Origin of the sequence: Pseudorhodoplanes sinuspersici, assembly GCF_002119765.1 — a bacterium.
Taxonomy (GTDB): domain Bacteria; phylum Pseudomonadota; class Alphaproteobacteria; order Rhizobiales; family Xanthobacteraceae; genus Pseudorhodoplanes; species Pseudorhodoplanes sinuspersici.
Window position 1 is genome coordinate 3,121,726 of the sequence record NZ_CP021112.1, and the last position, 55,410, is coordinate 3,177,135.

Genomic DNA, 55,410 nt, shown 5'->3' on the forward strand with positions numbered 1-55,410 from the left:
GCCGACAATGTTCAAGCCCGCAGGTCGTCGCAAGGACGTCATCGATGCATCGATGAATCTCCTGGAGATGCTGCATTTGCAGGATGTGGCTGCGCGCAAGATTTCCGAGTTGCCCTACGGCCGCCAGCGGCTGGTCGAGATCGCGATTGCGCTTGGACTTGCGCCAAAGGTGCTGCTACTCGACGAGCCGGCCGCGGGCGTACCCAGCTCGGAAAGTCACATCATTCTCGATGCGGTCGCGCGTCTGCCGAAGGAGATCGCCGTGCTCATCATCGAACACGACATGGATCTCGTCTTCCGCTTCGCCGACCGGATCACGGTGCTGGTCGGCGGAAAGATTTTCGCGGAAGGAACGCCGAAGGAGATCGCCGGCAATCCCGATGTGCGGGCCGTTTATCTGGGACAGGCGGCTCATGGCTAGTGCGCTCGAATGGAAGAATGCATCGGCCGGCTACGGTGATACGATCGTTCTTGAAAATGTCAGCCTGTCACTGACGCCCGGCGAGAGTGTTAGCATCATCGGCCGCAATGGTGTCGGCAAGACGACCCTGCTTGCGACGGCGATGGGCCACACCACTATGCGCGGCGGCGAAGTGCTGCTCGACCAGCAGAATATCGCGACCCTGCCGCCGTATCGGCGTGCCCTGAAAGGTCTTGGCTTTGTACCGCAGGAGCGCGAGATTTTCCCGTCATTGTCGGTGAAGGAGAATCTCGAAATTGCGGCACGGTCCGGTTACTGGAACGACGATCGGATCTATGCGCTGTTTCCGCGGCTGCGCGAGCGGCTCGGCAATATGGGCAATCAGCTCTCCGGTGGCGAGCAGCAGATGCTGTCGATTGCTCGCGCGCTGATGACCAACCCGTCGGTCCTGCTCATGGATGAGCCGACCGAGGGTCTCGCTCCGGTATTGGTCGAAACCCTGCAGGATGTGATCGGCAAACTGCGGGACGAGGGCGCCTTAACCATTGTTCTCGTGGAGCAAAATAGCCGCGTTGCGCTCGCATTTTCGCCGCGGACGGTGGTCATGGACAAGGGCCGGATCGTCTATGACGGGCCTTCGCAGACCTTGCGCGACGATCCGGAGCGGCTGACCAAGCTGATCGGCGTCGCCGAATAGGCGTCAGTGCTGGCCGGCCGGGGAATTGGACGGGGTCGCGGAATGCAAGACGGCTCCCTATGATCGGCGAGTGATTCGGACGAGACCCATGCGCGCGTCGATCATCGTCATGCGGCTTTGTGCCTTGCTGGCTGCTGCCTTAGGCGCTGGCGCTCCGGATGCTGTGGCGCAATCCCAAAATCTGACCGGCTTGGGTGTCGTGCTGTTGCACGGCAAGGGCGGCACGCCGACCTCGATGATCGAGGGGCTGAACGAGTCGCTTCGTAATGAGGGGGCCTTGGTCGATGCGCCGGAATTGCCTTGGTCGGCGCGTCGCATTTACGACGCCACCTATGAACAGGCAATGACCGAGATCGATGCTGCGGTCGAACGGCTGAAACAGGCTGGTGCGAAAAACATTGCCGTCATTGGTCACAGTCTCGGTGCCAATGCTGCGATCGGTTATGCGGCGCGCCGTCCGGGGCTTCACGCCGTTGTTGCGCTTGCGCCGGGTCATCTGCCCGAGGCGTGGGCCTTGCGCATCCGCACCAAGAGCGCGATCGCGCGGGCCAAGCAGTTGATCGCGGCAGGGCATGGCGACGTGCCGACATCATTCCCCGATCTTGCCCAAGGCATTCCGTTTTCGATCAAGGCGACGCCGGTCGTCTATCTCAGTATGTTCGATCCCGAGGGTCCGGCGGTGATGCCGAAAAATGCAGCCGCGATGGAGCCGGTGCCATTCATGTGGGTTGCGGGCGTTGCCGATCCGATCGTATTTCATGGCAAGGATTATGCGTTCGCGCCTGGTGCCAAGAATCCGAAGAGCAAATACATGGTGATCCCCAGCATGCATTTATCGACGCCGTTTCAAGCGCGCGGTGCGATTATCAAGTGGCTGAAGGGTCTATAGCCCGGCCGCAACGACGGCGTTACTCGGCCAGTCCATTCACTTTTGTAATCCAGGCGCGCACGTCCGGCAGGATCTGCGGCAGCAACGCCTTCACTTGCTCCTTTGACATGCCGGCGCGGATGCGCGGATCGTAAAGCAGATTCAGGATATATTGGTCGTAGATGTCGAAGAAACCCATCTGGACTTCGTCATTGAACATCGACCAGTCCAGCTTGTCGTCGTCGTTAATCGGGCCCAGCGCCTGCAGCAATTCCTCATACATGCAATCATAAAAGATAAAATCTCCTGCATCGACGGCGATGATCACGTCGGAATGCTGGATGCGGAACAGATCATCCTTGCGGAAGCCCGACAGGCATTGCGGCTCCAGCGACTGCACGATTCGATCGGCCTGTTGCCGGCCATAGAACTTCCGGATAGTTTTTTCGATATCGCGATCACGCACCATGGTGATAACGACATTCGCGTCCTTGCGCTTGTCGGTAACCGCAATATCGAGATGCTGGACCTTTGAACGGATGTCGGCGACGACGGCTGATAGTTGTGCGCGCCGGTCAGGCTTGGCGCGCACATCGGCATAAACGCGCACCGGCGTTTCGTATTTGCGAATACGGTCCACGCGGCCAGCCACGTGAAATTCGGCACCAAATACGATGCGGAAAAAGCCGTCGATGATTTCCGCATCGGTGAACGTCTTGCGTTCGGCCGCGCGGCGTTTGGTAATTTCCGGATTTTCCGATGTGGTTTCGGATTTTGGGCCGGGCTTTGCAGATTTGGCCTCTATCCCCGCTGCATCTTGCGCCTTGGCGGCGGGCATGGCGACGGCAAACATCGCCACGGTCATTGCCAATATCAGCCAATATTGCCTACCGCGATAGCCGCCCACGGAAGGCCGGACGGCGGGAATAGCAATCATCCCAGATACTCCAAAAGATGCGCCGCCGTTATACGTCGGGTGATTTAGGCCGATCACCGGGAAAGGGAAAAGAAAAAATCGCTATGATTGTGGTGCCAAGCGCGAGGCGTGGTTTTGCAGCGCACGCATGCGGTCCGCCAGATTACGTTTTGAATCATCGCTCGTTGTCGCCTGGACGGTTCCCTTGGCGCTTTTGCGGACCGGTGTGGTTTCCGATGCCAGGATAGCTTCGATCGGCGAGTTCGGTCCTTCAAGTGTGACGGCGAGCTTCACCACTTCCGCGGCAACATCGTTGATCCGTTCGCGCAGCAGTGCGTTTTCGACCCGCTCCGCCGCCCAGGCTGATTCTGCCTCGCGCTTCATCGCGCCAAGCTCGAGTTGCAACTTCGAACGTTCGGCAATGGCAACGCCGAGCTCTTGCTGCAGCACGTCCTTTTCGGCAGTGAGATTACGGATCGTTTCTTTCAATTGCCCGGATGACGATGCGATTTCTTCCCGCAGATGGAATCCTGTGCGGCGCGCATTCTCCAGTTCGGCCGTCAATCGCTCGCAGTCATATTCGCGTTGGACCAGGAGACGCCCTTGTTCGGCGATGCGGGTTTCGAGCTCGGCGGCGCGTTTGCCCAGCAATTCGGACTCGGTCTTCTGCGCGACCAGTTGTTGTTCGAGCGTGCCGATACGCTGGCCGAGATTTTCGACCTTGCCCCGTTCGGCGTTCAGATCGGCTGCGGCCTTCGCGGATTCGGCGCGTTCCTTTTCCAGCCGGTTTTCGGTTTTCTTGATGTCCTGCTCGTAATCGCCGATCCGCACTTTCAAAGCTTCGATCTGCGTTTTCAGCGAGATCATCTCGATCCGCTGGCTTTCGGTTGTCGCCGTCCGGTCGCCGAGTTCGGAGGACAACCGGGACAGGTCGGCTTCCTTATCGGACAAATTCCGGCCGGCCTCGTGCAGACCAAGTGTCTTGACGGAGAGTTCATCTTCCGTCGCCTTCATCTGCTCTTTCAGCGCCTTTTCGCGTGCTTCAAGCGCCATGATCGTGGCGGATTTTTCGCCAAGATCGGCCTTCAGGCGATTGATCGCGTCGTTCTTCTTGCCGAGCTCTGCCAGTTGGCTGGTGCCCTTGGCCTTCAACTGCTCGACACTCATTTCGAGCCGCCGCGTCGACATCGCAAATTCGGCGCGAAGCTGGTCCTTATCGGCCTGGATCTCCGCCATGGACAGGGGGGTGGCCGCTTCCATTCGCCGGATCGTCAGACGCACCGCCCTGGCATGGACCAGGGGGATAAAAATAAGTCCCAACAGGCTCGCTAGGAGAAAGCCGATGCCGAGATACATGGCCGGCTCGATCATGACCGGAACTCCGACGGGCGTGATTTGGGTGCAGAGACTAGTGCCATGACGGTCTGTTGCTCGCCAGTGCCGTCTCCCGTAACCTAAACCGGCCAAAGGCCGGCGGGAAAGACAATTCCTGAATTACCAGAGAAGATTAGAACGGGTTCCAGGTCGCCTTGGGGGTGAACTTGAGATAGCCCAGATTGGCGCCCAGCCGCAGGCCGACGCCGGATCGAATCGGCACCAGAACGACGTTGTTCGCCGTCAGCGCCGTCATTCCGAAGCCGCCGATAAAATAGGCCGAACCGTCGATGCCGCCAAAACGCTCATAGATCGCTTCGGTGGCCGGCAGATTGTACACCAGCATCATGGTGCGGGCGCCCTCGCCACCTGCGTCAAACCCGACCGACGGCCCCTGCCAATAGACACGCAAATCGCCGGCATTTTTGGTGAAAAGCGTACCCTCGCCGTATCGAAGCCCGGCCACAAAGGCGCCGCTGGCTTCCTCGCCGAGGATATAGCCATTCGGCTGCCCGAACTGGCTGAAGGCTTTTTCGACCACCTGCGCCAGCCCGCGCGATACCGTGCCGAAAAAGCGGTGGCCGGAATCGATGATCTCATTCGACGAATACTGGCCCTGTCGCTGCTGCGCGGCGGCCGGGATCGCAGAGGTTCCGGCAAGAAAGGCGGCCAGCGCCAGAATTCGAATGAACGAACGCATCAGGTGCTCCATCAAAAATCGATCCGGCTTGTTTAACCGGTTACTCACAGGAATGCTGTCACTTACAGGCATCCGAATCGGAACACTTATCTGACCGAATCATGACAACACTGGGTCGTCAACGTCCGCGCCTTCTGCCGTTTTTGACCGGGCTTGGTGCTTGCGCTGTCTTGGCGGCTGGGCTGTGGCAGGCCGGTCACGCCTTGGCCGCGACCACCGAGCTGATTGTGGTCGATCGCAATTCCGGCCTTGCCATCTACGGTTTCGATCCGGTTGCGTATTTCACTGATAGCAAGGCCAAAACTGGAAACGAGGACCTCGAGTTCAATTACGCCGGTGCGGCCTGGCGATTCAGCAATGAGGGCAACCGCACCGCCTTCGAGAAGGACCCGGATGTCTATATGCCGCAATTTGGCGGCTATGATCCGGTTGCGGTGTCAGAAGGCGTTGCGCGGCCCGGGCACCCGGAATTTTTCGCAATTCATAAGCAGCGGCTGTTTCTGTTTTATTCCGCCGAGGCAAGGCAGGCCTTTGAGGCCGATCCCGACGGCAAGGCCATGCGAGCCGATGCGAATTGGCCAGCCGTCAGCAAGACGCTTGGGCCGTAAGCTTCAGACAGTCGAGTATTTGGCTGCATCGGCGGCACTGCACCAAGCAATGAAGGACGGCACTTTCAGATTGCGCGCCACTTGCCCGTAGCGGACCGGTTCGCCATCTGGCGTCAACACCACTCCACCGGCGGCACTGAGCACCGCATCCCCTGCGGCGATATCCCATTCGGATGTGCGTCCGAGCCGCGGATAAACATCGGCTTTGCCTTCCGCGATCCGGCAAAACTTGACCGACGAACCGCAATCCATCCGCTCGATTGTGGAAAACCGCGTGAGCCAGGTCTCCGTTGCGGGATCGAGATGCGAGCGGCTAACCATTGCGCGCCACGCACCGCTACGATGTGCGCTTGTGCGGAGTGGTGATCGATCCCTTGCATCTTTGGCGATCATGCCTGCTGGCAAATGCAGCCGTTCGGAGCCTATGGCCATCGCGCCGCGCCAGATGGTGCTGAGTGCCGGTGCGCCGACAACGCCGGACACCGGCCGGCCGTTCTGAATAATGGCGATGTTGACCGTGAACTCATCACGGCCTTCGATGAATTCGCGTGTGCCGTCCAGCGGATCGACAAGAATAAAAGGGTCAGGAACCTGAAAGGTTTCGGTTTGTGCCGCAGCCTCCTCCGACACGACCCCGATGCCCGGCAGGATTCGTGCCAATCCCTCGAGAATGATGGCTTCGGCCGCCTCGTCAGCTTCGGTGACAGGGCTCGAATCGCTCTTCGTGCGTGCAACAGCGCCATTTTCGCGCACGCACATGATGGCCGCAGCCGCCCGTGACGCGATATCCGTCATCGCGTCGAGCAACGACGGATCGGCGAAATTGCTGTGATTTGTCATGACTTCACTTGAACCTTGGCGTTCGTGCGTAGCTTGGCGATAAAGCACGTGCGGTGTATCAAGCCAACAGGTGCCGCAGGATTGAGTGATTCGCGTTCCGTCACCGCCACTACCGGAGCCAGATTCATGTCCGTCACGTCCGCCGCCAAAGTCGAATCCTTGGACCTTGCCGCCCTGTTGTGTTCGAGGGTTTGCCACGATCTCATCAGCCCGGTTGGCGCGATAGTCAATGGGCTCGAGGTCATGGAGGATGACGCCGATCAGGAAACCAAAACCTTTGCGATGGACCTGATCAAGAAAAGCGTGCGGCAGGCCTCTGCCAAGCTGCAATTCTGCCGCCTTGCCTTTGGCGCTGCCGGCTCGGCCGGGGCGTTGATCGACCTTGGCGATGCGGAAAAAGTCGCGCGGGGTTTTCTCGAAGACGACAAGACCAAGGTCACCTGGAATTTGCCTCGCCTCTTGCTTGCAAAAAACCGCGTCAAGCTGTTGCTCAACATGATCCTGATCGCGGGCCAATCGATCCCGCGTGGTGGCCAGATCACCGTTGATCCCGTCGGTGAAGGCGATGCGATGGGCTTCAAGATTTCAGCAACCGGGGGGTATGCCAAGGTACCGCAGGCCGTACCGGATTTGCTGGCAGGCGGTTCCCATGACGGTTCTGTCGATGCGCATGCTGTGCAACCCTATTACACCGGCCTCCTGGCCAAGGATTGCGGACTCTCCGTCACGGCAACGAGTGAGAACGACGTCATCGTGATTGCGACCCACTGAGGGATGCGTGCGAGGCTTGGGCTCGCCCAAGACGTTGGTTAATGAGAGGTAAATAGCCTTCAACGCGTTGGTCTCCCTTACGCAAAATTAAACGGTTAGCAACACACTACCATTGTGGATCGGTGAAGCGCTTGGGGGACCTCCCCGGCGCATAAGGCCATTTGCAATGGACGAATTGCTGCGGGATTTTTTGACCGAGACTCACGAGAGTCTCGATACCGTCGATGTCGAGCTCGTGCGCTTTGAGCAGGAGCCGAACAACGCCGAGATTCTCGCCAATATTTTCAGGCTCGTTCACACCATCAAGGGCACATGCGGTTTTCTCGGTCTGCCGCGGCTTGCGGCCCTCGCGCATGCTGCCGAAAGCCTTATGGGCAAATTCCGTGATGGCATGCCGGTTACTGAAAACGCAGTCACGCTGATCCTTGCTACGCTCGATCGCATCAAGGAAATCCTCGACGCACTTGAAAAGCATCAAAGCGAGCCGAATGGCACCGATGCCGATCTGATCGAACGGCTGGACGGTATGTCCCATATGGTCGCTGCCGCGGCTTCGCCGACGCACACCCAAGGCTCGTTGGTCTATCAGGTACTGGAACGACCGCTGAAGCCAGGTGAGGCGAGTCTTGATGAACTCGAAAGAGCGTTCCGGGAGACGCCTGGTCCGAAGGCAAATCGGCCGACGTCGCCCGAGATCAAGAATGCTGTCACGCAAGAGAGCAAAGTTGTCGGACATTCGATCCGCGTCAATGTCGACACGCTCGAGCACTTGATGACGATGGTCTCCGAACTGGTGCTGACCCGCAATCAGCTGATGGAATTGGCGCGGCATCAAGCGGAGACGGAATTCAAGGTCCCACTGCAGCGTCTTTCCCATGTCACGGCCGAATTGCAGGAAGGTGTCATGAAGACGCGTATGCAACCGATCGGCAATGCCTGGCAAAAATTGCCGCGACTTGTGCGCGATCTTTCGTCCGCGCTTGGCAAGCAAATCGAACTTGAAATGCACGGTGCGGAGACGGAACTCGACCGGCAGGTGCTGGAGATGATCAAGGATCCGCTCACGCATATGGTGCGGAATTCTGCCGATCATGGCATCGAAATGCCAGGAGAGCGCCGTGCTCGTGGCAAGCCGGAGCGGGCCACAATACGCTTGGCTGCCCGTCATGAAGGCGGCCACATCATCGTCGAAGTATCCGACGATGGTCGCGGTCTTGATACGGCCAAGATCGGTGCCAAGGTTCTTGCATTGGGTCTTGCGACAGAAGCGGACCTCGACAAGATGTCCGACACACAAATCCAGCGCTTCATCTTTGCCGCGGGCATGTCGACGGCTAACTTGGTCACCAGCGTTTCCGGCCGTGGTGTCGGCATGGACGTCGTCCAAAACAACATCGACCAGATCGGTGGCACCATCGATGTGAAGTCGGTGCCAGGGCAGGGCGCAGTTTTCACCATCAAGATCCCACTGACGCTGGCCATTGTGTCGGCCTTGATCGTGGAAGCCGCCGGCGAGCGCTTTGCCATGCCGCAGGTTTCGGTCATGGAACTGGTCCGGGTGCGCCCGGGCCGTGAGCACCGTATCGAACGCATCAAGAATACGCCGGTCCTACGTCTGCGGAACAAGCTGCTGCCGCTCATTCATCTGCGCAAATTGTTGCGTATCGGGGATGCTGCCGAGCGGGAGCCGGAAAGCGGCTTTGTTGTGGTGACGCAGATCGGACCGGAATTGTTTGGCATCGTCGTCGATCGCGTGTTTCATACCGAAGAAATCGTCGTCAAGCCGATGGCATCCAAGCTGCGGCATATTCAGGCGTTTTCTGGAAACACTATTCTTGGCGATGGTGCCGTGATCATGATTCTCGATCCGAACGGAATTGCTGCATCGTTCGGTTCGGTGCGCGCTACCGGCCTTGGTATCGAGGCCGCCGGCGAAAGCGAGGAGTTGGTTTCGACACGCGACAAGACATCTCTGCTGATTTTTCGCGCTGGTTCTCCCGCTCAACGCGCTGTGCCGCTGTCGCTTGTGACACGTCTTGAGGAAGTCGACGTTCGCCGCATCGAAGTCGCGGGCGATCGTTATCTGTTGCAATATCGCGGTCATCTCATGCCGTTGATCCGCCCGGGGGATTGCGTGCGTGTGAAGGAGAAGGGGGCGCAGCCGCTTCTTGTCTTTTCCGACGGCGACCGGTCCATGGCGCTGCTGGTTGATGAAATCGTCGATATCGTCGAAGAGGAATTCGAGATCGAAGTCACCGATGATCGGCCTGGCATTCTCGGATCGGCCATCGTGAAGGGCGAGGCGACCGACATTGTCGATGTCGGTCACTATTTGCCGATCGCCTTCGCCGATTGGTTTGGCGGCGGCAATAACCGCGCATGCGAACGAATGCAGCGTCATCTGTTGCTCGTGGACGATTCGGCTTTCTTCCGGAATATGCTGGTGCCGGTTTTGCGGGCTGCGGGTTTTAGCGTGACGGCTGCGGCGAGCGGTTTTGAGGCGCGTGATCTTATTCGCAGCGGTCGCAAGTTCGATATCGTCGTCACCGATCTGGATATGCCGGGAATGGATGGACTGGCCTTGGCCAAGGCGGTTCGCGCCGACCGTAATATTCCCGTGATCGCGCTATCCTCGATGACCACACCGGAGATGATCGAACGCGTCCGCCGCGCAGGGTTTAACGATTTCGTCGCCAAGTTCGATCGCCAAGGACTGATTGCGGCAATCAAGGAACAGGCGGATGCCGCCACCAGTCGAGCCGCATGATCATGTCCGATTTGAACGAGCAAACGACAACGGCCTTCGAATACGTGACTGTCAGCGTCGGCGGTCAATTGTTCGGCTTTCCGATCGGGCGTGTGCAGGATGTCTTCATGCTGCACCAGATGACCTGCGTGCCCTTGGCACCCGATGACATCGCCGGAATCATCAATCTGCGCGGGCGCATTGTCACGGCGATCGATCTGCGGCGCAGGCTTGGGATGTCCGGCGGCGAACGGGAACCCTCCATGGCTGTCGGGATTGAATGCGCGGGTGAGTCGTACGGTCTGATCATCGATGCGGTTGGGGAAGTTCTCAAGCTAGGTGCCGACACCGCGGAGCCTGTGCCGGTCAATCTCGACGACCGGCTTAAGCGTGTTGCGTCCGGTGTTCATCGTCTCGAGACCGGTTTGCTCGTCGTTCTTGATGTCGACCGATTGCTTGATCTGAAAACGATAGAAATGGCCGCATGATGCGGCGGAAATTGCGGATCGAACCGCACACGTCAATGTGAGGGTGTGATGAAAACCTGTCTTGTTGTCGACGATTCCAGCGTGATCCGCAAAGTCGCCAAGCGCATTCTCGAAGGAATGGATTTTCAGACCGTGGAAGCCGAAGATGGACAGCAGGCGCTCGACGCCTGCCAGCGCATGCTGCCGGACGCAATCCTGCTCGACTGGAATATGCCGAAAATGGACGGCTACGACTTTCTCAAGGCGCTGCGGCGGATGCCCGGTGGCGATCGCCCGAAGGTCGTATTCTGCACCACCGAGAACGACGTCGCACATATCGCCCGAGCTCTTCACGCCGGTGCGAACGAATACATCATGAAACCATTCGACCGCGACATCGTCGAGGCCAAGTTCCAGGAAGTCGGATTGATCTGATTTCGGTTCTGTTCGTGTTCGGCGGTGCGTGTTGTGACAAGCCAAAAGCCTGCAAGTTTGCGACGCTTGGATCCGGCTGCGATTGGGCCGGTGAAGGTCATGGTCGTGGATGATTCCGCTATCGCGCGCGGTTTCGTTCGCCGTTGGGTTGAGACAGAGGACGGTATGGAGATCGTCGCATCGCTGCAGACGGCGCGCGAAGCTCTGAATTATCTGGAGCGTACCGATCCGGACGTCGTCGTGCTCGATATCGAAATGCCGGACATGGACGGTATTACCGCCTTGCCGCTGATCCTGCAGAAGCGGCCGGACGTCGCGGTGATCATCGCATCGACGCTGACGCGTCGGAATGCCGAGATTTCGCTGCGCGCATTGTCGCTCGGAGCGCTGGACTGCATCCAGAAGCCGGATGCGCAAGGGGCGGTGACCAGCGAGAGCTATCGCCATGCCCTGGTGACCCGCATTCGCGAGCTTGGCGCGCGTGCGCGCCGAGTTCCTGCGATCACGAAAATACCATCGGTCGAGCCCGCAACGCCCAAGGGCAAAAGCGGCGCGAATATTCTGGCTTTCGTGAACACACGCGAGCCGATTTCGCTCCGCCCCATGCCGACGACGGCGCCCCGGGTGCTGGTGGTCGGCTCCTCGACCGGCGGGCCGCAGGCGCTGACCGAGATTTGCACACGGCTCGGCCCGGTCATCGACCAGGCACCCGTGTTGATCACGCAGCATATGCCGCCGACGTTCACGAGCATTCTTGCCGAGCATCTGGCGCGGGCGACCGGCCGGCCAGCGCAGGAAGCCGAAGACGGCGAGCCGATCTGCGCCGGGCATATCTATATTGCGCCAGGGCATCGGCACTTTCGCGTGGCGCGCACCAACGGCCAGCCTGTCGCCATTCTCGACGACGCGCCGCCCGTGCATTTCTGCAAACCGGCGGTGGATATTCTGTTTTCATCGGCGGCGGAGGTGTGGGGGGCATGGGTGCTCGGCCTCGTGCTGACCGGCATGGGCACCGACGGCACCGGCGGTGCAGCCGATATCGTTGCATCGGGCGGCAGCATCATAGCGCAGGATGAAGCAACGAGCATTGTTTGGGGGATGCCGGGATCGGTCGCGCAAGCGGGTCTGTGCTCATCGATCCTGCCGCTGAATGAGATCGCTCCCGCAATCACGCACATCTTCACCGGGAGACGCGCGTGACCGCCTCCGACTACGATTTCATCCGCAAATTGCTGAAGCAGCGGTCTGGCCTCGCGTTGTCGGCGGAAAAGCATTATCTCGTCGAGAGCCGACTGATGCCGATCGCCCAGCGGCGCGGCTTTACCAATCTGTCCGAACTCACGCGTCAATTGCGTGCCGGCCTCGACGAAACGCTGATCGTCGAGGTGGTCGAAGCCATGACCACCAACGAGACTTTCTTTTTCCGCGATCGCATTCCGTTCGACCATTTCAAGACCTTTATCGTGCCGCAACTGCTGGCGGCGCGGGCGCATACCAAGCGCATCCGCATCTGGTGCGCGGCGGCGTCGACCGGGCAGGAGCCGTATTCGCTGGCCATGGCCTTGAAGGAAATGGGTCATGCGCTCGACGGCTTTCGGATCGAGATCCTTGCCACAGATCTGTCGAACGACGTGCTGGAGAAAGCCAAGGCCGGCATCTACAGCCAGTTCGAAGTGCAGCGTGGATTGCCGATCCAGCTGCTGCTGAAATATTTCTCGCAATCCGGCGAGACCTGGCAGATCGCGCCTGATATCCGCAGCATGATCCAGTTTCGTTCGTTCAACCTGCTCACCGATTTCGCGCGGCTCGGCCTGTTCGATCTCGTCCTGTGCCGCAACGTGCTGATCTATTTCGATCAGCCGATGAAATCCGATGTGCTGGACCGGCTGTCGCGGGTGGTCGCCTCGGACGGCTATCTGGTTCTCGGCTCTGCCGAAACGACAATCGGCCTCACACAGGCTTTTGCGACGGTGCCGGACCGGCGCGGTCTTTATTCGCCGGTTCACAGCCCGGTTCCGCCCGTGATGCCGCCTGCTGTCGTCGCCGGCACGCAACTGGTCTCCGCCGTTTAAGCGCTCTCGTTGTTGCGCTCCGGCGCCGCGAGCTTGGCGGCGATCAGGATCAGCGCAACCGCGATGACGAGCGACCATGACGGCGACGCCAACCCCAGCACAATCAGCAACCCGGTCGAGATTACCGGCGAGGCGTAGCCGAGGACGCCGAGATAGGCGACGTTGCCGCGCTTCATGCCGATATCCCAGATCAGGAATGCAGCGCCCACGGGGCCGAGGCCCAGCAGCAAAAGCGCAACCCACGGCGTTGCGCCTTGTGGTGTTACCCAATCTTCGAACATGAGACTGCACACAAATGCCAACGCAGCGGTGATGAAGCAGGGCAGCGCCAGACTCTCGCTTGGCACTTTGGCGACGAGCCGCGACATCACCGAATAGCTCGACCAGACCAGCGCACAACCGAAGGCGAGCACGAATCCGAGCGACGCATGCGGAAAATCATCCGAGCCGCCGATCTTGTTCCACACCAGGAGCGTTGCCGCGGCGAGGCCGAGCAGCGCGCCGACGACATGACGCAGATGCAGTGTGTGACCCGGCAGCAGGCCGGAGAACAATACGGTGAGTAAGGCCCAGAGTGCGGCGATGAGGCTGGCTTCCGCGGCGGGTGCGAGCTTCAGCGCCGCGAAATACAGAACGTGAAAGACGAACAGGCCATAGATCCCGAGTGCGAGCGAAGCCGGTGTCGGGACCATCGCCGCCGCGCGTCCGCTCAGGATGGCGATTGCGGCAATGGTGATGCCGCCGATCAGGAAGGTGATGGCGGTGGTCTGGAATGGAGGGATGTCTCCGCCCTTCAGCGATGTCAGTGACGCGAGGGTGGACCACAGCAACACCGCGCCGAAGCCGAGCAGGGTGGCAATGCGCGGCGTGATGATGGTGCCGTCTTTCGCGTTTGTGCGGGAAGTTTTGGCTGCGTCAGTCATGGTTCGTTTGTACGTGATCGCTCAGCATTTCGTCATGGCCGGGTTTGTCCCGGCCATGACGGGCGGAGAGATATTGATGCGATGGGTACATTGAATTGCCTGGTCGGTAAAACGCGCGCAAGCGCCATCGCCCGTATTGTTTGGACGGCGCCGGGTGCGCCCACGACAAGGTGAGGGAATGGTGCGCCGGGAGGCGCAGGGCATTCCTGATACGCCGCGCTCCATCGCTGAAGCGCGGCCGCCTCACGGCGCACCATTGGCGGCGTTCATTCAGCGCCGGGCCGCGCTTTGCGCCGCGCCTGCCATCGAAAGCAAGCGCGTGTCAGCCAGCTCCTGGCAGGGGTCCCTAGTAACCCCGGGCGGAGCCCCGGCGCCGCCCGAGTGCGAGGTTACGAGCCCCGCCCGCAGGCACCGCATCCCATCCCGCCATCATGACGTCTCATGAGAACGCCCTCGGTGGATGAGATGATAGGAATATAGTCCAATTCAAAGAAAGAGTCAAGTCGCAACTGATCGGGCATCGCAATCGCGTGGCACTGCAACAAATAGACAACGCAACTATTCGCCAAAGGGGCCGCGATAATGGTATTGTGATTCAAGTGGGCAGTGTGTCGGGGAAAAGTGAATGGCTGCGTCTGAGGCCTCAGCGGCAAGTTCTCACTTGCCGTGGTTCATCGTCTCGCCGGGACAAACGGACACGCTGCTTGTCGTCGCGGCCATCGCGCTGATCGTCGCGGTCCTGTTGCTGGGCGTCGCATTCTTCTGGCTGCACTCGTTGCCCGAACGCCTTGGGCACAAGAAGCTGCAATTCGAAATCGTTGCCGTGCTGGGGCTGATATCGCTGTTCACGCATATTCATTTGTTTTGGGTGATAGGCCTTGTGCTGGCGCTGATTGATCTGCCCGATTTCACGACGCCACTGCGGCGCATCGCCGGCTCGCTTGAAAAGATGTCCGGCAGCGAGCCGCCGGTATCAACAGCAGAGCAGCAAGCCCCAGGCGCTGCGACCAAACCCTCGGAAGCGGCCGGGTAAGTCCATGCTGGAGATCCTTCTCTGTTCGGTCGTCACCATTCTTCCGGACTATCTTTTTCGCCGCTTTGTGCAGGGCAAGCGGATCGGGCATGAGATCACGCTTTATTCTGTCTGGTATGAATTGCGATGGGGCATCACGGCTTGCCTGATGCTGACCGTGCTGCTGATCACGCTGATCTTCTATTTTCATCCATCGACATCCTCGGTGACATCGTTTTTCCGCACGATTCCGATCTTGCCGGAAACGACCGGGCGGGTGAGCGAGATCTACGTCAAGCTGACCGACGACGTCGAAAAGGGGCAGCCGATCTTCAAGCTCGACAGTGCGGCGCAGCAGGCGGCCGTTGACGTGGCGCAGCGGCGCATCACCGAAATCGACGCATCGATGCTGATGGCGCGGGCCGATATCGCCGCGGCCGAGGCTCAGATTCAACAAGCCAGGAGTGGGGAACAACAAGCCCTCGACGAATTGCGGACCAAGCAGGAGCTTGCAAGCCGCAATCCTGGAAATGTCGCGGCGCGCGATATCGAGAAGCTGGAAACCGCCCTTGATGGGCGCAAGGCGGAAGTGACGGCCGCCGAAGCGGCAAAGCTGGCGGCCGAAACGCGCGTGAGCACGCTGTTGCCAGCGCAGAAAGCTACCGCACAGGCCACGCTCGCGCAGGCACAGGTGGAATTGAGCAAGACCGTGGTCTATGCGGGTGTGTCGGGCCGTGTCGAGCAATTCGTGCTGAAGGTTGGCGACATCGTCAATCCGCTGATGCGGCCCGCCGGCGTCCTCATTCCGGCGGAAGCCGGCCGCCAGGTCCTTCTTGGCGGCTTCGGCCAGATCGAGGCGCAAGTCATCAAGACCGGCATGGCGGCCGAGGCAACATGTGTCTCAAAGCCGCTGGTGATCATCCCGATGATCGTTTCCGATGTGCAGGAGGCCATCGCTGCAGGACAGGTGCGTGCCGGCGAGCAACTGATCGACGCACAACGGGTCGCGGCACCGGGCACCATTTCGGTATATCTCGAGCCTCTTCATCAGGGCGGGCTGGACGGCGTCGCGCCAGGAAGCAGCTGTGTCGCCAATCTCTACACAAACAATCATGATCGGCTGGCGAACGAGAAGATGGGTATCGGGAACTGGCTGTTCCTGCACATGATCGATGCTGTGGCCTTTGTGCATGCCTTGCTGCTTCGTGTGCAGGCGCTGCTTCTTCCGATCAAAACGCTGGTGCTGACGCCTCACTGAGTGTCGACGGGGAACACGCACGTGACAGCGGGTCGTGATGCAGCGTCGTTCGATCCGCTGATGCTGCTGCGGTCTATGCCGCAATCTCGTAGCGCGCCTGCATTTCCTTGCAGACCCGCTTGACTGCATTCCGGTATTTCCAAACATTGTCTCTGGGGACGACCGTTGCGTGCCATCCGTGTCGCGGGTGTGTTTCCACCGTGACATCGAGACCGGCGATATTCAGCCTGACCTTGATCATTTCCGCGATTTCGCACGCTGTCTTCAATGTCCTGACGATGAATCTGCTTTCGCCACGGAAGTCTGTCGTTGCTATGGCTTTTTTGCAATGAAAGCTTATCAGGGTCGATGGGCTATGTCTTGATTGCTTGAGGCAATCGACGGAGCTCGTCGACGATGTGTCACTGGCCTATCGTCATCGCGAATGAGGCTGTTTTGTGCCTCACCGAGATTAAGATGGTTCTCGGCCTGATAAGAGCCTATAGTGTGCCATCACTGGCCCGGTTCGATTCCGTAGGCATCCGGTGGCTGAGAGACCAATCGTGCTCCCGCCTGCAAAACCGGTAACCGTAATGACCTCCAAACTGAGTTCAGCGATGTTGCGGCGTTGGTCCATGCAATGTGCAGCACAGGCTGACAGCGCGCATTTCAATGGCAACGAGCGCCAGTACCTTCTCAAAATGCGGACATCGCTGCTTGATCTGGCCGATGCCCAAGACTGGTTGGACGGAAAAAGCGCGAACGTGGTCTCTGCACCAAGCGAACAAGGTTCCGTGCCTGCCCGAACTGTGCATTGATTGACGAAGGTGCTTGACGGCCGGTCTGACGCCTGACCGTGCTTCGGCACGCAGTGTGGAACATCGGTGCAACACATCAAATGCCATCGATTGGCGCCGGACCTATTAGCTTCGGAATGGGCTGGCACTGGAATGGGATGCTTTCAATCACCATATGTCATGATGCCGTTCTTCGGCGCTGGAACCCCATCATGACCAATCAGTCTCTCAAAAGCCGTGCAGATGTGCATTTCAAGGTCCGCGAGTTTCAAAAAGCGGATGCGCCTGTGGCGCGCGCCGAGTATGAGGCCGCAAGTGCCGCAACGCGCGAAAAGACGGCGCGTTTGCGCGCGCTTCGTTTGGCCCGCGAGGCCGAGCAGCCTGTGAAGGTGAAAAAGAAGCGCTAAAGCTTTTTACTGCGCCGCGCTACGGCGACCGCAGCTTCGCCGACTTCATGCAGATCGTCTCAGTGCAAGTCTTCGCTTGCCGGCCGCAGGAAAGCGCTGATGCCATCTGCTTCCACTGTGCGCGTGAATTCGCTGAAAGCAGCCTGATCGGTATCGAACAGCTCGTTCCAGATCGTCCAGATTTTATCCTGGTCCGCGACTTCCAACGCCCAGCCGTCACGATCACTCAAGCGGTAAATCTCGACGAGAACCGTGAAGCCATCGCGCGTGAATTCTCCCGAAAGCGGCGATTCAATGATCTCAAGATCGTTGGCCATTTGTCATTGTAGCACACATTTCTGACGATCGTTCTTTAATTGTCAAAGAGGGTTCCGATTGTTCGCCCAAGCGGAAACCGAGCTTGGGCGCCGCTCGGTCAGCGGCCAATTGAGATAAAGATTGCATATATTTTTCAGTATGCGACCATTTGTGGTGTGTGGCGATTGAGCGGGGCGTCCACACTCCTGCGATAACAATAACTGCGATAACAATAACAGAGGGAAGTCACATGGAAGGCCTGATACTCATTGCAGTATTCACGATCGTGACCGCCATCGGCGAGACTTTCGCGGTCGGCATTGGATTGCTGAGCGACAAGATTTCTCCCAGCCTCAGCCTGCTCATATTCTTCTTCGGTTCCGCATTGGCCGTCAGCGCGGCGTGGCCGATTGCGGTGCGGCTCACGAAAAAAGCCGCTTAAAAGCTCCCGACAAAACCGGAAACAGGAGAGCTCCGAAAAAGCGGAGCTTTGTGTTGTTGGACTGATTTTGTGAGGCGTTGCCGCCACGGTTTGTCTTGCTTGCGCCTGTCTTGCTGTACGCCAGGCGTAGACAAGGCGACGCAATCCGTGCGAAGGCCACAGCCCCGGCCGGTTTTCCGCCGGCGCCGTCCCTGATAAATCGTCGCCATGAGCCTCAAAGTCGCTGCCCTCTACCAGTTCGTGTCGTTGCCGGATTACCGCGCGTTGCGCGAGCCTTTGCGTGCGCTGTGCGAGGGGCTTGCGATCAAGGGCACGCTCCTTCTGGCTGAGGAAGGCATCAACGGCACGGTGGCGGGGGAGGAGGCGGCGATCGACGCGCTGATCGATGAATTGCAAAACGGTGCGCTGTTCGGCGGCCGGCTCGACAATCTCGAACTGAAATTTTCAGGCGCGTCAGCGATGCCGTTCGGCCGGCTGAAGGTGCGCCTGAAGAAGGAGATCGTCACGCTCGGCGATGCCGCGACCGACCCGACGGAGAGGGTCGGTATCTATGTCGACGCCGCCGACTGGAACGAACTCATTGCCGACAGCGAGACGCTGGTCATCGACACGCGCAACGGCTTCGAAGTGGCGATGGGCACGTTCGAGGGTGCGGTGAATCCGAAGCTTTCGCGTTTCAGCGAGTTTCGCGATTACGCGGTGCGGGAACTCGACCCGAACAAGCATCGCAGGATTGCGATGTTCTGCACCGGCGGCATTCGCTGCGAGAAGGCGAGTTCATATCTGCTCGCGCGCGGCTTCGACGAGGTCTATCACCTCAAGGGCGGTATCCTGAAATATCTCGAAACCGTTCCGCAAAGCGACAGTCGCTGGCGCGGCGAATGCTTCGTGTTCGACGAGCGCGTTGCGCTCGGGCATGGGCTGGCGACGCGGATTGGTGAGCGTGCCGACACCGAAACCGCTCGTCCCCGCGAAAGCGGGGACCCAGAACTTTAGGCTGGATTCCCGCTTTCGCGGAAATGAGCGGCACACACGAGAAAGCTGTGGAGCCTAAAGCGCGTTGGCGCTCTTGATATTGCGGCGCGCGTAGAATGACGGCGGCTTGGCGAGGCGCGCCACGACGGTGATGTGATCGACCTCGCCGCGCATGAACGCCGAAAGAAATTTCGGATAATTCTTGAACGAGATGCAGCCGTTCGACTGACCGGTCGGGCCCAGCATGTAGGAATGAGCCAGAATGCCGTTGCGGCGGAACATCTCGTTTTCGCGCAACGGGAGCATGCGGATCGCCTGCACGCCGTGGAACAGCGATTCCCGCAGGCGCAGTTTGTAGGTGTTCGGCGGCGTCGCGCCGCGCATCTTTAGATGCACGTATTTCGGTTTGTCCATGTACTGGCCAAGGCCCGAATGTGCTTCCAGCTTTTCACCATTGGGCATGTACACGGTCTGACTGGTGATGTCGTAGATCGCGGTCTTGGCGGTTGGAATGTCGAGATCTTGCTGGATACCGATATCGTCGGCCGGCGGCAGTGAGGCGAGCTGGGTCCGCACCCGCGGGACTGGCACGTGCGCGATGGCCGGGCGATCCTGGATCTTGGTCGGGATCTTGATGTGCTCGGCCTTCGCAAGCTCGAGTGCTTCGAACCGTGCGGTGAAGCTGTGGATCGAGCCCGTGAAGAGCTGATCGCTGGTGAAATCGGCGAGGCTGCCGGAGGAGGGTGGGAAGGCGGCATGCGCAGCGCTGATGGCAGCCGTCGTATCGGAGAGAACATCATCATCATCCGACAGGGCCGCGACCTGCAACGGCACGGCGACGCCGCTATCGGGCAGTGAGACGAGAATCATTCCGCGCGACTGTGAGGACATGCCGACAACGGAGCGTGCGTCCGAACGCGCATCGACCGAGACGGCCAAAAGCCGTCCGGCCGCGATCAGCGCGGTTGCGAAAATCATGACGGCAATGGCCATGGCGGTAAGGGTGTGCGTTGCGACCCTGATCCACCGGCTACCGGATGATGCTGTTTGCCGCTGCGTCGCGCGGGCGCGCGACCGGGCAGAACCCCCAACTGACTTCAACCGCTTTACTCAACTTGACTCGATACAAGATTGATCCTGTTAACCATGACGCAGTGTGGTTAAGCAGGCGTGAAGCTTGCCGGTCTTCGCTGCATTGGATTTCCCCCGTCCACAAGACCGCCGCTGTCGCCAGCCGGGCCTTATCGATCACGCATTTGTCAAAACAGGGTAGCATGGCCGGAATAAGTCCGGGTCCGGGCGAAAAGGTCATATGGTGTTAACCTTAACGGGATGGGTTCCCGCAAGATTTGAGGGTTGCGGGGGCGTTGCGCGCGGCGCCCAAACAAAAAACCCCGCCGTTTCCGGCGGGGCCTGTGGTCTTTTGGATTTGAACAGAAGGCTATGACTGCCTTCCTTTATTTCGCGGCTGACATTTCATTTGGTCCGAGCTTCACCGTCAGCTTGCCGATCTTGCCGGTGAAGCGGAACGGCACCTGATAGTCCTCGTCGTCCACCGGGGTGCCGGTGTCGAGCCCGACATTGAAGGTTTCATCCCAAGGCAACGTGATGGGAAAGCTGTGCGGCATGGGATGGCTCTCCACCACCTTGCCGTCGATCTGAAGGGTGCCGGTGCCGCCCTTGCCAAGTCCAGGGCCGTCATACGTCCAGTCGAACTGAAGCGTGTGCTTGCCAGGAGCGAGCGCCTCCTTGCCCTGCCATTTCACCCGAGCAAGGTCGAGAAGATTCCAGGTGAACACTGGCCGGCCCTTGAGCAGATAGAAGCCGTAGCCGCCGAAGCGGCCGCCGTCGGTAACCAGCATGCCCTCAGCGCCGCCTTGAGGAATCTCGATCTCGGCGGTGATGGTGTAGGAGCGATTCAGAAGACTCGGTGCACCGCCCGTCCCCGGGAATGGCACGTTCGAGATTTCACCCGAGTAGGTGTACAGGGTCCGGTCGGCTCCGTAATTTGGCTTTGGCGAAATGAATCGCGCAAGCCGCGTATCGTCGAGCGGGAACACACGGTACTTCTCCGCCTCCATGATGAAGCGCTGCTGCATATCGCGCAGCTTGTCGGGTATCGTGGCGGCGAGGTTGTCGGCCTGCGCCCAGTCCTTGTCGATGTTGTAAAGCTCCCACTTGAAGCCGTTCATGACATCGGGGGACGGCTTCGTCAGCGTGATGTCCCACGGAGCCTGGATCGGCGGTGCAGAGGCGATCCAGCCGTCATGGTAGATCGCGCGGGTGCCGAACATCTCGAAGTACTGTGTCACCCGGCGCCCGGCCGCCTTGGCATCGTCGAAGGTATACGCCATGCTGACGCCTTCGATCGGCCGCTGAGCCACGCCATTGACCATCACCGGCTCCGGAAGGCCGGTTGCTTCTAGGATCGTGGGGACGATGTCGATGGCATGATGGAACTGGTGGCGAATACCGCCCCGATCCTTGATGCGTGCGGGCCAAGCCATCGCCATGCCGTTGCGCGTGCCGCCGAAATGCGAGGCCACTTCCTTGGTCCACTGGTACGGCGTGGCCCAGCACCAGGGCCAGCCCACCGCGAAATGCGGATAGGTCCGATCAGTGCCCCAGGCGTCGTAGAACTTCATGTTCTGCTCGACGGTCGGATGCACACCATTCGCGACCGCGAACTCGCTGTACAGACCATTGAGCGTGCCTTCCGGGCTCGCACCGTTATCGCCGCTGATGTAGATGATCAGCGTGTTGTCGAGCTTGCCGGCGTCCTCGATCGCCTGGATCACGCGGCCGATCTCGTGATCGGTGTAAGCGAGATAGGCCGCATAGATGTTGGCCTGGTGGATGAAGAGTTTCTTCGCCTCAGGCGAGAGCGAGTCCCATTGCGGGAGGTCTTTCGGCCAAGCCGTGAGCTTCGCATCCTGCGGGATTACGCCGAGCTTCTTCTGGTTGGCGAAGATGCGCTCTCGCTGCCTGTTCCAGCCCTCGTCGAACAGGTTCATCTTGCTGATCTTGTCCGCCCACTCCTTGGTCGGATGGTGCGACGAATGCGTGCCGCCGGGCGCGTAATAGATCATGAACGGCCGGTCGGGCTGGACCTCGTTCAGCATCTTGATGCGCCCGATCGCCTCATCGGCCATCGCGGTAATCAGATTCCAGCCGGGCTTGCCCAGATAAGGCTCGGTCGGCGTGGTGTTACGGAACAGATTGTTCGGCTGCCACTGGCTGGTGTCGTCGCCGATGAAGCCATAATAATAGTCGAAGCCCTTGATCGGTCCGGTTGGCCAGTTGTGGAACGGACCCGCCTGGCTTCCCTCCCACTGCGGCACGTTGTGATCCTTGCCGTACCACGAGGTGTCGTAGCCGTTCTGCCGCAGGATTTCGCCGATGGCGACTGTGTCGCGCGGAATCTCGCCGTTGTAACCGGGGAAGCCGGTCGCCTGATCGACAACAACGCCCGTGGCAGCCGAGTGATGGTTGCGGCCGGTCAGCAGCGCCGCGCGCGTTGGCGAGCACAAGGCGGTGGTGTGGAACCGCGTGAAGCGCAGCCCCATGTTGGCGATGCGATCGAGCGCCGGTGTTGGGATCACACCACCAAATGTCGACGGCGCCGAGAAGCCGACGTCATCCGTCATGATCAGCAGCACATTCGGTGCGCCTTTTGGCGGCGCGACGAGCGCCGACCAATAGGGCTTTGATTGCGCGGAATTCGGCGAAATTTCGCCCTTAAACTGTTGAGGCGGATTCGGAAGGTATCTGCCGTCGATGGTGGTCGTCGCACCGGGCGAGCCCGGCGTACCGGTATTCTGCTGGGCGTTTGCAAAGCAGATCAGCAGAGTGGACATTGCAGTGGCGGCGAGGATTGAACTGCGCATTGTCATGACCCGGACTCCTCCTGATCTTTCAATCTTCAGGGGCCGCATGGAAGGCGCCGACAGCATAGATTGAAAATAGGGGATCACGCCGCAACGGTGACGATGTTAACGAAAGCTCCTTTCCAATGCCTGAAATAGGCTTCCTGAATTTGACCAAAGTCAATGAACGCAAATTGTGCGCCGCATGAAAGGTACTGCGTTGCGCAAACAAAAACCCCGCCGTTTCCGGCGGGGTTTGAAAGTTTGAGGGACGTAAAGAGAAGCGTCAGGCGGGAATCTTGGCCTCGTCGTCGGAAGGCTCACGCAGCACATAGCCGCGGCCCCAGACGGTCTCGATGTAGTTCTTGCCGCTCGATGCATTCGCGAGCTTCTTGCGCAGCTTGCAGATGAACACGTCGATGATCTTCAGTTCCGGCTCGTCCATGCCGCCATAGAGATGATTGAGGAACATCTCCTTGGTCAGCGTGGTGCCCTTTCGCAGCGAGAGCAGCTCGAGCATCTGATATTCCTTGCCGGTCAGATGCACGCGAGAGCCGTGAACCTCGACGGTCTTCTGATCGAGATTAACGACCAGATCGCCGGTATTGATGACGGACTGGGCATGGCCCTTGGAACGCCGCACGATCGCATGGATGCGGGCGACCAGTTCATCCTTGTGGAAGGGCTTGGTCATGTAGTCGTCGGCGCCGAAGCCGAGACCGCGGACCTTGTCCTCGATGCCGGCGAGGCCGGAGAGGATGAGGATCGGGGTTTTCACCTTCGCCACCCGAAGGGAGCGCAGAACCTCGAAGCCCGACATATCGGGCAAATTCAAATCGAGAAGGATGATGTCGTAATCGTAGAGCTTTCCGAGATCGACGCCTTCCTCACCAAGATCGGTGGTGTAGACATTGAAGCTCTCGGATTTGAGCATCAATTCGATCGACTGCGCTGTCGCGCTATCGTCTTCGATCAGTAGAACGCGCATGCCAGTCCCCTTTTCGCCGCTGCGGGGCCTTAATCCTCGGCGCGCCAGGAGCGGCGGCCCTTCAAAACGCCTTGCAACACAACGATTCGGGAAACACTATTTCGTCATGGTTAACAAAAGCTGATTCTGCTTCGCAAGCATTCTCTAGGTGCCGGGAGTCGAATCGGCCTAAAGGTCTTACTGGAATACAGTTTGTGTGCCCCAGACGATGGTCGTGTTTCTCTTCAAGGGCCAGTTTGAGCCAGCCCTGCAACCCGCCATCGAAATTTGTCTCCGGCGCGTCGCCCGTTTTGTCGCAAGAACGGTATCGCAATGATTAACGACGCGGGTAAACACAAGGTTAATGACGGAACTGCCGGATAGGAATCCATGAAGGCTTTGGCCGAACAGATCGATGAGCTTGACGGCGTCGAAATGTATGGCCGCGTCGTCGGTGTGCGCGGTCTGATGGTCGAGGTTGCAGGACCGATCCACGCGATGTCGGTCGGCTCCAAGGTCTCGATCGAGACCGGGCAGGGGCGGACCATTCCCGGCGAGGTTGTGGGGTTCGCCGGCAACAACGCCTTGCTGATGCCGTTCGGCGCGCTGGAAGGCGTGCGGCGCGGCTGCCGGGCCATCGTCAGCGCTGCTGCTGCTGCGGTGCGGCCGAGCGATGGCTGGCTGGGCCGTGTCGTCAATGCGATGGGCGAGCCGATCGACGGCAAGGGCCCGCTGCCGGCTGGGCCATCTCCTTATGCGTATCGCAATGCGCCGCCACCGGCGCATGCGCGCAAGCGGGTTGGCGAGCCGCTCGATCTTGGTGTGCGTGCGCTCAATACATTCCTCACGTGTTGCCGCGGCCAGCGCATGGGCATCTTTGCCGGCTCTGGCGTCGGCAAGTCGGTGCTGCTGTCGATGTTGGCCAAAAATGTCGAAGCCGATGTGTCGGTCATTGGCCTGATTGGAGAGCGCGGGCGCGAGGTGCAGGAGTTTCTGCAGGAAGATCTCGGCGAGGAAGGGCTGAAGCGATCGGTGGTCGTCGTCGCAACGTCGGACGAGCCGGCCCTGATGCGCCGTCAGGCCGCCTATCTCACGCTGGCGATCGCCGAGTATTTCCGCGACGAAGGCCGCGATGTTCTGGCGCTGATGGATTCGGTGACCCGCTTTGCCATGGCGCAGCGCGAGATCGGCTTGTCGGCCGGTGAACCACCCACCGCCAAGGGGTACACGCCGACGGTGTTCTCTGAATTGCCGCGGCTGCTCGAGCGGGCCGGTCCCGGACCCGACGCCGGGACGATCACCGGCCTGTTCACGGTGCTGGTCGACGGCGACGATCATAATGAGCCGATCGCCGATGCGGTTCGCGGGATCCTTGATGGTCACGTCGTCATGCAGCGCGCCATCGCCGAACGGGGACGTTACCCGGCGATCAACATCCTGAAGTCGGTGTCGCGGACCATGCCACGCTCGGCCGATCCTGAATTTTTGCCGGTCATCACCCGCGCCAAGCAAATTATGGCAACCTATGCCGACATGGAGGAATTGATCCGATTAGGGGCCTACCGGCCCGGTTCCAGCGCCGAAGTTGACGAAGCGATCCGCCTGCATGGGCCGTTGGAGGCCTTTTTGGGGCAAAGAAAAGACGAGGCCACCACGTTGTCCGAAGGATATCAGCAGCTTGCGAGTATTCTCACGGTTTTGGAAACCGAAAAATAACGTTAGCCGGCCACAATCCGCCATTCCTGTGAGCGGTCGCGCGATTTTTTTGGGTCGCGGCGGCCGATTGTTTGGGGCTTCGGGGAGTATGTGTCGATGAAGTCGCGTGAAACGCTGATCCGATTACGGAAGTTCCAGGTGGACGAAAAGCGCCGCCGGACCGTCCAGATCGAAACGATGATAGCCGAATTCGAGCGGATGACGGCCGAGCTCGACCGCGAGGTGAAGGCCGAGCAGGATCGCGCTGGCATTCAGGATCCTTCGCATTTTGCCTATCCGACTTATGCCAAGGCCGCCAATCAGCGGCGCGAGAACCTGGTCCGTTCGATCGAGGATCTGCGCGTGCAGCTCGACGACGCCAAGGCGGCGCTTGGGGAAGCGTTCGAAGAGCTGAAGAAGGTCGAGCTGCTCGATGAGCGCGATCAGGCGCGCGAGCGGGCTGACGCAAATGCCCGCGAGCAGATGGAGCTGGATTCCATCGGCATCATGCGCATCCGCAACGCCGCGCGGGCGTAAGCCTTCATCATCGCCTTGAGGACTTTGGCAATGGCCGGGCATGTCCCGGCCATTTTGCTTTTTGGCCGTCCTCCGGCCGTGCAGACGCGTTGACATACTGACATACCGATCTTACGTTTCTGGGTATGACCGAGCGCACGACAGTCAGGCTTCCGGAAGAGTTGCTGGCCCGCGCCAAGCGCAAGGCGGCGGCGGAGGGGCGGACGCTGACTGCGCTGATCGAGGATGGGTTGCGCCGGGTTGTCAACGAGACCGCTGCCAAGCCGAAGAAAAGACGCGTTTCGTTGCCGGTCAGCATGGCGACGGGCGGGCCGATGCCCGGCATCGACATCAGCGATTCCGCTGCATTGCAGGAGCTTGAGGATCTCGAATACGTCGAGCGTATGAAGCACTTTCGATGATCCTGCCGGACGTCAATGTGCTCATCTATGCATTCCGGCGCGATGCGCCCGATCATGCGCTGTGCAAATCCTGGCTGGAAAACGTTGCAGGCGGTGAGGCCAGCTTTGGAATTTCGCCTTTGACGCTTTCCGCTCTCGTCCGCATCACAACGAATTCTCGCTCATATCGGATGGCGAGCACAGTTGAAGAGGCATTTCGATTTTGCGATGCCCTTCTCCAACAGCCGAACTGTGAAATCGTCGAGCCCAGAGCGCGACATTGGGAGATCTTCAAGCAGCTTTGTGTTGCAGCCGACATTCGAGGCCCGCGCGTGACCGATGCATGGTATGCCGCCCTCGCGATAGAGTGGGGCTGCGAATGGATTACATTCGATCGCGATTTTGCGCGTTTTCCGGGACTGAAATGGAGCCTGCCTGAGTAGGATCCGCGGCTACCGCAGCGGAATATGACAGCATCAAGCGGGTTAATCTTCTGATAGATCATTTCAGAACGCATTCCGGAGTCCGCTCATGTCTCCCCGCATCCTGCTGTTTTTCTCCGCTATTCTCACCGTTTTCGCAGCTCCCGCTTCCGCCGCCGAGCTCAAGATTCTCACCGCCGGGGCGATGAAACAGGTGGTGCTGGCATTGCAGCCCGATTTCGAAAAGCAGGGCCATAAGCTTGTTGTCGACAACGACACCGCCGGCGCTTTGCTGAAGCGCATCGAGAACGGAGAGGCGTTCGACATTGCGGTGGTGACGCCGGGTGTTGTCGATCAGCTCGCCGCGAAGGGCAAGCTCGTGTCCGCGACCAAGACCAATCTGGCCCGCGTCGCAATCGGCGTGATGGTGCGTCCGGGCGCACCGCTGCCGAACATTTCCAGTGTCGATGCTTTCAAGCAGGCGCTGATGGATGCCAAAAGTGTTGCCTATATCGATCCGGCCTCTGGCGGTTCGAGCGGCATCTATCTCGACAAGCTGTTCGAGAAGATGGGCATCGCCGATGCGGTTCGCGCGAAAGCCAAGCTGAAGCGCGGCGGCTATGTCGCCGATCTGCTCGTCAGCGGCGATGCCGAACTTGGCATTCACCAGATCAGCGAGATCGTGCCGGTGAAAGGCGTCGCGCTGGTCGGGCCTTTGCCGCCGGAGATCCAGAATTACACCACCTATGCCGGCGCCATCTCCTCGACCACGAAGGACGCTGCGGCGGCGAAAGCGTTCATCGAACTGTTGGCTGGCCCGGCGGGCGGTGCGGTGTTGCGCGAGAAGGGCATGGATCGGCCTGCCTTGTAACCTTGCACGACCCGTCAAATCCGAAACGTCATCGGGAGACAGGCTTAAGCTAAAGCGTGCTGCATTGTTCTCGTGTCATGAGCGGCGGCGAGGGTTTTGTGATGTTGCAGCGCAGATCATTGCGGCTGTTTCTATTGTCTGTCTGTCTTGCTTTGGCCGGTGAAGCGAATAGCGCGCCCATCATCCCGGAAGGTGATGGCCGGCAAACCGTCGAACTGGCCGGTAAACGATGGACGATCTTCACCTATCGTCCGAGCGCCTGCAGCCCGGCCTCATTGCTTTTGCTTTTTCACGGCCGCGGCGGTGTGCGTCACTATCGCGGCGATGCGCACGTACTCGCCGACAAGCTTTGCGCGATTGTGATCGCGCCGCGTTTTCAGACGAAGACTTCACATTATCAGCAGGGTGGCATCGTCAGAAAAGGCGTGGTCCAGCCTGAGCGAAAATGGACGGTGAATGTCGTGACACCGTTGGCGCAATGGGCACGGACACAAACCGGCATCGATCAATATAATCTCATCGGGCATTCGGCAGGCGCGCAATTCCTGAGCCGCGTTGCCGCGTTCCATGACGATGCGGCTCGCCGCATCGTCATCGCTAACCCTTCAACCTATGTGTTTCCCAGTCTCGATGTGAAAGCCCCATTCGGACTCGGCGGTGTTTATCCGGATACGGAGGCGGAAGCGCGGTTGCGCGATTATCTGGCGCGTCCGGTGACGATCTATCTTGGCGAAGCCGATACGAATGAGGAGGCTCGGGATCTCAACAGATCGCCGGATGCCATGGCGCAGGGAAAAACACGTTTGGAGCGCGGGATGAAAACATTCGAAGACGCGCAGCAACTGGCGGCGAAACAGAACTGGCCGTTCAACTGGCGGCTCGTTCGTCTTCCGGGTGTCGGGCACAGTGCTCGCAAGATGTTTTCCGCGCCGGAAGCGATCGAGGCGCTCCGGCCCTGACCCTGAAGCATAAGCGTTGCGCGCCCCTCATTGTGGAGACGCGCAACACAGCAACGGAAAGGCTCTTGAGATCAAGCGACGGCTTCGGCTGCGAGCACCGTCAGCGAACGCGACTCGCCTTCCAGCGTCTGCCATTCGATCGATTGGCCGGCCGACAATCCGATCAGTGCCGCGCCGATCGGCGTCAGCACGGAAATCCTGTTCTGCGCGACGTCGGCGTCTTCCGGATAGACAAGTGTGACCGTGCGCGTCTGGCCGGTGGTGTTATCGCGAAATGTCACGCGCGATCCCATGGCGACGAGGCCCGGCCGACGTTCGAAATCCTCGATCACCTCAGCGCGATCAATCTCGTGCGCCAGAAATTCGCCGGTCTGCGCAAATCGTCCCTCTGCCGCATCGGCGAGGCGGATCAGCTTTTCGATATCGCCCCGAACGAGAGTGATCGGCGGCAATTCCGGGTGCAAATAGCTCATGGTCATTATCCTTCGCGTTGCAAAGTGTCGTTATTGGTTCACGCACGGCGCAACGCAGGCCGTGTGTTTCGATCTGGTTTTATAGATGGTGAAAAGGTCAGCCCGGAGGCTGACTAAGGCGCAGCCGTCCGGGTCAGCAGCCTGCGTGCAGGCGACCGGCGCGAAGCAGGAACCGATTAAGGTGCGCGTTCGTCATCAAACTCAAGTAGGAAGGCTGGGCCTGAAAATCAACCGCCGGTCACACAGGGCGCCTCGTCGAGGCTTTGCGATCCTCCGCCGCTCAGGAGCAACAGAGGGCTCCAAAAAGTTGCGCCCCCTTGGGGGGAGGGGGCGCAACACTCAACGTTGATCCCTGGGGGGAAGGGAGGTTCAACGTCAGAAAACTAGCGGATGATCCTTTGATCGGCAGCCGTCGTAGTCGGCTTGCCAGCGCGGATCACTGGCCCTGATGCTTCGAGTCGTGAAGCGGTTACGCCACCGTCCGAGAAAGCCGGTTTCGCAAGGATACCAACGCCCACCACCAAAATGGCGGCGACCAACGACACCACAACCACCTTCAGGTGGGTTGCGCTGTCGGCGCTGGTCAGTGAAGAGTTGTTCATGACACGTCCCTGCGTCGTCTTCTCGTTTGTCGGGAGCCAGCGCAGCCAGGTTCACCGGCTCCCATCGGGATACAGACACTTTTCACGGGACTGCGCCCGTGGCGTCAGAGCCTGCATTCCAATTGACGCAACGTAGAACGTAGGAGGTCTTCCTCCGTTCCACAGGGGCAATCACATCTCCTTGAAAGAATGTGAAAGAGCGTGACTGTTGCGCCGCTGTCCCATGCAAGGAGGTAGCGCAACGGTCATTAATCCGCTGTTCCCGGATTGCTGAAAAATTTAGATTTTTGCGTTTTCAGATACTGCCGACTGTCTTCAGCCGCGCGCGGGGGTGAATTTCCGACTGCGACATCACCGTCGTCTGAGCCCGGAAACGCTCGACGATACCGCGCACATACGGGCGGATTGACGCAGACGTGACCAGCACCGGGGCTTCTCCCTGACGCGCCGCCTCTTCAAACCGATCACGAACCAGTGTGATGAATTCCGACAGCCGTGACGGCTGCATCGCGAGGGTCTTGTCGTCGCCCTGGCCGATGATCGAATCCGCAAAGGCCTGTTCCCATTTGGCCGATAGGCCGATCAGCGGCAGATAGCCGGACGGGGACGAGTGCTGCGCACAAATCTGGCGGGCAAGCCGGGCGCGGACATGCTCGACGATTTGCGCCGGGTTGCGGGTATAGGCGACGGCCTCGGCGACGCCTTCGAGGATGGTCGAGAGATCGCGGATCGAGATGCGCTCGGCCAGCAGAAGCTGGAGCACGCGCTGGATGCCCGACATCGAAATCTGCGCCGGCACGATATCCTTGATCAGTTCGCCCTGTTCCTTGGGCAGATCCTTAATGAGTTTCGACACCTCGGCATAGGAGAGGAGGTCGGAGACATTGGCTTTCAGCAATTCGGTCAGATGGGTGGACAACACCGTCGCGGCGTCGACGACGGTGTAGCCCTTCACCGCCGCATCTTCCTTATGTGCACCATCCACCCAGGTCGCAGGCAGGCCGAAAGTCGGTTCAGTGGTGTGGATGCCAGGCAGGTTAACCTGACCGCCGGCTGGGTCCATGACCATGTATTGCGATGGCCACAGCTTTCCGGCGCCGGCCTCAACTTCCTTGATCTTGATGACATAGGTGTTCGCGTCGCTCTGTACGTTGTCGAGAATACGCACGGCCGGCATGACAAAGCCCATTTCGATGGCGAGGGATCTGCGGAGCGCCTTGATCTGCTCGGTGAGGCGGTCGCCGCCATCCTGCGAATTGACCAGCGGCAGCAGTGCATACCCAAGCTCGATCTTGAGGTCGTCGATCTTCAGCGCCATCGAGATCGGCTCTTCTGCAGCCGGCGCGCCGGCTGCAACGGCGGCGGCAACGTCCTGCGTCTGCGCGGCGTCCGCGGCGGCCTTATGCTTTTTGCCGAGATGCCAGGCGAGCGCGCTGGCGCCGCCACCCAGGATGAAAAAAGGGAGCATCGGAATGCCGGGCATCAGTCCCAGCAGCAGCATTACGCCGCCGGCCATGCCGAGGGCTTTCGGATAGCCGGACAACTGCCGCATCAGTGCTTGATCGGCGGCGCCTGACACGCCGGATTTGGACACGAGCAGGCCGGCGGCGGTGGAAACGATCAGCGCCGGCACCTGGGTGACGAGACCGTCACCGACGGTCAGAAGGGTGTAGCTCTTGGCCGCTTCGATGAACGGCATGCCCTGCTGGGCGACGCCGATGATGATGCCGCCGATGACGTTGATGAACACGATCAAGAGACCGGCAATCGCGTCGCCGCGCACGAATTTCGAGGCGCCGTCCATGGCGCCGAAGAAGCCGCTCTCGTCTTCCAGTTCCTGGCGGCGTTTCTTTGCCTGTGCCTCGTCAATCAGGCCGGCGGAGAGGTCGGCGTCGATCGCCATCTGCTTGCCGGGCATCGCGTCCAAATGGAAGCGCGCCGCGACTTCGGCGATACGGCCCGAACCCTTGGTGATGACGACGAAGTTCACGATGATCAGGATCGTGAAGACAATAATGCCGATGACGAAATTGCCGGCCATGACGAAATGGCCGAAAGCTTCGATGACATGCCCGGCGGCGGCGGTGCCCTCGTGACCGTTCGACAGAATCAGCCGGGTCGAGGCCATGTTCAGCGACAGCCGCAGCATGGTGGCGATCAGCAGCACGGTCGGGAAGGCGGAGAATTCCAGCGGTCCATGGATGAACAGCGCCGTCATCAGGATCAGAACCGAGATCGTGATCGAGATCGCCAGGAACAGGTCGAGCACCATGGGCGGCAGCGGCATGATCAGGACGACCAGGATCGTCATGACGCCGATGGCCATCATCAGATCGCCGCGCTTCGCCAAGGCCGCAATGTCGCGGAGAGCGGGCAATGCAAATCGCCCGCTTGAGGACGTCGTCGCAATGTCGGACATGAAGAACCTGAAGACCCAGAGCCACTAGGTAATATTTGCCCGGTTTATGGTTAGCGAAACGTTAACGCGGGTGCGTCAACACCGCGCGACCATTAAGGTTCGTGGAGGAAATGGGGGGATTTTGTGATGCCGGTAACTGAAGACGCATTCGATCTCGCAACTGCGAGTAAGCTGCTGCGGGACGTGTTCGCGCCCTGGGTGCAGGATTTGCAGCTCCGCGTCGAACGAATCGATTCGCCAAGTGATTCGCGCGGGGCCGGCGCGGTGTTGCGAATGGCGTTTTCCGACCGGCTCTGCCGGGAAGGCGGGGTGATCTGCGGACAGGCGCTGATGGCGCTGGCCGACACCGCGATGGTGTTCGCGGTATCGGCGGCGTCCGGCTGCTACCGGCCGATGACCACGGTGGATCAGACCACCCATTTCCTCAAACCCGCCGCCAATGCCGATGTCCTCGCCGAAGCCCGGATCGTGCGGATCGGCAAGACCATGGCGTTCGGGCAGGTGATCTTGTCCAGCGCCGCCGACAACAAACCGGTGGCGATGGTGTCGAGCGCCTATGCGCTGATGTGAGCGGGCGCACCGTAATTCGGATTGGACTGCTGAAACCAGCGCGACAGGAAGGTCACGAAGGCTTTGGTTTTCTGCGATGCGGAGATGGCACGCGGATAGACCGCCTGAAGCGGCCGTTGCGGTAATTTGTAATTTGGCAGGACGGTGACGAGCGTGCCGGCGGCGAGGTCGGCGGCGACGCAATAGCGCGGCAGGATCGCAATGCCGAGCGAGCGTAGTGCGGCCTTGCGCAGCACCAGCGCGCTGTTCGACAGCAATTGTCCTTCGACCTTGATCGAGCGGCGGACCTGGTTGCGGCTGAACTGCCAGACGCTGTCATTGAGATCGAGATTCATGTGCGCGAGGCAGGAATGCTGCTTGAGATCAGCCGGCGTTTTCGGTCGGCCGTTGCGCCCGATATAGTCGGGCGAGGCGCACAGCACCCAATCGAGCGTGCCGATCTTGCGTGCCATCAGCGCGGAATCGCGAATGGTGGCAATACACAAGGCGAGGTCATAGCCCTTCTCGACGAATTCGTAAGGCCGGAATGAAAAATCCTCCAGCACCAGCGACACGCGGATGCGCGGCTGGGCTTGCACAAAATCCAGAATGGCGTCGGCGAGATTCATGGTGCCCAGCGATTTCGGTGCGACGATCTTCAGTGTCTCGATCGGCTTGTCGTGATTGCCGGTGAACGAGCGTTCGCCCTTTTCGAGATCGCCCAGGATCTGTTCGCAGAAACTCAGATAAGCGGCTGCTTCGTCGGTCGGCGTGAGGCTGCGCGTCGAGCGGTTGAGCAGGCGGATGCCGAGATGACGTTCGAGATCGATGATGTGGCGCGACACCAGCGCGCGCGAGACGCCGAGTTGCCGGGCAGCAGTGGCGAAGCTGCCCGAGCGCATGACGCGAACAAAACTCTGCATGGTGCGCAGGCGATCCACATTGCCCTCCGTTCGGTCCTCAATCCGATTGTCGACAATTCTGCACCAAAGTAATGCAAAGGAAGCTCTTTATCTGCACGTCTGTCAATCTAAGCTGCGGCACAAGAACGAAACGATACGGGGAGGCCGATGTGAGCGAGCAGGCAGCGCAACTGGAACGGACATCGCAGCGTGCTGCGCCACAGCATGAGCCGCCGTTTCGCGCCGAGCATATTGGCAGCCTCTTGCGTCCCAAGGAATTGTTGGAGGCGCGAGGGAAATTCGCGCGCGGCGAGATTACGCAGAGCGAGCTGACCGCAGCGGAAGACACAGCAATCCTTGAAGCGATTGCATTGCAGAAGCAGCTTGGCCTGCGCTTCGTCACTGACGGCGAATTCCGCCGCCGTTCCTATCACAGCTTCTTTTACCGGCAACTCGGCGACATCACCATCGATGTCGTGGGCGGCGAGCCGATTGCCGGCGCCGACAACAACGAGGCCGGCAAACGCGGCGCGCAGCCGCTGGCCCTGATCAAGAGCCGGGTGCAATGGACGCATCCCATCAATGTCGATGATTACAGGTTTCTCGCCGCCAATAGCGACTTGATGCCGAAGATCACCATTCCGGGGCCGTGCGCGCTGCATTTCCGGGGTGGCGATCGGGCGGTAAAGGCGCATGCCTATCGCGACATGGATACGTTCTGGAGCGATACGGTCGAGGCCTTCACCAAGGAATTGAATGCATTGGCCGCAGCCGGCTGCCGTTACATCCAGATCGACGAGACCGCGTTCGCCAAATTCGGCGATCCGGAAGTGCAGGCGACGCTGGCGGCGCGCGGAGACGACTGGAATGCGCTGATCGACACCTATATCGACGTCACCAATCAGGTGTTGCGCGCCGCGCCGAAGTCATTGCGTATCGGTATGCATCTGTGCCGCGGCAATCGCGGCGGACAATGGCATGCGCAGGGCAGTTACGATTCCGTCGCCGACCGCTTGTTCAACGCGCTCGATATTCCATTCTATTTCCTCGAATACGATACGCCGCGCGCCGGCACGTTCACGCCGCTGCGCTTCGTGCCACGCCACAAGATGGTGATCCTCGGGCTGATTTCATCCAAGCTGCCGGTGATCGAGCACAGGGATACGGTGCGGACGCGCATCGACGATGCCGTTCGTTTTATCGATCTCGACCGGCTGGCGATCAGTCCGCAATGCGGCTTTGCCAGCGTCGATACCGGCAATCCGGTCACACCGAAGATCCAGTCGGAAAAGCTTCAGCTTGTCGTTGATGTTGCCAAGGAAATCTGGGGAACCGCGTAAGATTCCAAAAGACTGCGCAAGCCGTCAAAAGGACGGCGCGAGAATGATAAAAATCGGAGGAGATGCCTGTGACCCGATTGTCGACGATCGGCCTGTTGGTTCTCTTGTCATTGTTATTATCGCCGCTGGCTCATGCGGACGATACTTATCCATCGCGGCCAGTGCGGCTGATCGCGACCGCCGGACCGGGTGGCAATCCCGACGTGCTGGCGCGGTTGCTGGCGCAGAAACTGTCCGACAGTCTCGGCAAACCATTCGTGGTCGAGAATGTGCCGGGCGCAGGAGGCGTTGTTGCAGCCAAGATGGTGGCGGCAACGCAGCCTGATGGCCATGTGCTGATGCTCGGCGATTCCGGCGGGCTCGCCATCAACGTCGCACTCAATCCCGATGTCGGCTACAGCCCGCTGAAGGATTTCACGCCGATCACAGCATTGGCGACGGTGCCGACCGTGCTGGTGGTCACTGCGTCGGTGCCGGCGCAGACACTCGACGAATTCGTCAAGCTCGCGAAATCGCAGCCGGGCAAACTGAGCTATGGCTCGGCCGGTTATGGCTCGATCCATCACCTGACGATGGCGCTGTTCGAGGAGCGTGCGGGCATCGACCTGTTGCACGTGCCTTATCGCGGCGGTACCGCGCTGGTGAACGGCTTGCTGACCGGCGAAATCCAGGCTGGCTGGTCGGGCTTCCCCAATGTCATCGCGCTGATCGAGACCGGCAAACTGAAGGCGTTGTGCGTCAGCATCCTGAAGCGTTCGCCGTCCTTGCCGAAGGTGCCGACCTGCGATGAACTCGGTTACAAGGGATTCGATATCGCGACCATGATCGGCCTGCAGGCATCGGCCGGGTTGCCGGCGCCGATCGTGGCCCGCATTCAGGCGGCTGCGGCCAAGGCCTTGCGCGAACCCGATGTGACCGAGCGCATGCTGGCGCTCGGGATCGACTTGCAGGAGAACGGCACGGCACAATACCGCACATTCATGCAGGACGATCTGGTCCGCTACAGCGAGGCGGTGAAGCGGCTGAAACTCAGTCCGGCCAAGGCGCCGTAATCGGCATCACGCCGAGGCTATGGTCTGATGTAAGGCGCGGGCGCGCGCATGCCGTAGCTTTTCAAAAGGGAAGTCGTTGCAATCACCGCCGCCGCCGATAGCGCCGTCGCCAGCATGAACAGGACGCCGTATCCCAGCCGGTCCGCGAGGACGCCCGCCAGTAGGCTGCCGATGAGAAAAACGATCAATTGTGCGCAGGAGAGGATGGTGAAATCGGTGCCGGGCTGGTCGGACGACGACACCGACATGAACAGCGAATACAGCGCGACGATCTCCATGTAGCGGATCAGTGTCTGAAACAGCGCCGCGCCGAACAGCGGCGTATAGCCGGCGATCCACCCGAAAGCATGAGAGGCGAACAAGAGGAAACAAAGCGTCCGCAAACCGCCGAGCAACGCAAGCACGCCAGCATTGCCGATCTTGCGCAACAGGATGGCGGCGATGGCCGATCCGGCAAGTCCGGCGGTCGCCGCGCCGCCGCCGGAAATATAGCCGATCCAGTCCAGCGGCACGCCGCGATCGACAAGATACGGCCCCTCCATCGCTTTCACCAATCCTTCGCTGGCGCGATAGATCAGCGCAACCACGAGGATGGCGCGCGCTTCCGGCCGCTTCAGGAAGGCGAGGATCGAGGGCCGGGGCTGGTTTGCGGCCGCTCCTGCCGGATCGCCTTCGCGCATGGCCAAGGCGGCCAGCAGCGGCAGTGCCGAGATGGCGGCGATGATCAGCACGGTGACCGTCCAGCCAATGCGGTCATACAGAACAAGCGCCATCGTGCCGCCGATCACGACACCCAGCGCTATCGCGCCGCCCTGGATCGCATTGCCGATGCCGCGATCACCCTCTGGAAGAAACTTGGTGGCATAGCCGTCGGTCGCGATATCCTGTGTCGAGATCAACAGCGATGCGACGAAGCCGATCGCCAGCACGAATTCGATGCGGGTCGGCGGCGTGAAGGCGAGCACGACAAGGCATGCGATGGTGCCCAGTTGCGTGATGATGATCCATCCGGCGCGATGCCGCCGCGCCATCGGGCGAATGCGGTCGACATAGGGCGCCCAGAGAAATTTCAGCACCAGCGGCAGAAACAGAATGGCGATCAGCCCGATGGCGCTGCGCGACACGCCGGACTGGCGCAGGATCGGCGGCAGCGCGGCCGCGAAGAGGTAGCTCGGGATCGACTGGGCGAGATAGAGACCGGCGAGAATGAAAAACAGGCGGAAGCGGTCGCGCCTGCTGCGGGGCCGCTCGTCCGTCGCCATTGCCGAGGTCGCTGCGCTCACAGCGTATGCCCGGCGATGGTTTCGAGGAAATGCTTGGCTTCGCGTTCATCGCGTGCGCCGATCAGCGGCACCTCGAACAGCTTGCGGAACACTTCGACGCTTTTCGGCGTGACCTTGTCGCGCACGATGGCGATGGCGCGGCAGCGCTCGCGCATGGTGGCGCGGTTGGCCTTGAACCACAAAGCCTGCTCGCGCTCGCCGGCCGGCGACAGCGTGCGTCCATCGCCGAACATGCATAGCAGATAGAAGGGCTCCTCGATCGCGCCGATGCGTTTCAGGCCCTGCAGATAGTAATATTCGTCATCGTCCACATAGGGAATGTGATAGCGCAGCGTCACCAGCCTGTTCGGTTTGATTTCCAGATCGACCATTGCGTCACCACGTCTTGCGGAAGCCCACCGACACCGTCCGTCCGAAAGCATAGACCGGATTGGTGACATCGGGAGCATATTGGCGCGTCGCCGTTGCCGTCGGATTCTGATAGACTTCGTCGAACAGGTTTTGCACGCCGACATAGGCGGTGCCGCCCCAGAGGGGAACGCTGAGCGAGACATTCATGGTCTGGCCGGACTCAAGCTTGTAGTGATTGCCGGCCAGATTGACCTTGCGATCGCGGCCGCTGAAGCCCAGGCCCTCCAGCCGCAGAACGGCCCCGTTGTCAAAGCGGATGTCGCTGTAGATCGTGCCATGGAAGGGCGTCGAGATCCGGTTGTTCTGCAGATAGCTGTCGAGAATGCCATCGTTGTTGGTGTCCACGCGCCCTTCGCGATAGGCGAGCACGGTGCCGACCGCCAGATTGGGATTGACGGTGACTTCGGCGGTGCCTTCGACGCCGGAGATCTTTTCCTTCTGCTGCGCAATAGTGTTGGTGGCCGGATCGAAGTTCACACCTTTGTCCGAGCGGCTGACGAAACCGACGATGTTGCCGCGGAACACAGGGCCGCCCCAGCGGATGCCGATTTCCTGGCTTTCCACGATCTGCGGCTCGAGGCCAAGCTGGGCGTAGCTGATGCTGCGGTTCGTCGTGCAGACAACCGGATTGTTGATGCCGCAGGTATAGGGCAGGGCCTGGGCAGTGCTCGCGAAGTTCAGTCCGGCGCGGCGCGTGTAGGCGCCGATATCCGGCAGCGCATAGCCTTGGCTGAAATTGCCATACAGCTCGATGTCGGGCGTGATCTTGTATGTGGCACCGAAATTGAAGGTCGGTGCGCCATAGCCGAAGTTTCCGCCCTCCACTGGCAGTTTGGGCATTACGGCAAACAGGTTGCCGATCTGCAGGAAAGCCAGCGGACGCACGAAATCATCGACTTTCAGATCGAAATGTTCATAGCGCATGCCGCCGCGCAAGGTGACACGCTCGCCAAGCGGAATCTGCAACTGTCCAAAGCCCGCATAACTGCGCTGGCTCATCGGATTGAAGACGTCTTCGCCATTCGACAATTGCTGGCTGGTGCTGTCGTCGACAAAATCGGCGCCCCAGGTGAACTTCGCACCCCGAATGAAAGGATCGAGTGGCGTGTCGATTGTCAGGTTGATACCGCTGCGCCTGGCGTTCAGCACGGTCTGGTTATATGGCGCTGTCGGGTTGGCGATATTGCCGGAATAGTAGACGACCGAATTGAAGCGCGGATCGAGTGTCGAGAAGGGAAAGGATTTCTCGATGCTGTTGTAGAAACCAAGCAGAGACAGGTTACCGAGCGCGAAATTGGCGTCGGTGTAGCGGGTCGAGAGACTGACGGTGTTCTCGCCGATATCCTGCCCGGTATACGGCGCCGCAAAATTGGGCTGCGAATAGGGCGGCCCATATGTCGTCATATAGGCCGGCTGCTGATTGAGGTAGAAGTAGGCGCCCTGGATTTCGAACCGCTTGCCGTCCGCGAGGTCGTAGCCGAACTTGCCGAGGAAATTGGCATTGCTGTAGCGGTCGCCGCCGCCCTGACCGAGAAACTGGTCGGACGGCAATTCGCGGCCCGCGCCGTCATAGGTTTTGTTGGCGAAGCGGCCGGTGCCGATCATGACATAGTCCCAGCCATTCGGCGCCTTGCCGGTGAGGCTGGCCGACGCTTCCGGCCGCAGCGATGAGCCGATATTGGCGGTGAAGGCGCGCACCGATGTGTTGGTCGTCAGCCTGGGTCCGCCATCGGTGGAGCGTCTGGTGATGAAGTTCGCGGTGCCGCCGGTGGCGCCGGCGCCGTAAAGGCTTGATGCGCCGGCCACCACTTCCACGCGCTCGACCGCATTGAGGTCGATCAGCGAGAGGATGCGGCTGACGTCGCGCAGCGGCGTGTTCAGCGGCACGCCGTCGAGCATCACCAGAAGGTCGCGTCCGCGGAACGATTCGGAGGCGCCGGAAATCGTCTCGTTCGAGACCGAATAACCGGGCACTGTCTTGCCGAGAAGCGCGGACGCGCTGTTCTCGAACTCCAGTTGTTTTTCGATCGTGGCGCGATCCACGACATAGACCGTCGCAGGTGTATCGGCGACCTTTCGATCGGCACGCGCGGCCGTCACGACGATATCGTCGAGTGCAATTGGCGATGATGACAATTGATTCTGCTGGCTTTGAGTCTGCTGTGCAAAAGCCGGAGAGCCGACGATACAGGCTGCCATAGCAGTGCCGACGACACGCGAAAACATACAAGTCCCCCATCCCCATTTGCAGGGATTATTAGGGGCTCATAATACAGCCGGCAAGAATTACTTTGTCGCTTTTAACCGAATACGTGGGATGGTGCAAGCATTATTTTGAGATACTTAAAGCTGCCCTCAGTTTAGAAAGTATCAAATGATCGATTACTTTAGAATTCGTCTGGACTGGTTTGAGCCGGGCTTTCAGCACATAGCCCCATGAATGCGCGATCACAGCGGTACAGCGGCTCTCGGAATACGATGATCGGTCCTTGAGTCATGCCATCAGCTGGAGCCGTCCAATGATCCCCATCATTACCGCCTTTGAACGCTCGCCCGATCGCGGTCAGGGTCTGGCGCGTGATATGCGCGTTCGCTGGGCGCTCGAAGAAGTGGGCCAGCCTTACGACGTTCGTCTTCTTTCGTTCAAAGCGATGAAAGAGCCCGCGCACCTCGCCCTTCATCCTTTCGGACAGATTCCGACCTATGAAGACGGCGATCTTGCCCTGTTCGAGTCAGGGGCGATCGTATTCCATATCGCCGAGCGCCATGCGGGCCTGCTGCCAGATGATGCGAATGCCCGGGCGCGCGCGATCGCGTGGATGTTTGCCGCGCTCAACACGGTGGAGCCGCCGATCTTCGACCGTGCCCTCGTGAGGATCCTTGAACGCGACGAGCCTTGGTATGAGCAGCGCCTGCGTGTCCTCGAAGACAGCATCCGCAAACGGCTGGGCGATCTTTCCAATCGCCTCGGCGATGCCGACTGGCTCGATGGTGCGTTCAGCGCCGGTGACCTGCTGATGGTGACGGTGCTGCTGAGGCTGAAAGGGTCGAGTCTCCTGGAGGATTATCCGAACCTCGCGGCCTATGTCGCCCGCGGTGAAGCGCGGCCAGCCTACAAGCGTGCCTTCGACGCTCAATTGGCGGTTTTCACCGCCGCATCGACCGGCTGATAAAGGCCCGCTCCGGGATCGAAGCGGTCATGGCGTGGCGCGTTTTCTTGACGCGAACCGGTGCCCCACCTGGCGCAAGGTTCTAACGCTGGACTTGCGCCCGATACACGACCGGCCAGTCATCCAGCGGCACACCGTTGCATTCCGACATGAGGAGGGATTGGGCGAGCCGGAAGGCCTTGCCATCCCAGACCCACTCGTCCTCGCTGCCGCAATCGCCGATGCCGCGGCCCTTGCTGAAGCTGGTGATCGTCATGGTCGCTTCGTTGAAACCGGCATTGATCAGGCCGTCCTGCAGTCCGTCCTGGTCGACACCGCCGACCTTGACCGGCCATTTGAAGGATACGGCGCGTGCAGCTTGCGGGTTGTTCGCCGGGCCGATCATGTAGACAGACTGGAAATTGTAGGCGCCGCTGTTTTCCGGACAGGAGAATTCGTAAAGCACCTGGCCGCCGCCGAGTGCATACATCTCTTCCATCTTTGATTTCGGATCGCTCTCGCCGCACAGGGCGCGGCCCTTGGCCTCAAGGCCGGCCGGCTGTCTGGCCGGTGGTTTTTCTGTGGTCGGTTTGGCCGCAACGATCACCGGCGCTTTCGGCTGCGCCGGAATGCTGGAGGCCGGCTTTGCGCCACGCCTGATCATCGCCGTGACCGTGTCGACGCGCTTTTGCTGGTCGTCGATCCAGAGCAAGGCCGCCGCGGCGCCCGACATCGACACATTGGCGGTCGGCGTATCGAGTGTCTTGCCGGCTGCAGGCGTCAAGGTGACGACAATGGATTTGGCCTTGCGGATAGAATCGATGAGCGCCTGGGCCGATGCGCCCTCAGCGAGCACGGTCCGGCGATAGTCATTGCCTTCGCCTTCTTTTCCCGAGAGCGCGCCATCCGGCAAGCCGGGGAGCGCGGGATCGAATGCAATCCGGTAGCTTGCCGCACCGTTCGGATCGACGGAGAGCGTGATCTTGATCGGCGCATTGGCGGCACCCCCGCGCTCGATCCGCAGATAACCGAGAGCTCCTCCCAAATCGGTGCTAAAACCATAAGCCGAGCAGTTTCGCAGATTGTCGCAGGCCGCGTACCAATCCTTGAATGATTTGGTGTCGGATGCGTTGGCTGCTCCGCTCAGCGCCATCGTCGCAAGCGACATCGCAACAAAAGACCGGCCAATCATGCGCTCAACTCCGCGATCCTGCGTTTCACACCGTCGCCAACATTGTCCATGAAGGCACGCACCCGCGCAGTATCCTTCAGCGAACGATGGGTCACGATCCACATCTCGGTCACCAGATCCTTAATGCGCCCGAGCATTGGCACGACGTTCTTCTCACCGGCGGCGAGGTACACGGGAAGCAGCGCGAGGCCAAGCCCGTCGCGAACGGCGACGAACTGATTGACGAAGCCATTGGCGCGAAAGCCGATGCTGGATGCAGGGACATTCTTGACAATCCAGGCGCCGGCCTTGGTGTGGGTGTCATTTTCGGCCCAGCCGATCACCGCATGCTTGTCGAGATCGGCGAGCGTCTTCGGCGTGCCATGTGTCTTCAGATAACCGGCCGAGGCGAAGAAGCTCCATTGCACATCCGCGATCTTGCGGCCGAACAGATCGCCTTGCGAGGGCCGCATTGCGCGGAGGGCCACATCCGCCTCTCGTCGCGCCATATCGATGACGCGGTTCTCGATCAGGAGGTCGACGAGAATGCCGGGGTGCTGACTGCGAAAGCCGGCGATTAATGGCATCAGCACGCGCGCCGCCAAGGTTTCTGAACAGGTGACGCGAAGTTGCCCACTGAGCCGTGTGTCGCGGCCGCTGAGTTCGCGGTCAAGCGCCAACGCTTCGGCCTCCATGCGCTCGGCCGCTTCGATCAGGCGTTGGCCGGCTTCCGTCGGACGATAACCGACCGCCAGCCGCTCGAACAATTTGGAGCCGATGTCCTTTTCAAGCGCGTTGAGCCGCCTGAAGATCGTCGAATGATTGACGCCGAGTGCATTGGCCGCCGCGGCTAGATTGCCGAAGCGCGCAATGGCGAGCACGAAACGCAGGTCATCCCAAACAAAGGCCATCGGCGGCTTCTTGCAAATTTGCAAATACGGCTGGCATTAACGCTCATAGCATTGCGAGATAGCAAAGGCTAGATAGCCACCATCCAATTCACCGCAAACGTATCCCCAACATCAGAGACGAACCATGACGAACACCACCGAATATGGCGCCCTCGTGCTGCGCCTTGCTCTTGGCACGATGTATCTTGCGCATGGCCTGCTCAAGATTTTCGTGTTCACGCTTCCCGGCACAGCGGCTTTTTTCAGTGCGCAGGGCTTTCCGGCCTGGACCGCCTATGTTGTCGTTGCTGCCGAATTGCTGGCGGGTATTGCGCTTCTGATCGGCTTCCAGGTGCGGCTTGTGTCTCTCGCTGGCTTGCCGGTGTTGTTCGGAGCCTTGGCCGTGCATCTGCCGAATGGCTGGGTGTTCTCCGCGGCCAATGGCGGCTGGGAGTATCCCGCTTTCCTGATCGTCGCCTCGATCGTGCAGGCGCTGATCGGGGCAGGCGCTTATGCGGTGAACTGGCCGCTGTCGCGGGCGCGCCTCGCGCATGCGTGATGCGATAAGACAACGATGAGAAAAAGCCGAGGGCATGCCCTCGGCTTTTTTTATGCGAGCGGAGGAAAGACGTGCCGCCCATCATCGCCAAGCGGCAGCGGATCGACACACAGCACCTGTGCGACATCAAGTTTATCATACAGATGCGGAAACAGCGCACCGCCGCGTGACGGCTCCCATTTCAGTGCGTCGCCGAGAAGATCGGCGTCGATATGCAGCAGAACAAGATCGCGCTGACCCGCAAAATGCTTTGCCGCCGTTTCGACGACCTGCTGTGCGGTCGAGAAATGGATGTAGCCGTCCCTCAGATCGACTTCGGAGCCGGCGAAGACACCGGCTTCCTGCGCGTCCTGCCAGAGCGAGGCGGGAACAATTTTGTAGATAATGGTCATGATACGCCCTCGTGTCCCGGGCGCGGCGCGCCGCCGAGCCGGGACCCATGATGGTGTCGGTCCCGGTTCAGCATCGCAGCACTGCGCTTTGCTTGTGCTGCGATGCGTCCGGGACGCGAGACCGTACTATCCCGCCATCCGCACGTCGCCGCCATGCGGCAGTGGCACCGCGACGCCGTCGCCGGCATATTCGTTCAGCTTGTTGCGCAATGTGCGGATCGAGATGCCGAGAATGTTGGCCGCATGGGTGCGGTTGCCGAGGCAATGTTTCAGGGTCTCGAGGATGAGATCGCGTTCGACATCGGCCACGGTGCGGCCGACGAAGGCGCGCGTCACCTGTTCGGCGGCAGCGGCGGCATGCGTCGCTGCGGCCGATTGTGGTGCGGCGTCCAGCCGCTGGCCATCCGGCGTCATCAGCGCATCGGGGCCGATTTCAACTCCGCTGGTGAGCAGCACTGCGCGATGCAGCGTGTTCTCCAACTCACGCACATTGCCCGGCCAGGGATTGAGCGACAACGCCTTGCGTCCATCGTTCGACAGTGGCCGGGGCGGGAGGCCGTTGGCCTTTGAATATTTGTCGATGAAGTGCTCGGCCAAGGCCAGCACATCCTGCGGCCGCTGCCGAAGCGGCGGGATTTTCAGGTTCACGACATTGAGCCGGAACAGGAGGTCTTCGCGAAACGAGCCGTTGCGTGCCGCCTCGGCGAGATTGCGATTCGAGGTGGCGATGATGCGGATGTCGACCGGCACCGGCTTGGTGCCGCCGACTCTGTCGATCACACGCTCCTGGATCGCGCGCAGCAGCTTGGCCTGCAGTCGCACATCCATTTCGGAGATTTCGTCGAGCAGCAGCGTGCCGCCATTGGCTTCCTCGAATTTGCCGATACGGCGTGCGACCGCTCCGGTGAAGGCGCCCTTCTCGTGCCCGAACAATTCCGATTCCAGCAGCGCTTCCGGAATGGCGGCGCAATTGACGCTGATGAAATGTTTCTTGGCGCGCTTGGAGCGCGTGTGGACATAACGCGCCAGCACTTCCTTGCCGGTGCCGCTTTCGCCGGTGATCAGCACCGAGGCGTCGGAGCCGGCGATCTGCTGGGCGAGCTTGACCACGTGGCCCATGCTCTCGTCGCGCCAGACCATCTCGCGGTCGTCGTTGGCGACGGCGGCGAGCACGGCCGCGATCATTTCCGGATCGGGCGGTAGCGGGATGTATTCCTTGGCGCCGGCGTGGATCGCAGCGACAGCGGCTTTGGCGTTATTCTCAATGCCGCAGGCGACGATCGGTGCATGAATATGCTCGCTCGCGAGTTGCATCACGAGCGCCGCGATGTCGATCGCGACATCCACCATCAGAAGATCGGCGCCACGGCCTGAACGCAACACGGCCAACGCCTGATCGGCCGTATCCGCATGCATCACCGACGCGCCTTTATCCATCGCGTATTTGGTGGCGAGCGTCAGCTGACCCTTGAGTGTTCCAACGATGAGCAGTCGCATGTTCTTGTTCTCCTTTCCAGCTCCCTAATGGGAGTGACGAAATGATGGATAGCGAACGGCAGTGTCGGCGCTTGTCTTGTTCTATTCGCTATTCACTTTTCGCCACTCTCGTTCCGATCATCGATCCGCTTTGATGATTTCCGTCATCGTCACGCCGAGCTTGTCTTCAACCAGAACGACTTCGCCGCGGGCGACGAGCCGGTTATTGACGTAAATATCGATCGCTTCACCGACCTTGCGGTCGAGCTCGAGCACAGCGCCCGGTCCAAGCCGCAGCAATTCGCTGACATCCATGCGCGAGCGGCCGAGCACGGCCGAGACCTGCACCGGAACGTCGAAGATGGCTTCGAGATCGGCGGCAGTCTTACCCGTATTCTCGGGCTCGCCGGCCGGCGAAAGACTCATGTCGATCGGCGGTGTTGCGCCGGGTTCGAGATTTGGATACGGCACGTCACTCATTGCTTGCTGCCTTTCAACGAAATGTCGGAAGTCTCTCGCCGGGCCTGCACGAAGCGCCGGACCGTGTCTTCAATTTGCGCATCTGTTGCGGCGCGATCGCGGGTCATGCCGCCATCCGCCCATTCGATGCGGCAATCGCCGATGCCGATGTCGGGCTCCGCCAGGACAACAATGCGGCCATCGAAGCCGGTCTGGCGGGCGATTTCGGCAAGGCGCGTCTGGGCTTCGGCATAGAGTGTGTCATGAACGCGCACGACGACATGCGGCGTCGCCACGAGCTCGCGGAAACAGCCGGCGGCGAGCGCCTGGATCTCGGCGAAGGGCTCACGTTCGATCAAGGCGGAGGCGAGCTTGCGCCCGGTCGTCACCGCGACTTCGATCGCCTCGGCTTCGACACGTTGCTCGACGCCCGACAATCCTCGCGTCAGCGTGTTGAGCGAACGGGCGATATCCTCCATCGCGACGGCGAGCCGCCGGGCGGTTTCGCCCTGCGCTTCCTGCTGGCCGGCGCTGAAACCCTTGCGATAGCCGCTTGTCTCGGCGTCTTCGAGCTTTGCCTGATGGTCGGCGAGCGGAATGGTGTTGGCGACCTTCGGTGCGTCGAAATCGATATCGAACAGGAATTTCGCGGGAGCGCTCATCAATAGACAAGCTCCTCATCGCCGCGCTGCTTGGAAATGACGAGTTCGCCCTTCGCCGCCAAGTCCTTGGCCAGATTGACGAGCAGCACCTGGGCTTCGTCGACATCGCGCAGACGCACCGCGCCCAGCACGCTCATGTCGTCGGTCAGCATCTTGGCCGCGCGCGAGGACATGTTGGAGAAGAAGAACTGCCGCACGGCTTCGTTCGCGCCCTTGAGTGCGATGGCAAGCTTGTCCTTGTCGATATGGCGCATCAGCGTCTGTGCCGAGCCGGCGTCGAGCTTGATCAGGTCGTCGAAGGTGAACATCAGCGCCTTGATGCGTTCGGCGCTGTCGCGATTGTCTTCTTCCAGCGACGTGAGGAAGCGGGTTTCGGTCTGGCGGTCGAAATTATTGAAGATTTCCGCCATCACTTCGTGCGCATCGCGCCGGCGTGACTTGGAAATATTGGACATGAATTCGGTGCGTAGCGTCTGTTCGACGCGATCAATGACTTCTTTCTGGATGGCTTCCATCCGTAGCATGCGATTGACGACATCGAGCGCAATGTCTTCTGGAAGGATCGCCAGCACGCGGGCTGAATGTTCCGGTCGCAGCTTCGACAGCACGACGGCGATGGTCTGCGGATATTCGTTCTTCAGATAATTCGCCAGCACGTCTTCCTGGACGTTGGAGAGCTTCTCCCACATGTTGCGGCCGGCGGGGCCGCGGATTTCGTCCATGATGCCGCCGACGCGATCGGACGGCAGAAATTGGTTCAGCAGGCGTTCGGTGGCTTCGTAATTGCCCATCAGTGAGCCGGAGGCGGACAACCGGCTGACGAATTCGAGCAGCAGGCCTTCGACGAGTTCGGCTTCAACGGTGCCGAGCGTCGACATCACGATCGACAATTCGCGCAATTCGTCGTCGTCGAGCAATTCCCAGATCTTGCCGCCATATTGATCGCCGAGCGCGAGCATCAGCACGGCCGCGCGTTCAGGCCCCTTTAGATTGCGGCTCGGCTTTGTGCCTTCGCCTTGCCGGCCCGCCAGTGTGGCCATGACGGTGGCGATATCACCGCGGTTCTTTTCGGTAGCAGATGACATTTCAATACGTCCGGTTACGCCGCTTCATGCAGCCATTGACGGATGATCGCGACGGTCTCGTGCGGATTGCGATCGGCGAGCTCGCCGACTTTCTGCACCGACTGGGCATGCACCTGGCCTTGAACCTGGGCGATATCGATCATGTTCGAGGTGTGATTGGAGATGGCGATGGCTTCGCCGCTGACGAGTTCGACACCCGGACTGCCGGCCGCGCCGGGCAGAAGGCCGCCAGTTACGGTGCCGTCAGAAAGCCGTGCCGGCTTGTCGGGCGTGACGATCTTGCGCACGAGCGGGCGTACGACGAAGAACAACACGATCAGGCCGAGCAGGCTCATCACCGCCAGCTCGATACCGCGCATGATGTCTTCCTTGGTGAACTGCGCCAGATCCATCCAGCCTTTCGGCTCACTGATCAGGTTCTGCGGTGTTTCGGCGAAGCGCAGGTTGACGACTTCAACCTGGTCGCCGCGCTTCTGGTCGAAACCAATGGCTGAACGCACCAGAGCGGCGATGCGATCCAGCTCTTCCTTTTCGCGCGGCGTGTAGATCGATTCGCCCTTGTCATTCTTTGCGTAGGTGCCGTCGACGAGGACGGCGACAGAGATGCGGTTGACCCGGCCGCCCTCGATCACTTCGGTCTTTGTGGTGCGGGAAATCTCGTAATTGACGATTTCCTCGCTCTTGCGGTTGTCGCTCTTGTTGGCATTGTCCGCGCCGCCGGCTCCTTGACGGTTCTGACCGGCGCCCGGCAATTCATTGCCGACGGTGACCTGGCCGTCGCGTGCTTCCGTGGAGGCAAGCGTTTCCTCGCGTGTCTGGCTCGACCGCACCACGCGGCCTTCCGGATCGAACTTGTCGGTCGTCTGGGTGATGCGGTTGAAATCGAAGTCGGCGGTGAGCTGCACGCGCGCGCGGCCCGGTCCGACCACTGACGAGACGATATTGTCGATCTGCTCGCGCATCCGCCGCTCAAAGGCGACCTTGCGTTCATCGGCGCCGGTCCCGAGACCGCCCTCTTCGTCGGCGCCGTCGGCAAGAAGCCGGCCGGTTTCATCGACAACGGAGACCCGTGTGGGCTTGAGACCGTTGACGGCCGAGGCGGCGAGGTGACGGATCGCGCGGACCTGCTGAGCTTCAAGCCCGCCGCGCAATTTCAGCACGATTGAGGCCGACGGTTCCTGCCGCTCGCGTGAGAAGAGCGGGCGTTCCGGCAGGACCAGATGCACGCGCGCCGCGGCGACGCGATCGATGCTGCGGATGGTACGGGCAAGTTCGCCCTCCAACGCGCGCAGGTGATTGATGTTCTGGACGAAGCTCGTGGCACCAAGCGAATCGGACTTGTCGAAGATTTCGTAGCCGACGCCGCCGCCCTTGGGCAGGCCGCTTTCGGCCAGCTTCATGCGCAGGCGGGTGACCGCGTCCTTCGGGACGAGGATGATCGCACCGTCATTGCGCACCTGGTACGGGATCGCCTGGCGCTCCAGATCGCGGACGATGGCCGACGAATCCTCGAAGGTGAGGTCGGTAAAGAGCGGCGTCATCGGCACGGCTGTGACCCGTAGAATGATGAAGCCGAAAAAGCCGACCAGCGCGACCGCGACGGCGGCCATTGCCATGACGCGCGTAGCGCCTAACGTTTTGATGAAATCGACCAGACCTTGCACCGATCAGTTCCCCCCGACGCGCCATCGCGCGCCTCAACCCGGCAATATTTGCCGCGTATATGGTTTCCAATCGGTTAACGCCGTTAACGTTTGTTAGCTTTTGCTGATCGAGGCATGAAAAAAGGCGGGTGATGAGCCCCCGCCTTCGTCCGTTCCGTGAGTATGCGTTGTCTTCAGTAGAAGCGGCTGCAAAATTGGTATCGGCCATTGCCGATGTCGGTGATGCAGGGGCCGCCCCGGCGGCGCGGTTTGGCATAGGACGCCTTGACCACACGCTTATAGACACGCGGCGCATAGGGATTTGGGACCCGTTTCCAGTAATAGCCCCGGACATAGACATACCTGTAGCCGCGGGGCGTGGAGTAGATCGGTTCGCGGAACGGGTAGCCCATGGTGGTGTCGACCGGGGTCCAGCGGCCGCCATTCGGCCAGACATAGACCGGCACCGCCCTATAGCCCGGTGGCTCGATAAACCCGGCGGCGGCTCCAACGGCAAGCTGGCGAGCGGAGGCCGGGACAAGGGCCATCAAAAGGGTGGCGGCGGCAAAAATAACAGTCCTGAGGGTCATGAGGCGCTCCAGACGAAATCCCGGCGAGTTTATCCGCCCAACTTCCAAACGGGAAGATGACATTGCCAAAGGAAAATGATCTCCTCCGACATTGCCAACGCTAGCGCCATGGGATGAACAAGCCGTTCTCGTAGGTGCGGAGGCGATGTGTGCCTTGAGCTGATGCCGGACACGATCGCCAAAGCAAATAACGCCGCCTCCGCGGGAGGCCGCGTCGCTATTCAGATTCCGCTAACAGACTTTAACGGGTCGTTACTGCCGATACTGCTGGATGCGCGTCGTGCGCAAACCGGCAAGGCCATGCTGCTCGATCGAGAACTGCCACGACAGAAATTCTTCAGTCGTCAGCGTATAACGCTGGCATGCTTCTTCCAGCGACAGGAGGCCGCCGCGAACGGCCGCAACGACTTCCGCTTTGCGGCGGATCACCCAACGCTTGGTCGAAGGCGGCGGTAAATCCGCAATCGTTAGCGGAGAACCGTCCGGCCCGATGACATATTTGACCCTCGGGCGATGAGGTTCGGTCATTGCTTCACTCACACACTCAACCGACAAACTCCCTGGAATGTAGCGTCGGCCGCTTAAGATTTGCCTAAGCGCAACACTCAAATCAGAAATGCTTGTCAACGAAATGTCGTGAAGCAACGTCTTAATCGCTTGTTAAGATGCTGGTTGCGTTGCAATCTGATTTACGAAGCAGGTGCCTCTGTTTCAGGCGTCTCTGGTTCAGGCTCCGGCGTCGGCGCGACATACCGAACAACGCGTTTGATCTTGTCGAGCGTGTAATCCTTGCCGGCAACATTCAAGACCGGTGGTGTTTTCGAGACATCGACTGAATCGACAACGCCCTGAACTTCGGTTGCGACGGCGACGGTCTGGCCTGTCGCGTCCTTCGCGGTAATCGACATCTTGTAGTCGCCGTCGGGCTGCATCACGCCCGATGTATTGCGGCCATCCCACACGAAGTTCTGGACGCCGGCATTGAGAGAGAATGTGCCGGAATAAACGGTAGCGCCGACGGAATTGAGGATGTTGATCGTTGCTGTCGCGGGTTTCGAAGAATTGAAGCTCCAGCCTGCGCTGCCATTCTCGAGGCGGGAGGTTTCGCCATCGAGTGCAACGATGTGGCCGACAAATCCAAGCGCCTGCGTGGACTGTGCGCTCTGTTGCAGCGTGACGAGCGAAGCCAGTTGGTCGTTCCCTTTCAATTGCTGCTCGACCTGCGCGAACTGCACAAGCTGCTGGGTAAACTGATTGGTATCCAGCGGATCGAGCGGGTTCTGGTTCTTGAGCTGGGTCGTCAGCAATTGCAGGAAGGTGGTGAAGTTGTCGGCGAGCGACGTTGTCGCGGTGCTCTTGAGGCTGTCATTGATCGTGGTGGTGACGTTGTTGCCAATGCCGGATGTTGTTGCCATTGTTGTTGTCCTTTATGTCACACGCGGATGTCGACGCCGCTGCGCCCGCCCAGCAGCCGTGCATAGCCGTTGGCTGCTTCGCTTGGTATGATGTCGCTCTCTGCAACGAGAGCCCGAACGCCACGCTGCGTATCGTCATTCTGGCGTTGCTGCGCGAAGCCCTGATCTCGCAACGAAAACTCGAGAGCATTGTCAGATGTCTTGAGACCGGCCTGCTGTAATGCGCGTTCGAGGGTCGATTGATCGCGGCGGAGAAGGTCGTAGGTGTCGGCCCGTTCGATCACGAGGCGTGAGGTGACGTTGCCGTCGCGATCGACATCGAGGCGGACGTCGATACGGCCGAGTTCCGGCGGATCGAGGCGGATCTCAAAACGCGAATTGCCAGCCTTGGCCTGTCCGGCGATTTCGACGGCGATCGCATTGACCGGGACCGCTTGAGCGGTCGTGACAGGTGATGCCTGCGGTGTCGCCGCCGTCGCTGCCGTCGCATGCGCGGGCATGTGGATCGGGACTTGCGACGCGGTATGGTCGGGAGCGAGCTTGGGCGCCGCCGCAAAGTCATCCGGCTTGAAGCCGTGCTCGGTCTTCAATTCCGGTTTGTCGGTATTGGTCTGAGCTTGAGCTGTTGCCGCGTTTTGAACGGCCGGCTGCTTTGCGTGTTTCGCTGCATCGTCCGGTGTTTCGGCTTGCGCTGTCACCGCGCCGGCTTCAGCGTCTGTGGTATCGTCAGCCGCGGTTTTTTCGGTTTTTGGAGCCATCTGCGCTTTGGCCTGCGGGGCGGCATTGGCTGCGGCGGCTTGTTGTCCAGGAACGGCCGGTGTCGTGGTGGAATCCGCCGTGGTTTCGGCAGGCGCTGCGGTTTCGCCTGTCGCATTGCTCTGCTGTTGCTGGCCCGGTGCCGCGTCCGGTGTGGCAGGTGCGGGGATTGCAGTCGGAGTTGGTGCGGCAGCGGTTGGAAGCGGCACAACCTCCGCCGGAACTGTCGGGCTTTCGACCGGCGCCGCGGTGACCGGCGCGGCCACAACCACGATGGCAGGTGCTACAGCGGTGAGGTCGACCAGCGGGACTGGAACAATGCCGGCCACAACCAGGGGGGCATCGGCTTCACTTTCGGTTGCCGGAGCGGATTCACTGACTGTTTTCGCGCTATTGCCTGTTTCGACCGTCTTTTCGGCGGAATCCTCCACAGTTTCCGCCACTTTAGCCTCGTTTCTGGTGGGTTCTGCGGGCGCAGGCTTGTCTGCCGGCGCTTCGCGGTCGATCCGGCGTGATGAGACGCGTTCGTGCCGCTCCGGCCGGCCCGTTTTGGGCATGTCATGACGCTCGGCCTGGCTTTCGATCAGATCGGCGAAGCCGCCCTCGGACTGGCCCATTTTCGATGATGCAGCGCGGGACGATGGCGATGGTCGGTTCAGCAAGGCGAATGCTTCTGATGCAACGCTGGTCACGCTTTGGCCTCCGGAATTTCTGATCGTTCAAAAGAAGGCGTTGCAAGCCATGCGCCAGCCGGCGTGACAAAAAAATGCAATGAAATCAATTGGCTGAGGGGCCGTGGCCGAGGCGCGATCGGCACGACTTTTCGCTCCCCCGGCAAGAAATTCCCAGTTGGGCTTCCTATATGTGGGCTTCGATTGCCTTGCGCCCCGTTGCAACGGTAGAACCTGTCCGAGAGATCGGCGGCAAGAACGAACAATTCCAAGGAGTGCGGCAGCGGCCGCAACCTTCATGATGAATTCACTGGGTCTGGACAGCCGTCCACAGGACACCCGCGTCGTCGTCGCGATGTCGGGCGGTGTGGATTCGTCCGTCACCGCGGCATTGCTGGCGGCGGAGGGATACGACGTCGTCGGCGTCACGCTGCAGCTTTACGATCATGGCGAGGCGACGCACCGCAAGGGCGCCTGCTGCGCCGGCCGTGACATCCACGATGCGCGCCAGGTTGCCGGCACGCTCGGCATTCCGCATTACGTGCTCGACTACGAAACCCGTTTCAAGGAAGAAGTGATCGATCGCTTCGCTGAGAGCTATGTCGCCGGTGAGACGCCGGTGCCCTGCATTTCCTGCAACCAGTCGATCAAATTCCGAGATCTGCTCGACACCGCCAAGGATCTCGGCGCGCAGGTGATGGCGACCGGACATTATATCGCGTCGCGTTCGCTGGTCGGCGGTGGCCGCGCACTCTATCGCGCGCGCGAGGAAGAGCGCGACCAGAGCTATTTCCTGTTCGCGACCACGCGCGAGCAGCTCGACATTTTGCGCTTTCCCCTCGGCGATCTCACCAAGGCGGAGACACGGCAAGCCGCGCGGCGCTTTGGGCTCGCAGTTGCCGATAAGGACGACAGCCAGGACATCTGCTTTGTGCCGCAGGGCCGTTACACCGACATCATCGAGAAGTTGATGCCAACGGCGGCCGATCCCGGCGAGATCGTCGATCTCGATGGCAAGGTGCTCGGCCGCCATAACGGCATCATTCATTTCACTATCGGACAGCGGAAGGGACTCGGCGTTGCCACCGGTACCCCGCTTTATGTGGTTCGGCTCGATTCCCATACGCGACGTGTCGTTGTCGGTCCGCGCGATGCCTTGCGCACGCGCCGCATCGGCCTGCGCGACGTGAACTGGATCGGCGATGGCCGTCTGGCCGAGGCGCTCGATGCCGGTCGCCGGGAGGTATTCGTGAAGGTGCGGTCGACCCGTGCGCCGCAGCCGGCCTGGTTGTCGCTCGGCAGCGACGGCTGCGAGATCGAACTCGTCGATGGCGAGGATGGCGTCGCGCCGGGACAGGCCTGCGTGTTCTATGACGCGCCCGATGGTCAGGCGCGCGTGCTGGGCGGCGGCTTCATCCGCAGCGCAGTTGCGATGACGGCTCGTTCCTCAATCGATACGTCCACGATTGCATCGGCACGACCCGCTGGCTGACATGTCGACGACGAGGGGGCTCGACAAATCGACGATCACCAAGGCCTATGCCCGCTGGGCACCGGTCTACGACTTCGTATTCGGCGCCGTGTTCGAGCGCGGCCGCAAAGCTTCCATTGCCGCGGCCGAGCGTATCGGCGGTCGCATTCTTGAAGTCGGCGTCGGCACCGGCATTTCACTGCCGGATTATTCGCGCCAGAACCGGCTGGTCGGCATCGACATTTCCGAGCCGATGCTGCGCAAGGCGCATGCGCGCGTGCGCGAATTGAAACTCGATAATGTCGAAGTCTTGTCGGTGATGGACGTCGCCCATCTCGGCTTTCCCGACGATTCGTTCGATGTCGTGGTCGCGCAATATGTGATCACCGCCGTGCCGGACCCGGATGCGGCGCTGGATGAATTCGCGCGCGTGCTGAAGCCCGGCGGCGAGATCATCCTCGTCAATCACATCAGCGCCGAAAGCGGCATGCGCCGCACCGTTGAATTGCAGTTCGCGCCGATTGCGAGGCGCCTTGGCTGGCGGCCGGAATTCGAATGGGCGCGTTTGCAAGAATGGATCGACCGCAATCCGCGCATGCGTGTCATCGATCGCACGCCGATGCCGCCGCTCGGGCATTTCTCGATGATGCGGTTCGGCAAAAGCGCCTGAAATTCTCGCTTTCTCACGCCACCTGAAATCGGAACCAACCGGTTTTGCCTTGGGTTGGTGTGTGATTGGGAGTGAATTATGAGCCTTGCATCTCGCGTTTTACCGGCGGCATTGGTTTGTGTCATTCTGGGCGGCGCGCTGTCTTCTGCGCAGCAGCCGAAGGAGCCGGACGTGCCGACGCAACCGGCGCCGCCGAAGCTCGACCCGAAGGCCTGCGCCGACCGCGAGCAGCTTCCGCATGCCGACATCCCCGAGACCGAAGGGCGCGCTCCCGATACGGACGAGCCTCTCAGCGACAAGCTGGCGCGGACCGATGGCGTGATCTGTCCGCCGCTTGGGCTCGATCCCGATATCCGAGCCCCGACACCCAACGGCAGCAAGATGCTGGTCATCCCGCCGCCCGGCAGCCCCGGCGGCGATCCGAATGTGCGGCCAAAATAGCAGTTTTTGCGCATAGCCGGCCGCAATGTCGGTTTATCGGCCAGCTTTGCTTGACAGGTTTTCAGTCCGAACCTTATATCCCGGCACGCTTTCAGGCCTTCGGGCCTGTAGCCGTTTCGGCGGCGGGGTAGCTCAGCTGGCTAGAGCAGAGGAATCATAATCCTTGTGTCGGGGGTT

At 60.4% G+C, this 55,410-nt stretch carries 58 protein-coding genes and 1 tRNA gene (2 of these 59 cut by a window edge); 31 read left to right on the forward strand and 28 right to left on the reverse strand.

Annotation, left to right across the window (positions count from 1 at the left end):
* The 3 genes from CAK95_RS15095 to CAK95_RS15105 form a co-directional block, all read left to right on the forward strand.
* A protein-coding gene (locus CAK95_RS15095; RefSeq protein ID WP_086088644.1) for an ABC transporter ATP-binding protein crosses the window boundary here: on the forward strand, positions 1-421 show its 3' portion. It extends 335 nt beyond the left edge of the window; the window shows 421 of its 756 coding nt (coding positions 336-756); its start codon lies beyond the left edge, outside the window; its stop codon occupies positions 419-421.
* Entirely contained in the window at positions 414-1,118 is a 705-nt protein-coding gene (locus tag CAK95_RS15100) for an ABC transporter ATP-binding protein (protein WP_086088645.1), read from the forward strand. Before CAK95_RS15095 ends, CAK95_RS15100 begins: the two co-directional genes overlap by 8 nt.
* Positions 1,119-1,206: 88 nt before the next feature.
* Entirely contained in the window at positions 1,207-2,007 is an 801-nt protein-coding gene (locus tag CAK95_RS15105) for an alpha/beta hydrolase (RefSeq protein WP_086088646.1), read from the forward strand.
* A gap of 19 nt (positions 2,008-2,026) precedes the next feature.
* Here CAK95_RS15105 and CAK95_RS15110 read toward each other — a convergent pair whose 3' ends face one another.
* The 3 genes from CAK95_RS15110 to CAK95_RS15120 all read right to left on the reverse strand — a co-directional run bounded on the left by CAK95_RS15110 (position 2,027) and on the right by CAK95_RS15120 (position 4,976).
* Complete coding sequence (locus CAK95_RS15110; RefSeq protein WP_245303412.1) at positions 2,027-2,851, reverse strand: DUF2927 domain-containing protein; 825 nt, start codon at positions 2,849-2,851, stop codon at positions 2,027-2,029.
* A 153-nt stretch (positions 2,852-3,004) separates the two neighbouring features.
* On the reverse strand, positions 3,005-4,273 hold the full coding sequence (locus CAK95_RS15115) for a coiled-coil domain-containing protein (protein ID WP_086088647.1): 1,269 nt from the start codon (positions 4,271-4,273) through the stop codon (positions 3,005-3,007).
* A 136-nt stretch (positions 4,274-4,409) separates the two neighbouring features.
* Complete coding sequence (locus CAK95_RS15120) at positions 4,410-4,976, reverse strand: DUF1134 domain-containing protein (protein ID WP_086091441.1); 567 nt, start codon at positions 4,974-4,976, stop codon at positions 4,410-4,412.
* A gap of 101 nt (positions 4,977-5,077) precedes the next feature.
* On the opposite strand from CAK95_RS15120, the gene CAK95_RS15125 reads away from it, so the two are divergent.
* Positions 5,078-5,584: a YHS domain-containing (seleno)protein gene (locus CAK95_RS15125; RefSeq protein ID WP_245303413.1), complete on the forward strand. Its 507-nt coding sequence runs from the start codon at positions 5,078-5,080 to the stop codon at positions 5,582-5,584.
* 3 nt (positions 5,585-5,587) lie between these two features.
* Here the strand turns inward: CAK95_RS15125 and cysQ are convergent, their stop codons facing one another.
* Positions 5,588-6,424 carry a 3'(2'),5'-bisphosphate nucleotidase CysQ gene (gene cysQ, locus CAK95_RS15130; RefSeq protein WP_086088648.1) on the reverse strand — a complete coding sequence of 279 codons (837 nt, stop codon included), beginning with the start codon at positions 6,422-6,424 and terminating at the stop codon, positions 5,588-5,590.
* A 126-nt stretch (positions 6,425-6,550) separates the two neighbouring features.
* Here cysQ and chpT point away from each other — a divergent pair, with 126 nt between their 5' ends.
* The 6 genes from chpT (at position 6,551) to CAK95_RS15160 (ending at position 12,915) form a co-directional block, all read left to right on the forward strand.
* A complete protein-coding gene (gene chpT, locus CAK95_RS15135; RefSeq protein ID WP_086088649.1) occupies positions 6,551-7,195 on the forward strand; it encodes a histidine phosphotransferase ChpT in 645 nt (214 codons plus the stop codon).
* A 166-nt stretch (positions 7,196-7,361) separates the two neighbouring features.
* Positions 7,362-9,962: a hybrid sensor histidine kinase/response regulator gene (locus CAK95_RS15140; RefSeq protein ID WP_086088650.1), complete on the forward strand. Its 2,601-nt coding sequence runs from the start codon at positions 7,362-7,364 to the stop codon at positions 9,960-9,962.
* Between the two features lie 2 nt (positions 9,963-9,964).
* Positions 9,965-10,429, forward strand: coding sequence for a chemotaxis protein CheW (locus CAK95_RS15145; RefSeq protein WP_086091443.1), 465 nt, complete (start codon positions 9,965-9,967; stop codon positions 10,427-10,429).
* 48 nt (positions 10,430-10,477) lie between these two features.
* Positions 10,478-10,843 (forward strand): response regulator, encoded by a 366-nt coding sequence (locus tag CAK95_RS15150; protein WP_086088651.1) that lies wholly within the window; start codon positions 10,478-10,480, stop codon positions 10,841-10,843.
* A gap of 24 nt (positions 10,844-10,867) precedes the next feature.
* Complete coding sequence (locus CAK95_RS15155; RefSeq protein WP_425349614.1) at positions 10,868-12,043, forward strand: protein-glutamate methylesterase/protein-glutamine glutaminase; 1,176 nt, start codon at positions 10,868-10,870, stop codon at positions 12,041-12,043.
* Positions 12,040-12,915, forward strand: a complete 876-nt coding sequence (locus CAK95_RS15160) for a CheR family methyltransferase (RefSeq protein ID WP_086088652.1) — start codon at positions 12,040-12,042, stop codon at positions 12,913-12,915. Before CAK95_RS15155 ends, CAK95_RS15160 begins: the two co-directional genes overlap by 4 nt.
* On the opposite strand, the gene yddG is transcribed toward CAK95_RS15160, so the two are convergent.
* On the reverse strand, positions 12,912-13,838 hold the full coding sequence (gene yddG / locus CAK95_RS15165; protein WP_245303414.1) for an aromatic amino acid exporter YddG: 927 nt from the start codon (positions 13,836-13,838) through the stop codon (positions 12,912-12,914). The two genes, CAK95_RS15160 and yddG, sit on opposite strands and share 4 nt — an antisense overlap.
* Before the next feature lie 625 nt (positions 13,839-14,463).
* Here yddG and CAK95_RS15170 point away from each other — a divergent pair.
* The 4 genes from CAK95_RS15170 to CAK95_RS15190 all read left to right on the forward strand — a co-directional run bounded on the left by CAK95_RS15170 (position 14,464) and on the right by CAK95_RS15190 (position 17,291).
* Positions 14,464-14,871 (forward strand): hypothetical protein, encoded by a 408-nt coding sequence (locus CAK95_RS15170; protein ID WP_086088653.1) that lies wholly within the window; start codon positions 14,464-14,466, stop codon positions 14,869-14,871.
* Positions 14,872-14,875: 4 nt separating this feature from the next.
* A complete protein-coding gene (locus CAK95_RS15175; RefSeq protein WP_086088654.1) occupies positions 14,876-16,108 on the forward strand; it encodes an HlyD family secretion protein in 1,233 nt (410 codons plus the stop codon).
* A gap of 572 nt (positions 16,109-16,680) precedes the next feature.
* Complete coding sequence (locus CAK95_RS15185; protein ID WP_086088656.1) at positions 16,681-16,905, forward strand: hypothetical protein; 225 nt, start codon at positions 16,681-16,683, stop codon at positions 16,903-16,905.
* Between the two features lie 80 nt (positions 16,906-16,985).
* Positions 16,986-17,291 carry a hypothetical protein gene (locus CAK95_RS15190; protein ID WP_147413729.1) on the forward strand — a complete coding sequence of 102 codons (306 nt, stop codon included), beginning with the start codon at positions 16,986-16,988 and terminating at the stop codon, positions 17,289-17,291.
* 59 nt (positions 17,292-17,350) lie between these two features.
* On the opposite strand, the gene CAK95_RS15195 is transcribed toward CAK95_RS15190, so the two are convergent.
* Positions 17,351-17,608, reverse strand: coding sequence for a hypothetical protein (locus CAK95_RS15195; protein ID WP_086088658.1), 258 nt, complete (start codon positions 17,606-17,608; stop codon positions 17,351-17,353).
* A gap of 230 nt (positions 17,609-17,838) precedes the next feature.
* Here CAK95_RS15195 and CAK95_RS15200 point away from each other — a divergent pair, with 230 nt between their 5' ends.
* Positions 17,839-18,030, forward strand: a complete 192-nt coding sequence (locus CAK95_RS15200; RefSeq protein ID WP_086088659.1) for a hypothetical protein — start codon at positions 17,839-17,841, stop codon at positions 18,028-18,030.
* 207 nt (positions 18,031-18,237) lie between these two features.
* Positions 18,238-19,026, forward strand: coding sequence for an oxygen-dependent tRNA uridine(34) hydroxylase TrhO (gene trhO / locus CAK95_RS15205; protein WP_086088660.1), 789 nt, complete (start codon positions 18,238-18,240; stop codon positions 19,024-19,026).
* Positions 19,027-19,080: 54 nt separating this feature from the next.
* On the opposite strand, the gene CAK95_RS15210 is transcribed toward trhO, so the two are convergent.
* From CAK95_RS15210 to ctrA, 3 genes are all read right to left on the reverse strand, one after another.
* The gene (locus CAK95_RS15210) at positions 19,081-19,983 is read right to left on the reverse strand and encodes a DUF2778 domain-containing protein (RefSeq protein ID WP_245303415.1); all 903 of its coding nucleotides are present in this window, start codon (positions 19,981-19,983) and stop codon (positions 19,081-19,083) included.
* A 479-nt stretch (positions 19,984-20,462) separates the two neighbouring features.
* The gene (locus CAK95_RS15215; RefSeq protein WP_086088662.1) at positions 20,463-22,898 is read right to left on the reverse strand and encodes an arylsulfatase; all 2,436 of its coding nucleotides are present in this window, start codon (positions 22,896-22,898) and stop codon (positions 20,463-20,465) included.
* 259 nt (positions 22,899-23,157) lie between these two features.
* Positions 23,158-23,859, reverse strand: coding sequence for a response regulator transcription factor CtrA (gene ctrA / locus CAK95_RS15220; RefSeq protein WP_086088663.1), 702 nt, complete (start codon positions 23,857-23,859; stop codon positions 23,158-23,160).
* 369 nt (positions 23,860-24,228) lie between these two features.
* Between ctrA and fliI the strand changes: the two genes are divergently transcribed.
* The 6 genes from fliI to CAK95_RS15250 all read left to right on the forward strand — a co-directional run bounded on the left by fliI (position 24,229) and on the right by CAK95_RS15250 (position 28,702).
* Positions 24,229-25,554: a flagellar protein export ATPase FliI gene (gene fliI / locus CAK95_RS15225; protein WP_086088664.1), complete on the forward strand. Its 1,326-nt coding sequence runs from the start codon at positions 24,229-24,231 to the stop codon at positions 25,552-25,554.
* Positions 25,555-25,650: 96 nt separating this feature from the next.
* Positions 25,651-26,070 carry a flagellar export protein FliJ gene (gene fliJ / locus CAK95_RS15230; RefSeq protein ID WP_086088665.1) on the forward strand — a complete coding sequence of 140 codons (420 nt, stop codon included), beginning with the start codon at positions 25,651-25,653 and terminating at the stop codon, positions 26,068-26,070.
* Positions 26,071-26,195: 125 nt separating this feature from the next.
* Entirely contained in the window at positions 26,196-26,471 is a 276-nt protein-coding gene (locus tag CAK95_RS15235) for a ribbon-helix-helix protein, CopG family (RefSeq protein ID WP_086088666.1), read from the forward strand.
* Positions 26,468-26,893 carry a type II toxin-antitoxin system VapC family toxin gene (locus CAK95_RS30495; RefSeq protein ID WP_086088667.1) on the forward strand — a complete coding sequence of 142 codons (426 nt, stop codon included), beginning with the start codon at positions 26,468-26,470 and terminating at the stop codon, positions 26,891-26,893. The genes CAK95_RS15235 and CAK95_RS30495 overlap by 4 nt, the downstream gene beginning before the upstream one ends.
* 88 nt (positions 26,894-26,981) lie before the next feature.
* Positions 26,982-27,743 (forward strand): molybdate ABC transporter substrate-binding protein, encoded by a 762-nt coding sequence (locus CAK95_RS15245; protein ID WP_086088668.1) that lies wholly within the window; start codon positions 26,982-26,984, stop codon positions 27,741-27,743.
* 101 nt (positions 27,744-27,844) lie between these two features.
* Positions 27,845-28,702, forward strand: coding sequence for an alpha/beta hydrolase (locus CAK95_RS15250; protein ID WP_147413728.1), 858 nt, complete (start codon positions 27,845-27,847; stop codon positions 28,700-28,702).
* A gap of 71 nt (positions 28,703-28,773) precedes the next feature.
* Here CAK95_RS15250 and rnk read toward each other — a convergent pair whose 3' ends face one another.
* From rnk to flhA, 3 genes are all read right to left on the reverse strand, one after another.
* A complete protein-coding gene (gene rnk, locus CAK95_RS15255) occupies positions 28,774-29,175 on the reverse strand; it encodes a nucleoside diphosphate kinase regulator (protein ID WP_342587956.1) in 402 nt (133 codons plus the stop codon).
* Between the two features lie 383 nt (positions 29,176-29,558).
* Positions 29,559-29,777 (reverse strand): hypothetical protein, encoded by a 219-nt coding sequence (locus tag CAK95_RS15260; protein WP_086088671.1) that lies wholly within the window; start codon positions 29,775-29,777, stop codon positions 29,559-29,561.
* A 295-nt stretch (positions 29,778-30,072) separates the two neighbouring features.
* Positions 30,073-32,196, reverse strand: coding sequence for a flagellar biosynthesis protein FlhA (flhA, locus tag CAK95_RS15265; protein ID WP_086088672.1), 2,124 nt, complete (start codon positions 32,194-32,196; stop codon positions 30,073-30,075).
* A gap of 126 nt (positions 32,197-32,322) precedes the next feature.
* Here flhA and CAK95_RS15270 point away from each other — a divergent pair, with 126 nt between their 5' ends.
* Entirely contained in the window at positions 32,323-32,766 is a 444-nt protein-coding gene (locus CAK95_RS15270) for a PaaI family thioesterase (RefSeq protein ID WP_086088673.1), read from the forward strand.
* On the opposite strand, the gene CAK95_RS15275 is transcribed toward CAK95_RS15270, so the two are convergent.
* A complete protein-coding gene (locus CAK95_RS15275) occupies positions 32,751-33,686 on the reverse strand; it encodes a LysR family transcriptional regulator (RefSeq protein ID WP_086088674.1) in 936 nt (311 codons plus the stop codon). The two genes, CAK95_RS15270 and CAK95_RS15275, sit on opposite strands and share 16 nt — an antisense overlap.
* A gap of 131 nt (positions 33,687-33,817) precedes the next feature.
* Between CAK95_RS15275 and CAK95_RS15280 the strand changes: the two genes are divergently transcribed.
* Positions 33,818-34,987, forward strand: a complete 1,170-nt coding sequence (locus tag CAK95_RS15280) for a 5-methyltetrahydropteroyltriglutamate--homocysteine S-methyltransferase (RefSeq protein ID WP_157699635.1) — start codon at positions 33,818-33,820, stop codon at positions 34,985-34,987.
* 68 nt (positions 34,988-35,055) lie between these two features.
* A complete protein-coding gene (locus tag CAK95_RS15285; protein WP_157699636.1) occupies positions 35,056-36,039 on the forward strand; it encodes a Bug family tripartite tricarboxylate transporter substrate binding protein in 984 nt (327 codons plus the stop codon).
* A 17-nt stretch (positions 36,040-36,056) separates the two neighbouring features.
* Here the strand turns inward: CAK95_RS15285 and CAK95_RS15290 are convergent, their stop codons facing one another.
* Genes CAK95_RS15290 through CAK95_RS15300 form a run of 3 tightly spaced genes read right to left on the reverse strand, consistent with a single transcriptional unit; the run spans position 36,057 to position 39,959 of the window.
* Positions 36,057-37,301 carry an MFS transporter gene (locus CAK95_RS15290; protein ID WP_086088677.1) on the reverse strand — a complete coding sequence of 415 codons (1,245 nt, stop codon included), beginning with the start codon at positions 37,299-37,301 and terminating at the stop codon, positions 36,057-36,059.
* A gap of 17 nt (positions 37,302-37,318) precedes the next feature.
* Entirely contained in the window at positions 37,319-37,693 is a 375-nt protein-coding gene (locus tag CAK95_RS15295; RefSeq protein ID WP_086088678.1) for a hypothetical protein, read from the reverse strand.
* 4 nt (positions 37,694-37,697) lie between these two features.
* Complete coding sequence (locus CAK95_RS15300) at positions 37,698-39,959, reverse strand: TonB-dependent receptor (RefSeq protein WP_245303417.1); 2,262 nt, start codon at positions 39,957-39,959, stop codon at positions 37,698-37,700.
* Between the two features lie 293 nt (positions 39,960-40,252).
* Here CAK95_RS15300 and CAK95_RS15305 point away from each other — a divergent pair, with 293 nt between their 5' ends.
* Positions 40,253-40,903, forward strand: coding sequence for a glutathione S-transferase family protein (locus CAK95_RS15305; protein ID WP_086088679.1), 651 nt, complete (start codon positions 40,253-40,255; stop codon positions 40,901-40,903).
* An 82-nt stretch (positions 40,904-40,985) separates the two neighbouring features.
* On the opposite strand, the gene CAK95_RS15310 is transcribed toward CAK95_RS15305, so the two are convergent.
* Positions 40,986-42,074, reverse strand: coding sequence for a DUF1176 domain-containing protein (locus CAK95_RS15310; RefSeq protein ID WP_086088680.1), 1,089 nt, complete (start codon positions 42,072-42,074; stop codon positions 40,986-40,988).
* Entirely contained in the window at positions 42,071-42,964 is an 894-nt protein-coding gene (locus CAK95_RS15315; protein ID WP_086088681.1) for a LysR family transcriptional regulator, read from the reverse strand. The genes CAK95_RS15310 and CAK95_RS15315 overlap by 4 nt, the downstream gene beginning before the upstream one ends.
* 124 nt (positions 42,965-43,088) lie before the next feature.
* Here CAK95_RS15315 and CAK95_RS15320 point away from each other — a divergent pair, with 124 nt between their 5' ends.
* Positions 43,089-43,502: a DoxX family protein gene (locus CAK95_RS15320; protein WP_086088682.1), complete on the forward strand. Its 414-nt coding sequence runs from the start codon at positions 43,089-43,091 to the stop codon at positions 43,500-43,502.
* 50 nt (positions 43,503-43,552) lie between these two features.
* Here CAK95_RS15320 and CAK95_RS15325 read toward each other — a convergent pair whose 3' ends face one another.
* The 10 genes from CAK95_RS15325 to CAK95_RS15370 all read right to left on the reverse strand — a co-directional run bounded on the left by CAK95_RS15325 (position 43,553) and on the right by CAK95_RS15370 (position 52,672).
* A complete protein-coding gene (locus tag CAK95_RS15325) occupies positions 43,553-43,894 on the reverse strand; it encodes a DUF952 domain-containing protein (RefSeq protein WP_086088683.1) in 342 nt (113 codons plus the stop codon).
* A gap of 126 nt (positions 43,895-44,020) precedes the next feature.
* Entirely contained in the window at positions 44,021-45,391 is a 1,371-nt protein-coding gene (gene flbD / locus CAK95_RS15330; RefSeq protein WP_086088684.1) for a sigma-54-dependent transcriptional regulator FlbD, read from the reverse strand.
* Between the two features lie 117 nt (positions 45,392-45,508).
* Positions 45,509-45,850: a flagellar motor switch protein FliN gene (gene fliN / locus CAK95_RS15335; RefSeq protein ID WP_086088685.1), complete on the reverse strand. Its 342-nt coding sequence runs from the start codon at positions 45,848-45,850 to the stop codon at positions 45,509-45,511.
* Positions 45,847-46,491 carry a FliH/SctL family protein gene (locus CAK95_RS15340; RefSeq protein ID WP_086088686.1) on the reverse strand — a complete coding sequence of 215 codons (645 nt, stop codon included), beginning with the start codon at positions 46,489-46,491 and terminating at the stop codon, positions 45,847-45,849. Before CAK95_RS15340 ends, fliN begins: the two co-directional genes overlap by 4 nt.
* Positions 46,491-47,576, reverse strand: a complete 1,086-nt coding sequence (gene fliG / locus CAK95_RS15345; RefSeq protein WP_086088687.1) for a flagellar motor switch protein FliG — start codon at positions 47,574-47,576, stop codon at positions 46,491-46,493. The genes CAK95_RS15340 and fliG overlap by 1 nt, the downstream gene beginning before the upstream one ends.
* A 14-nt stretch (positions 47,577-47,590) precedes the next feature.
* Complete coding sequence (gene fliF, locus CAK95_RS15350) at positions 47,591-49,240, reverse strand: flagellar basal-body MS-ring/collar protein FliF (RefSeq protein WP_086088688.1); 1,650 nt, start codon at positions 49,238-49,240, stop codon at positions 47,591-47,593.
* Between the two features lie 173 nt (positions 49,241-49,413).
* Positions 49,414-49,809 carry a hypothetical protein gene (locus CAK95_RS15355; RefSeq protein WP_086088689.1) on the reverse strand — a complete coding sequence of 132 codons (396 nt, stop codon included), beginning with the start codon at positions 49,807-49,809 and terminating at the stop codon, positions 49,414-49,416.
* A gap of 252 nt (positions 49,810-50,061) precedes the next feature.
* On the reverse strand, positions 50,062-50,337 hold the full coding sequence (sciP, locus tag CAK95_RS15360; protein WP_086088690.1) for a CtrA inhibitor SciP: 276 nt from the start codon (positions 50,335-50,337) through the stop codon (positions 50,062-50,064).
* 161 nt (positions 50,338-50,498) lie between these two features.
* Entirely contained in the window at positions 50,499-51,224 is a 726-nt protein-coding gene (locus tag CAK95_RS15365) for a flagellar hook assembly protein FlgD (RefSeq protein ID WP_086088691.1), read from the reverse strand.
* A 17-nt stretch (positions 51,225-51,241) separates the two neighbouring features.
* Positions 51,242-52,672 (reverse strand): flagellar hook-length control protein FliK, encoded by a 1,431-nt coding sequence (locus tag CAK95_RS15370; RefSeq protein WP_086088692.1) that lies wholly within the window; start codon positions 52,670-52,672, stop codon positions 51,242-51,244.
* A 277-nt stretch (positions 52,673-52,949) separates the two neighbouring features.
* Between CAK95_RS15370 and mnmA the strand changes: the two genes are divergently transcribed.
* The 4 genes from mnmA to CAK95_RS15390 all read left to right on the forward strand — a co-directional run.
* A complete protein-coding gene (gene mnmA, locus CAK95_RS15375; protein WP_086088693.1) occupies positions 52,950-54,143 on the forward strand; it encodes a tRNA 2-thiouridine(34) synthase MnmA in 1,194 nt (397 codons plus the stop codon).
* A gap of 1 nt (position 54,144) precedes the next feature.
* The gene (locus tag CAK95_RS15380; RefSeq protein WP_086088694.1) at positions 54,145-54,792 is read left to right on the forward strand and encodes a class I SAM-dependent methyltransferase; all 648 of its coding nucleotides are present in this window, start codon (positions 54,145-54,147) and stop codon (positions 54,790-54,792) included.
* Positions 54,793-54,870: 78 nt separating this feature from the next.
* Positions 54,871-55,233: a hypothetical protein gene (locus tag CAK95_RS15385; protein ID WP_086088695.1), complete on the forward strand. Its 363-nt coding sequence runs from the start codon at positions 54,871-54,873 to the stop codon at positions 55,231-55,233.
* A gap of 121 nt (positions 55,234-55,354) precedes the next feature.
* Positions 55,355-55,410 (forward strand) — tRNA-Met (locus CAK95_RS15390) (it continues 21 nt past the right edge of the window).

Excerpts from the sequence above, each read along its gene's own strand:
- mnmA (WP_086088693.1), top strand. The coding sequence starts at position 52,950 with ATGATGAATTCACTGGGTCTGGACAGCCGTCCACAGGACACCCGCGTC.
- CAK95_RS15320 (WP_086088682.1), top strand. The coding sequence starts at position 43,089 with ATGACGAACACCACCGAATATGGCGCCCTCGTGCTGCGCCTTGCTCTT.
- CAK95_RS15110 (WP_245303412.1), bottom strand. The coding sequence starts at position 2,851 with ATGACCGTGGCGATGTTTGCCGTCGCCATGCCCGCCGCCAAGGCGCAA.
- CAK95_RS15250 (WP_147413728.1), top strand. The coding sequence starts at position 27,845 with ATGTTGCAGCGCAGATCATTGCGGCTGTTTCTATTGTCTGTCTGTCTT.
- CAK95_RS30495 (WP_086088667.1), top strand. The coding sequence starts at position 26,468 with ATGATCCTGCCGGACGTCAATGTGCTCATCTATGCATTCCGGCGCGAT.
- CAK95_RS15355 (WP_086088689.1), bottom strand. The coding sequence starts at position 49,809 with ATGACCCTCAGGACTGTTATTTTTGCCGCCGCCACCCTTTTGATGGCC.
- CAK95_RS15295 (WP_086088678.1), bottom strand. The coding sequence starts at position 37,693 with ATGGTCGATCTGGAAATCAAACCGAACAGGCTGGTGACGCTGCGCTAT.
- CAK95_RS15150 (WP_086088651.1), top strand. The coding sequence starts at position 10,478 with ATGAAAACCTGTCTTGTTGTCGACGATTCCAGCGTGATCCGCAAAGTC.
- CAK95_RS15210 (WP_245303415.1), bottom strand. The coding sequence starts at position 19,983 with ATGATTTTCGCAACCGCGCTGATCGCGGCCGGACGGCTTTTGGCCGTC.
- CAK95_RS15270 (WP_086088673.1), top strand. The coding sequence starts at position 32,323 with ATGCCGGTAACTGAAGACGCATTCGATCTCGCAACTGCGAGTAAGCTG.
- fliG (WP_086088687.1), bottom strand. The coding sequence starts at position 47,576 with ATGTCATCTGCTACCGAAAAGAACCGCGGTGATATCGCCACCGTCATG.
- CAK95_RS15310 (WP_086088680.1), bottom strand. The coding sequence starts at position 42,074 with ATGATTGGCCGGTCTTTTGTTGCGATGTCGCTTGCGACGATGGCGCTG.
- fliI (WP_086088664.1), top strand. The coding sequence starts at position 24,229 with ATGAAGGCTTTGGCCGAACAGATCGATGAGCTTGACGGCGTCGAAATG.
- CAK95_RS15100 (WP_086088645.1), top strand. The coding sequence starts at position 414 with ATGGCTAGTGCGCTCGAATGGAAGAATGCATCGGCCGGCTACGGTGAT.
- trhO (WP_086088660.1), top strand. The coding sequence starts at position 18,238 with ATGAGCCTCAAAGTCGCTGCCCTCTACCAGTTCGTGTCGTTGCCGGAT.
- CAK95_RS15200 (WP_086088659.1), top strand. The coding sequence starts at position 17,839 with ATGGAAGGCCTGATACTCATTGCAGTATTCACGATCGTGACCGCCATC.
- CAK95_RS15385 (WP_086088695.1), top strand. The coding sequence starts at position 54,871 with ATGAGCCTTGCATCTCGCGTTTTACCGGCGGCATTGGTTTGTGTCATT.
- CAK95_RS15190 (WP_147413729.1), top strand. The coding sequence starts at position 16,986 with ATGCCATCGATTGGCGCCGGACCTATTAGCTTCGGAATGGGCTGGCAC.
- CAK95_RS15140 (WP_086088650.1), top strand. The coding sequence starts at position 7,362 with ATGGACGAATTGCTGCGGGATTTTTTGACCGAGACTCACGAGAGTCTC.
- CAK95_RS15365 (WP_086088691.1), bottom strand. The coding sequence starts at position 51,224 with ATGGCAACAACATCCGGCATTGGCAACAACGTCACCACCACGATCAAT.
- fliN (WP_086088685.1), bottom strand. The coding sequence starts at position 45,850 with ATGAGTGACGTGCCGTATCCAAATCTCGAACCCGGCGCAACACCGCCG.
- CAK95_RS15175 (WP_086088654.1), top strand. The coding sequence starts at position 14,876 with ATGCTGGAGATCCTTCTCTGTTCGGTCGTCACCATTCTTCCGGACTAT.
- flbD (WP_086088684.1), bottom strand. The coding sequence starts at position 45,391 with ATGCGACTGCTCATCGTTGGAACACTCAAGGGTCAGCTGACGCTCGCC.
- CAK95_RS15215 (WP_086088662.1), bottom strand. The coding sequence starts at position 22,898 with ATGACAATGCGCAGTTCAATCCTCGCCGCCACTGCAATGTCCACTCTG.
- CAK95_RS15115 (WP_086088647.1), bottom strand. The coding sequence starts at position 4,273 with ATGATCGAGCCGGCCATGTATCTCGGCATCGGCTTTCTCCTAGCGAGC.
- ctrA (WP_086088663.1), bottom strand. The coding sequence starts at position 23,859 with ATGCGCGTTCTACTGATCGAAGACGATAGCGCGACAGCGCAGTCGATC.
- CAK95_RS15120 (WP_086091441.1), bottom strand. The coding sequence starts at position 4,976 with ATGCGTTCGTTCATTCGAATTCTGGCGCTGGCCGCCTTTCTTGCCGGA.
- rnk (WP_342587956.1), bottom strand. The coding sequence starts at position 29,175 with ATGAGCTATTTGCACCCGGAATTGCCGCCGATCACTCTCGTTCGGGGC.
- CAK95_RS15380 (WP_086088694.1), top strand. The coding sequence starts at position 54,145 with ATGTCGACGACGAGGGGGCTCGACAAATCGACGATCACCAAGGCCTAT.
- CAK95_RS15235 (WP_086088666.1), top strand. The coding sequence starts at position 26,196 with ATGACCGAGCGCACGACAGTCAGGCTTCCGGAAGAGTTGCTGGCCCGC.
- CAK95_RS15105 (WP_086088646.1), top strand. The coding sequence starts at position 1,207 with ATGCGCGCGTCGATCATCGTCATGCGGCTTTGTGCCTTGCTGGCTGCT.
- CAK95_RS15315 (WP_086088681.1), bottom strand. The coding sequence starts at position 42,964 with ATGGCCTTTGTTTGGGATGACCTGCGTTTCGTGCTCGCCATTGCGCGC.
- CAK95_RS15170 (WP_086088653.1), top strand. The coding sequence starts at position 14,464 with ATGGCTGCGTCTGAGGCCTCAGCGGCAAGTTCTCACTTGCCGTGGTTC.
- flhA (WP_086088672.1), bottom strand. The coding sequence starts at position 32,196 with ATGTCCGACATTGCGACGACGTCCTCAAGCGGGCGATTTGCATTGCCC.
- CAK95_RS15300 (WP_245303417.1), bottom strand. The coding sequence starts at position 39,959 with ATGTTTTCGCGTGTCGTCGGCACTGCTATGGCAGCCTGTATCGTCGGC.
- chpT (WP_086088649.1), top strand. The coding sequence starts at position 6,551 with ATGTCCGTCACGTCCGCCGCCAAAGTCGAATCCTTGGACCTTGCCGCC.
- sciP (WP_086088690.1), bottom strand. The coding sequence starts at position 50,337 with ATGACCGAACCTCATCGCCCGAGGGTCAAATATGTCATCGGGCCGGAC.
- CAK95_RS15125 (WP_245303413.1), top strand. The coding sequence starts at position 5,078 with ATGACAACACTGGGTCGTCAACGTCCGCGCCTTCTGCCGTTTTTGACC.
- CAK95_RS15290 (WP_086088677.1), bottom strand. The coding sequence starts at position 37,301 with ATGGCGACGGACGAGCGGCCCCGCAGCAGGCGCGACCGCTTCCGCCTG.
- CAK95_RS15185 (WP_086088656.1), top strand. The coding sequence starts at position 16,681 with ATGACCTCCAAACTGAGTTCAGCGATGTTGCGGCGTTGGTCCATGCAA.
- CAK95_RS15305 (WP_086088679.1), top strand. The coding sequence starts at position 40,253 with ATGATCCCCATCATTACCGCCTTTGAACGCTCGCCCGATCGCGGTCAG.
- CAK95_RS15195 (WP_086088658.1), bottom strand. The coding sequence starts at position 17,608 with ATGGCCAACGATCTTGAGATCATTGAATCGCCGCTTTCGGGAGAATTC.
- fliJ (WP_086088665.1), top strand. The coding sequence starts at position 25,651 with ATGAAGTCGCGTGAAACGCTGATCCGATTACGGAAGTTCCAGGTGGAC.
- cysQ (WP_086088648.1), bottom strand. The coding sequence starts at position 6,424 with ATGACAAATCACAGCAATTTCGCCGATCCGTCGTTGCTCGACGCGATG.
- CAK95_RS15260 (WP_086088671.1), bottom strand. The coding sequence starts at position 29,777 with ATGAACAACTCTTCACTGACCAGCGCCGACAGCGCAACCCACCTGAAG.
- CAK95_RS15145 (WP_086091443.1), top strand. The coding sequence starts at position 9,965 with ATGTCCGATTTGAACGAGCAAACGACAACGGCCTTCGAATACGTGACT.
- yddG (WP_245303414.1), bottom strand. The coding sequence starts at position 13,838 with ATGACTGACGCAGCCAAAACTTCCCGCACAAACGCGAAAGACGGCACC.
- CAK95_RS15325 (WP_086088683.1), bottom strand. The coding sequence starts at position 43,894 with ATGACCATTATCTACAAAATTGTTCCCGCCTCGCTCTGGCAGGACGCG.
- CAK95_RS15245 (WP_086088668.1), top strand. The coding sequence starts at position 26,982 with ATGTCTCCCCGCATCCTGCTGTTTTTCTCCGCTATTCTCACCGTTTTC.
- CAK95_RS15340 (WP_086088686.1), bottom strand. The coding sequence starts at position 46,491 with ATGAGCGCTCCCGCGAAATTCCTGTTCGATATCGATTTCGACGCACCG.